Genomic DNA, 55,849 nt, shown 5'->3' on the forward strand with positions numbered 1-55,849 from the left:
CGAGATGAGGTATCCCACCACCTTGAGTGGGTAAGGCCCCCAGCTAGACGACTGGGTTGATAGGCCGGAAATGTAAGCACGGTAACGTGTTGAGTTGACCGGTACTAATAGGCCGAGGGCTTAACCATCTTAAACTTTATGCTTGCGTCCACTGTGTGATTCACAGCAAACGAACAACCACCCCCGATCCTGGGTAACCAGGAAAAGGGTTGCTGGTCTGTTTGTGGTGCTGACAGTTGTTTCGGTGGTCATAGCGGTGGGGAAACGCCCGGTAACATTCCGAACCCGGTAGCTAAGCCCGCCAGCGCCGATGGTACTGCACTCGGGAGGGTGTGGGAGAGTAGGACGCCGCCGGACTCAACGTGACAGAAAAGCCCATCCCGGGTCTCCGGGATGGGCTTTTCTGCGTTCACGCACGCGTTCAGCCGCGTGCCGGCGTGGCCTGGCGGTATTTTGAGCAGGTAGGTGCGACCTGGCTCCGCCTGTTACTACTTCAGGGCTGCCTGGAGCCGGGCTATGTCTGCGGCGTCCTTGGGGCGGCGGGGACGGCCCGGCACCCAGACCGGCATCATCTGCTTGATCTCGATCTGGGCGTGGGGTTCGACGACGGGGCAGCGGATGCCGGCGAGGATGGGGGACGGTCCCGCCAGCATGCCGTGCGGCCACGGGGAACCTGCCCAGGGGCCGCCGGCGACTACCGGGCGGCCGGTGGAGTCGGTGGCCAGCAGGGCGAAACTGTGTTCCACGTCGTCGCGGGACAGGTCCAGTTGCTGGACTCGGGAAGGCGGCTCGGGAGCAAGGGTGTAGCCGTGTTCGATCAGGGCGGTGGCCAGCTGGGGAGCTTCGTCGTGGTATGCGAACCAGTCGATGTCGGTGTGCGGGCGGGTCACCTCGCCGAGGAAGAAGTCCATCGCCCAGCCACCGCGGAGCCACACCCGCACGTTCAACCGCTGTGCGAGGTCCACCACCTCGCCGATCGCGGCCAGCTGGCGGTTATCGAGGTCGATCTCCATGAGTCGTGACGGTACCGGCGGCGGGGGTGTTCGCGAGGTCTGGGCGTACATCTGCGGGGTTTTCTTGACATGAGCGGGCGGGTTCGGCATAGAAGTGGGTACGCAGGCCGATTCCGAGGAGGAACGATGCGGATCAGTGACATACTCCGGGTCAAGGGCGATCAAGTCGTCACGGTGCCTCCGGACACCACAGTGGAGCGTCTTCTGTCCGTTCTCGCGCAGCATCGGATCGGCGCGGTGGTCGTGTCGCGTGACGGTGCGGTGGTGGACGGGATTGTCAGTGAGCGGGACATCGTGCGGGCCCTGGCGTCCCGCGGTTCCGGGGTGCTGACCGAGCAGGTGAGTGCCATCCAGACGACGCAGGTGCGGACGGTCACGCCGGACGCGCGGCTGGAGGACGTCGAGCGGTTGATGACCGAGCGGCGGTTCCGGCATGTTCCGGTGGTCGTCGAGGGCACCCTGCGGGGTGTCGTCAGCATCGGTGACGTGGTCAAGAACCGGATCGACGAGCTGGAGACCGAGCGTAGTGCGCTGGCGGACTACGTCACGGGGGAGCGGAGCTGAGAGCGGGCGGGCCTGGCCGGTGGTCAGGCCCGCCCGGTGACGCCACCGCCCGGCACGCGGGGCGGTGGCGTCGGCTCCGGTCAGTGGGGCAGCGGTGCGGACAGCCGGTCAGTGGTGTGTCAGCGGTGCAGCAGGGTGGACAATCGCCGGCGGCCGCGGGACTTCGCCGCGGCGCGGCGGCGGCTCAGGAACACCGCGGCGACGGCGGCGCCGGCGAGAGCCAGCAGGCCGGTCGTGGCCGACTTGGGATTGCGGCGCACGGTGGCGCCCGCCTTGGACGTCGCGGTGCTGACCGCCTGACGGGCGCGTGACCGGGCTGCCCCGGTCTCGTCGGGTGCGGCACGCAGTTGCTCGGACGCTGTGCCGATCGTGGTCTGGTTCGTGGTCATCGCTCACCTCTCCGGTAATGCGCTGGCTGGGGTTATGTCGTCTATGCCCCTCGTGTACCGGCGACCAACCATGCGATGCGGTTCATTCACGCTCCAGGACCGACGCTAATCGGACAGTGCGCCTGGTGTTGTCCATGAATTGACAGGACGACGGGTCAGCTGCGCGCCTCCACCGACTCCTCCTCCCGGGCGGGCTCGGTGTCGTCCTCGTCTGAGGAGGCCGGCTCCTCGAAGACCGGGTGCGCGGCAGACGGTTCTTCAAGGACTGGTTCTTCAAGGACCGGCTCCTCAAGGACCGGTTCTTCGAAGGCCGGTTCTTCGAACACCGGGTGTTCGGCAGGCGGCTCGTCGAGGACCGGCTGGGTGGCGGCGGGCTCCTCGATCACCGGCTGGATCGCGGTCGGCTCGGTGAGGGCGGCGGAGGCCGAGCTGTAGACCGTCGGTTCGACCGGCGCGCCGTAGATCACCGGCACGACGACGTTCGGCTGCTGCACCTCCGGCTCCTCCACGGGCTCGTCGTCCTCGTCGGCCTCGATGTAGACGTGCGAGGTGATGCCGGGCGGGCGTACATCCTCGGCGTCGGCCTTGAGGCGGTTGTCGGAACGCGCGTACTGCGGGGTGGCGGTGGAGAGCGCGCGGGTACGCGGTGCGAGGCCACCCGCGTACTTCGGGACGTTGAGCAGCACCGCGCTGACGTTGCCGTCGACGACCTCGTCCAGCTCGTCCAGGGCGCGCTGCACCGACTCGCGCGTCGTACGCCGGAAGTCGCCGACCAGCAGCACCTGATCGCTCAGGGTGGCCAGCGCGATGGCGTCCGAAGCGCTGAGAACCGCGGCCGAGTCCAGCACGACGACGTCGCAGTGCTTCTGCACGGCGCGCAGCACCCGGGCCAGCTGCGGGCTCTCCAGCAGGTCGACGTGCTCACCGGTCCGGCGTCCGGCGGGAAGCAGGCGCAGCCGGGGCACCGCGGTGTCCTCCAGCACCTCGGAGACGGTGGCGTCGCCGTCAAGGAGGGTGGTCAGGCCGAACTCGCCGGACACCTGGAAGACGTTGTGCAGCACCGGGCGCCGCAGGTCGGCGTCGACCAGTACGACCGCGCGGCCGGCCTGGGCGAGGGCCACCGCCAGGTTCGCGGCGACCGTGCTCCGGCCCTCCCGGTCGCCCGGGCTGGTCACCAGGATGGTGGTCGAGCTGGTCGGGCGCAGCACCGGCTGGAGGCGGGTCCGCAGGTAGCGGTAGGACTCGGCGGCCGGCGAGTTGGGGTCGCGCAGCACCACCGGCAGCCCGGTGGCGGTCCCGGCCGGCTTACGGGTACGCGGGACGGTGGCGAGCACGGTCGCCCCGGTGAGCGTCTCGAAGTCCTCGCGGCTGCGGATCTTGCCGCGGGTCAGCGATCGGAGCACCGCGGTGCCGGCGCCGAGCAGCAGGCCGGCGATCAGTCCGACGCTGAGGTCCGGCACGAGCGGCCGGCTCTCCGGCTCGGCCGGCAGATCCGCCTGGCTGAGCACGGTCGGGGTGGTCACGGTGCCGGTCTTGCGATAGTCGAGGTACGCCTCGACAAGCGCCCGGGTCCGGACCTGCGCGGTGAACCGGTCGTCGGTCGAGTACACGAACGTCAGCACGTCGGCGCCCGGGGCGATCGCGATCTCGAAACCGTCGAGCAGCACGCTCTCGCTCACGCCGATCCGCTGGGCGGCGGGCTGCACGACGGCGTCGGAGAGGGCGACGGCCCGCTCGGTCTCCACGTCCGGCCGGATCGGGGTGGTGTCCGGGGCGATTCGCGCCTCGACCAGCACCGTGGCCTCGGACCGGTAGTCGGACGGCGCCGCCTGGTTCACCCCGTAGGCGGCGGCGACCGTGGCAGCGGTCACGACGAGCGTCCACGGTCCGTAGCGGCGTAACAATCGCGCGGATCGTCCGTTGATGGTCATACCGGCTGCCTTCCCCGTTTCGTCCGTTCTAGGGGCGAGTGGTGATCTCAAGCCGGTCATTCTCGCATCGGTCGATCACTTCGCGCGTCGATCTTTCCGGCGATATCGGTCCCGTTGGTACGGCTTTCCCGAAGTGCGGACCATCGATATGGCGAAGATCTCAGACCGTCAGGCCTAGGTGCTGCTCCACCCATCGGCGCAGTGCGGCCGCCGGGGCGGCTCCGGACTGCCGGGCGATCACCTGTCCGTCACGGATCAGTAGCAGCGTGGGCACGGCCTGCACCTGGAATCGGCGGGACAGGGCCGGGGCGGTGTCGACGTTCACCTTGACCAGCTTCACCGTGCCGGCCAGGTCGCCGGCGACCCGTTCGAGGGCGGGGCCCACCATCCGGCACGGGCCGCACCACGGGGCCCAGAGGTCGACCAGGACCGGTGTGGATGACTCGTCGGCGATGGTGCCGAACGTCCGGTCGTCGGCGTCGACGATCCAGGGCAGGGCGGCGTGGCAGGCGCCGCAGGACGGGGTGCCGGCGGCCGTCGCGGGGACACGGTTGCGCCGGCCGCAGGCGGGACAGGCGATGATGCGCGGTTCCATGCCCGGTACAACGCCGAGCCGGCGGCACCGGCTTCCCGAAAGCCGGCCGCCGGGCGGGGCGTCAGCGGACCATGGAGAGAGCGCCGCGGCGCGGCGAGCGGGTCCGACGTCCGGCACGGGTACGGCGTACGGCGCGAACGGCGAGAATCGGTAGCACGATGGCGGCGGTGTCGCGCAGGAGCTGGAGTCCGGCGGCGACTGAGCCCGTGCCGGGGTTGGTCACCTCCTGGATCACCAGGCCGGCGACCGCGGTGAGGGCAGCCGCGCCGGCCAGCCGGCCCAGCGAGGCGCGCGGCCGCCGGAACCGGTCGCCGTGACCCAGCCAGTAGCCGGGCAGCCAGCGTTCCAGGAGCACCGCGAACAGGACGGCCGGAGCGACGGCCCAGACGGCGACGGCCAGACACAGCAGGATGCCGGCGCCCTCCAGGGTGGCGGCCACCATGCTCGCGGTGGTCAGAGCGATCACGTCGAACCGGCGCAGGCCGTACCGGGACTGGGCGACCAGCCAGAGGGCGGCTACCGCGATCGGCGGCACGAGCACGGCCGGGCCCAGCGGGCCGGACGCCAGGAAGGCCGCGAGATAGACCGCGGCGAAGGCGGCCGTGCGCGCGGCGTAGCGAGGGTTCATCGGCCTGCCTCAGGGGTCGGGAAGGTAGGCCTCGACGATCGGTCCGCCGCGCTGGGACTTGAGTCTTTGCCCTGAGCCCCGGGTGAGAGAGCGATGCCGCGCCGGGGCAGCCGGCGCGGCATCGGTCAGCGGTGGGTCAGCACTCGGCCTTGCCGAGACGCCAGTAACCCATGAAAGCGACCGCGCGCCGGTCGACGCCGCAGTCGCTCACCAGGTGGCGGCGCAGTGTCTTGATCACTCCGGCCTCGCCGGCCAGCCAGGCGTAGAAGCCGTCGATGCTGGCCGCGGAGGTGTCCGGGACCTCCCAGAGGATCTCCTCGTCGACGTCGACCTCCTCGAGGTCCACCTCGGCCGGGGCGGTGCAGTCACCGAGCAGGCGGGCCGCCGCGGCCTCGACGGCCGGGATCAGGTGGGTGCCGTGCGCCGCCCCGTCGCGGGCCAGCCAGGTCACCCGGAAGCCGGCCGGCGCGACGATGTCCAGAGCGTCGGCGCCCTCCGGCACCTCCAGCACGGCCTCGCCACACGCGTCGGCGGGCAGCCCGGCCAGAATCGAGGCGATCGCCGGCACCGCGGTCTCGTCGCCGCCGAGCAGGATCCGGCGGGTGCCGGCCGGCGGGTGGAAGTCGATACCACCGGCGGTGCCGGTGAAGTCCGCGTTCGGACCCATGATGCAGGCGGTCGAGCCGGGGCGGGCCTCGACGGCCCAGCGCGACGCCGGGCCGTTCACCCCGTGCAGCACCATGTCCACGTCGACCTCGCGCAGGTGCGGGCGGACCGCGCGAGCCGTGTACGTCCGGATCGGGTTGCGCTGCTCGTCGGGCAGGCCGCGCCACCGCGAATACCAGTCCGGGCCGGTCGGCAGGTGGTCGTGACCGGAGCCGGGCAGCGGCGGGATCAACTTGATCCGCTGGTCCCACCCGTTGTCGGCGAAGCGGTCCAGGTCGTCACCGGTGAGGGTGACCCGCACGAAATTCGGGCTGAGCCGGGTCACCCGGGTGACCTGGGCCGGGAAGAACCGGAACGGGGGAGCCTCGGTCGGCACGGCGGTCTGGGTCACGGTCGCCTCCACGAATGTTTAGGTAACCCTAACCTAACAGTCCTTGGTTACCGATGCGCACCTGGACTGCACCGGCCGCCTTTCTCCAGTTCACCGGCCGGTCGCCGATCGGAACCCCCGACCAGGGAGAAGGAGTAGACATGCCGCAGAACCAGCTCGCACCGACCACCATCTCGTTCAGCGACGCCGACTCCGGCGTGCTCGCGTGGCCGGTGGACGACTGGGCTGCCGCGCTGGAGCCGCCCACCGTGCTGGTGGCCGAGGACGACGAGGGCATCCGCGAGCTGCTGGTCTTCAAGCTGAAGATGGCCGGGTACCGGACCCTGGCCACCGGAGACGGCCGGACCGCGAAGGCCCTGGCGATCAACGAGCGGCCGCAGCTGATCGTGCTGGACGTGTCGATGCCCGGGATGGACGGGCTCGGCTTCTGCTACGAGCTGCAGTCCTCACCGCAGACCGCGGACATCCCGGTGATCATCATCAACGGGCGGGGCGAGCCCTCCGACGTGGACCTGGCGCGCATCGTCGGGGCGGAGGACTACCTGGTGAAGCCGTTCACCCCGGCTGAACTGCTGCGCCGCGTCGAGCGCCTGCTCCCGATCGCAGGCTGAGTGGCACCGTTTCCCGGCGGTCGCGCTGGGGCCTCGCCTGTCGCGCGGCTCGCGCCGGGGACAGCGGGGACCGTTCGTAGCGCGTACCCCTAAACGCGAAAGCGCTGGACCACCGAGCGCAACTCTCCTGCGACCTCGGTCAATTCATTGACCGAGGCTTCGGCCTCGCCGAGCGCCGCGGGTGGTGGCGTGCGCGGCGCTCGCTACCGAGTTGATGTTGCCGGCGATGGTCGAGCTGCCGTTCGCCGCCTCGCCGATGCTGCGGCTCATCTCGTTGGTCGTGGCGGTCTGCTCCTCGACGGCCGACGCGATGGTCACCTGATAGTCGTTGATCTCCGAGATGATCCGGGAGATCTCGGCGATCGCGGTCACCGCGCTGGAGGTGTCCGCCTGGATCGCCTCCACCCGGCGGGCGATGTCCTCGTGGCCTTCGCGGTCTCCTGGGCGAGGTCCTTGACCTCGGTCGCGACCACGGCGAACCCCTTGCCCGATTCGCCTGCCCGCGCCGCCTCGATCGTCGCGTTCAGGGCCAGCAGGTTGGTCTGCTCGGCGATCGAGGTGATCACCTTGACCACGTTCCCGATTTCCTCGGAGGAGGTGCCGAGCTTGGCCACCGTGTCGTTGGTGGCCTGAGCGACGCCGACCGCGCCGGAGGCGACCTGGGCGGCGCTGTTGGCGTTCTCCGAGATCTCCCGGATCGACGCGCCCATCTCGTCGCTGCCGGCGGCGGCCGACTGCACGCTGGCCGAGACCTCGTTGGCGGTGCCCGCCACCACGCCGGCCTGTTCGGCGGCCGCCCGGGACTCGGCGTCCAGCCGGATGGTGATCGTGCTCAGCCGCTGGGTCACGTCGCCCGTTCCTCGGCGCCGTGGCTGAGCTGCCGCACGCTGGTGACCAGGCCGTCCCGGGCACGGTTCGTCGCCTCGGCCATCTGGCCGAGCTCGTGGCGGGAGCGGACCTCGGCGGACACCGTGAGGTCGCCGTCGGCGACCGCGCTCAACGCCGTGGAGACCGTGGCGAGCTGCCGTTTGATCAGGCGCATCACGCCGAAACCGATGAACGCGGCGAGGACGAAGCCGATGATCAGCCCGAGCAGGGTGACCAGGCGGGCCTGCTCGTAGGAGTCGTTGCCGTGTACGGCCATGGCGTCCGCGTCGGCCTCCTCGGCTGACTGGAGCTCGTCCATCGCGCCGTTCATCGCGGTCTCGACGCGGTTGAACTCCGGCAGGATCTGATCCGGCGCGGGCATCTCGTAGCCGGCGGCCATCGGCTTGCGGAAGATGATCGTGTCGCGCAGCGCCCGGTAGTTCTGCATCGCGTCGGAGAAGGCGGTGAGCCGCTGCAGCCGATCGGAGGCACCCGAACCGCTCCGGTGCTAGCCCTCCACACGCCCCGCGTGCACGAGCGCGATGCTGCACCGGGCCCGGTGCAGCAGATGCCGGCCGACCGAGGGACGTAGGGCCACCCGCAGCGCCCGGCGGATCCGGGCCCCCGCGACCACCAGTTGCGCGCCGGCGGCCGCCTCGGCCAGAACCTCACCCGGCGGGCCGACCAGGATCTCGGTGCTCACCGGCACCGCCGGGAACCGCCGCCGCCAGCAGCCGACGATCTCATCCAGCCGGCGGCGTTCCGCGGCCACCGCGCTCAGGTTCGCGTCCGACAGCAGGTCCCGGCCGCCGTCCGGCGGCGGCCAGCCGTGCACCGCCCGCAGCGGCACGCCGCGCACCGCCGCCTGCTCGAAGGCGAAACCCAGCACCAGGCCGGCGGCCGGCGAGTCGTCCACGCCGGCGACCACCGGGTCGGTGGCACGTGGCTCACCGCGGACCACCACCACCGGGCAGCGCGCGTGGGCGCTCACCGAGGCGCTCGTCGAGCCGAGGAGGGTACGTACGGCGGAGTGGCGCGGACCGCCCACCACCAGCAGGCCGGCGCCCGCACCCCGCTGGGTCAGCGCCACCGCCGCCGTGCCGTGCTCGACCCGGGCCTGGACCTGTACGCACGGATGCGAGTCACCGGCCGCCGCGATCGCCTTGCCGAGCATGTCCCCGACGGCGTCGTCCGTGTCCGCGTCGGGGTAGACGGCGGCGGCCGGCATCATCGCCGCCGCGGGCACATAGCTGGGCCACTCGTACGCGTAGAGCAGCTCGACCGGCGCATCCGTGCGCTGGGCCTCGTCCAGGGCCCAGCGGGCGGCCTTGCGCGCGTCCGGAGAGCCGTCGTATCCCACGACGATCTTCTGACTGGGCATGGTGAGCCTCCTCACACTCCTACCCAGATCGTTGTTCCTGAACGACCGTCGAGCAAGTACTCACGCGGGGCCGTCTCTGCTGATCGGTCGCGGGCCGGAGACCTCGGCCAGCCAGGGTTCGACCACGTCGCCGAGCAGGGCGGCGAGAGCGGTGGCCGATCCGGGGGAGAGCGGGGCGAACACATGGCGTACCGCGTCGCGGGCCTTCGACGTGGCCTCCCGAGCCATCGTCTCGCCCTGCGGAGTGGGGCACAGCCAGACCCGCCGCCGGTCGTTCTCGTCGCGTTCCCGCTCGATCAGCCCGGCTGCCTCCAGCCGGTCGGCGAGCGGGGTGACCGAGGACTGCTGCACGTACAGCAGCCGGGCCAGCGCGCCGCCGGTCAGACCCTCGTGCTCGCCGAGCACGTAGAGCGCCAGGAGGTCCAGCCCCGGCATCCCGGCCTCGGCCGCGGCGTCTTCCATGGCGTTCTGGATCAGGCGGCCGGCTTGCAGCATCAGGTAGCCGAGCTCCAGCCCTCCCGGCGAGCGGGCGATCGATGCGGCGGTCACGACTGTTTCATCGGCTGAAATTTCCGGTGGCTGAAGCGTCACCAAGTAACCGGGATCACGATTCCGAGGTGCGGGATCGGAAACGTGGATTTTATGTTCGGCGGCTAGCCTCCTCGCGCTCACCCAGTTCGAGGAGAATTCATGGCAATCAAGGCCGAGTACATCTGGATCGACGGCACCCAGCCCACCGCCAAGCTGCGGTCCAAGACGAAGATCCTGGCCGAGGGCGCCGAGCCCCCCATCTGGGGCTTCGACGGCTCCAGCACCAACCAGGCGCCCGGCGACAAGTCCGACTGCGTGCTCAAGCCGGTTTTCACCTGTCCGGACCCGATCCGCGGTGGTGACAACATCATCGTGCTGTGCGAGGTCGAGCTGATCGACGGCACCCTGCACCCGACCAACACCCGTGCCACCCTCCGCGAGGTCGCCACGAAGTACGCCGACCAGGAGGCGATCTTCGGTATCGAGCAGGAGTACACCTTCTTCAAGGACGGCCGCCCGCTCGGCTTCCCGGTCGGCGGCGGCTACCCCGCCCCGCAGGGTGGCTACTACTGCGGCGTCGGCGCGGACGAGGTCTTCGGCCGGGAGATCGTCGAGGAGCACATGGACGCCTGCCTCGCGGCCGGCCTGCACCTCTCCGGCATCAACGCCGAGGTCATGCCGGGTCAGTGGGAGTTCCAGATCGGCCCGGTCGCCGCACCGCAGGTCGCCGACGAGCTCTGGGTCGCCCGCTGGCTGCTCTACCGCATCGCCGAGGACCACGGCGTCTCGGCCACCCTCGACCCGAAGCCGGTCAAGGGCGACTGGAACGGCGCCGGCGCGCACACCAACTTCTCCACCAAGGCGATGCGCGAGAACTACGACGCGATCATCGCGGCGGCCGAGGCGCTGGGCAAGAAGCGCCAGGAGCACGTCGACGGCTACGGTGCCGGCATCGACCAGCGCCTCACCGGCCTGCACGAGACCGCCCCGTGGACCGAGTACAGCTACGGCGTCTCGGACCGCGGCGCGTCGGTGCGTATCCCGTGGCAGGTGGAGAAGGACGGCAAGGGCTACATCGAGGACCGCCGGCCGAACGCCAACGTCGACCCGTACGTGGTCACCCGCCTGCTGATCGACACGATCTGCTCGGCGCTCGCCTGATCCCTTCGGAGGCTGCGCGCGGCGATTGTGTCGTACCCCGCGCGTAGCCTCCGGGCGTGGCTTTCGCGATTGTCCCCGGCGACCCCGGGTCGCCGGTCGTCCTGCACGTCCCGCACGCCTCCCGGACGATCGTCGAGTCCGGGTTGCTGCTCGGCGAGGCGGCGCTCACCGAGGAGCTCGACCACCTCACCGACGCGTGGACCGACGTCATCGCCGACCTCGCCGCGGCCGGCGCCGCGCGGCGACCATGGATCTTCGTGAATCGGCTGTCCCGGCTCGTCGTCGATCCGGAGCGGCTGCCGGATGGCTCCGAGGAGATGCTCGCGGCGGGCATGGGGCCGGTCTACACGAGGGGCTACGCCGGGCGGCGGTTGCGCGCCGATGATCCGTCGCGCGATGCGGTGCTGCTGAAAGAGCACTTCTTTCCGTACGCGGAAGCGATGACCACCCTCGTCGAGGAGCGTCTGGCCGGCACCGGGCGGGCCGTGATCCTCGACGTCCACTCCTATCCCGCGGACCCGCTGCCGTATGAGTTGCACGCCGACGGGCCCCGTCCCGCCGTCTGCCTCGGCACCCACCCGCTGCACACCCCGGACTGGCTGACCGATGCCGCCCGTGCCGCCTTCGCACCGGCCGGCGACATCGGCTTGGACAGCCCGTTCGCCGGCTGCTACGTGCCGCTGAAGCTCTTCGGGACGACCGCGGCCGTCTCCGCGCTGATGATCGAGATCCGCCGCGACCGGTACATGCGGGAGCCGGGCGGCGCGCCCACCAGCGGCCTCGACACACTCGCCGGCGGGCTCGCCCGCCTGATCGACACGGTGCCCTGACGTCCGTCCCGTCACCCCGGCCCACCAGCCGAGGCCGGACTGAACGCCCACCGGATGGGGTAGAAGCGTTCTGGTGTGCCGGATGTCATGATGGGCCCGGCAGGCTGTCACCCGCGGCGAAAGGTACGGCAGTCGATGGCGACATTCGAGGCGCGAACGTCCGCCGAGCCCGGCCGGATCATCGTGACCCTCGCCGGCGAGTGCGATCTGTCCGCCCGGGAACATCTCACCGCTGTGCTGCTCGACGCCCTCACCCGGGCCAACGCCGTCTTCGTCGACGCCGCGGCGCTCACCTTTCTCGACTCGAGTGGCGTACACAGCCTGATCACCGCACACCACGCCGCCAAGAACCAGGGCGCCCGGGTCTACGTGGTGAACGCGACCGGCCCGGTCGCCGCCGTCCTGGAACTCACCGGTCTCGACACCCTCCTGCGCGCTCCCACCGAAGAGCGCCGTCATGCCTGAGGCCACCGACGGGATGTCGTATTCCGAGCCCGGAGATCTCCGGGCCGTCCGGGCCTTCGTCACCGAACGGGCGCTCGCCCTCGGCATGCCGGCCGGGCGGGTCCCGGTGCTCGCCCTCGCGGTCAGCGAACTCACCACCAACACGCTCCAGCACACCACCGGCGGCGGGCACATCCGGGTCTGGGCCGAAGGCGACCGCCTCGTCTGCGACGTCGTCGACGGCGGCGCGGACCGCCCTTTCGGCCGCGCCATGCCGGCGGCCGAAGCGATCCGCGGCCGCGGCCTCGCCATCGTGGAACGCATCTGCGACGCGGTCTACACCCGCGCGGTCCCCGGCGGCACGCTGGTCCGCATCTGCCTGAACTTCTGATCGGTACGCGTGGCCGGCCGTCCCCGCCGAATTCTGGCCGTACCAAGGCGACCGCTAAGCCGTCACCCGGACCGTCAGCGTGCAGGTGTCGTCGTCGGGGCTGGGGGCGTAGAGCAGGCGATGGATCCGCGGCAGCGGATCCGAGCCGGGCGCGGCTGAGACCGCCGAGAGATGGCGGCGGACCTCGGCGGTGCGGGCCGGCATGTCGCCCGCGCGGCGCTCGACCAGGCCGTCGGTGTAGAACAGCACCAGGTCGCCCGGTTCGAGCCGGGCGTCGGCGACCGGGAATTCCACCTCGGGCTCGGCGCCGAGCAGCAGGCCCGCGGGACGGTCCAGTTCGGTGCTCTCGCCGAGCCGGCCCAGCAGCGGTGCCATGTGGCCGGCGCGCGCCCACGGCAGCCGGCGGGTCCGGGGGTCGTAGACGGCCACCAGCGCGGTGCCGGTGATGCCGAGCTGGGAGCAGAGCCGGTTCATGTGCCGGAGCAGTTCGCCGGGCTCGCGGATGCCGATCGACAGCCAGGCGACCAGGGCGAAACGGAGGTGTGCCATGCCGCTGGCGGCCTCCAGGCCGTGGCCGGCGACGTCACCGATCGCCAGGATGACGCGGCCGTCGGGGAGCGTCTGCGCGTGGTACCAGTCGCCGCCGACCTGCACGGCGCTCTCCGCGGGCAGGTAGCTGACCATGGCCTCCAGGCCGTCCAGTGTGAACGGCTCGGCCGGCACCGGCTGGATCAGGTTCTGCAGCTGGCCGGCCAGGCGGTGCTCGGCCAGCGCGGTCATCTCGCGGGTGCGCAGCTTGTCGCTGAGCGTCTCGATCTCGGTACGCGAGTCCACCCGGGCGGTCACGTCCTGCACCACGGCGTAGACCTTCACCGGCTGACCGGACGCGTCCCGGGCCACGTCGGAGAGGATCCGCAGGTGCTTGACCACCTCCCCGATCCGGAACCGGACGGTCACGTCGGAGGTGGCGCCGCTGTCCAGCGTCTGCCAGGCCGTCTCGGCGATGCCATGGTCCTCGGGCAGCATCGCCCGGCCCTGCTCGAACCGGGACAACGGGCCGTCGCCCGGGTCCCGGGCGAAGATCCGGTACATCCCGGGTGACCAGTCGCTGCGGCCGCTGACCAGGTCGTACTCGGCCCAGCCGAGGCTGCCGAGCAGCTCGGTGTGTTCCAGGCGGCGCTGGTGCTCGTCCATCCGCTGCCACCAGACCAGCAGGCCGCCGAGCACCCGGTGCACGCTGATCTCGAAGCGGGACTCGGCGACGACACCGGACTGCTTCTCCTCGTACCGGAACTGGTCCATCCGGCCGGGCACACCGGTGTGCAGCACCTCGGCGTAGAGGTTCCAGAGCGGGCCGTCCACCATGGACGGGTAGAGCTCGCGGAGCCGGCCGTCGACCCGCTGCGTGCCGCGCCCGTAGATGTCGCGGATCTGATCACTGGTCGCGGCGATCCGGAAATCCACCACCTCGCCGGCCGGTCCGTGCACCGGGAGCAGCCAGGTGCAACCCGCCGGGATCGCGGCGAGCAACTCCCGAACCGCGGCCTCATCCGCCATCCCCGAAGCCTATCGGGCTGAAGGGAGACGCGGAGCGCACCGACACGTCGGTGTACGCGGTCACGCGTACGTCAGTGCCGCACCGATCCGGCGCAGGAAGGCGGCGTTCCCCGGCGTCGTGCGCAGCTGCTTCAGCAGCTGTTCCATGCCCTCGCGCCGGTCCTGGCCGGTGAGCGCGCGCCGCACCTGCCCGGCGAGCGCCAGTTCGGCCGGCGGCAGGAGCAGCTCGTCGTGCCGGGTGCCGGTGCTCGTCACGTCGATCGCCGGGAAGATCCGCGCTTCGGCGAGCGAGCGGTCCAGCTTCAGCTCGGCGTTGCCGGTGCTCTTGAACTCCTCGAAGATCAGCGTGTCCATCGCCGAACCGTTCTCCACCAGGGCGGTCGCGATGATGGTGACCGATCCGCCGCCTTCCAGCGCGCGGGCCGCGCCGAGCAGGCGCTTCGGCGGGTAGAGCGCGGTCGAGTCGAGGCCGCCGGACAGGGTGCGGCCACGCCCCGGCGCGGCCAGGTTGTAGGCCCGCCCGAGCCGGGTGAGCGAGTCGAGCAGCAGGACCACGTCGGTGCCCTGCTCGGCGAGGCGTTTGGCCCGTTCCACGGCGAGTTCGGCGACCGCGATGTGGTCCTGCGGCGGGCGGTCGAAGGTGGCCGCGACCACCTCGCCGCTGACCGTGCGGCGCATGTCGGTGACCTCCTCCGGGCGTTCGTCGACGAGAACGGTCATCAGGTGGCACTCGGGATGGTTGGCGGTGATCGCACCGGCGATCTGCTGGAGCACGGTGGTCTTGCCGGCCTTCGGCGGTGCGACGATCAGCGCCCGCTGGCCCTTGCCGATCGGCATCACCAGGTCGATGACGCGGGTGGTGAGCAGCCCCGGTTCGGTCTCCAGGCGCAGCCGGTCGTGCGGGTGCAGCGAGGTGAGCCGGTAGAAGTCCGGGCGCGGGGCGGGCGGGTCGATCTGGAGGCGGGCCGGCCGGGTGCCGGAGATCTCGGCGATCCCGGTGACCCGGTCGCCGCGGCGCAGGCCGAGGCGGCGGACCTCGCTCAGGGCGACCGGGATGTCGGCCCGGCCGGGGAGGTAGCCGTCGGCGCGCAGCCAGGCGCGGTCGTCGACGACGTCGAGCAGGGCGTCGACGGCGAGATGTTCGGTGGGCGGGTTGCGTTTCTTCTGGGTACGGGTGACGACATCGGTCACGGGGTTCTCCTCGAGAGGGGGCGGCGCGATGAGCCGGCCCGGCGTACGGATGGCCGTCAGCGCTGCTCACGGTCGTGGAGACAGCGCTGGGAACCATCCGGGCCTGTGGGGTGCGCGAAACGGGCGCGAAACAGGAAAGCCGGCGAGCGGCTCGGGAAAGGTGGACCACCGGGTGGCGATGAGAACGCCGGCATCCGGGATCCGATTGCGCCAACCGTAGCACCGGTTGGCCGTACCGGGCCATCCCGGGTGATGATGACACCCTGAGCTGGACTGCGGAGGAGACGGGCATGCCACTGTTGCGCCGGGTGATCGGGGCGGTTCTTCGGCGGGTGCGCCAGCACCAGGGCCGCACCCTGCGGGATGTCGCCGAGTCGGCCGGGGTGTCGCTGCCGTACCTCTCCGAAGTGGAGCGCGGCACCAAGGAGGCCTCGTCGGAGGTGCTCGCGGCGATCTGCCGGGCGCTCGGGCTGCCGCTGCCGGAGCTGCTCGACGAGGTCCGCCGGGAGCTGCTGCGGGGAACGCCGGCGCCCCGGGCCGGTCTTGCCGCCCCGATGCAGCGGGTCACCCTGCGGTGTGCCACGCAGCGCGGCGTCGACGGCGGGTCCGGAGCCGGGCCGGTGGTGCGGTGCGCGGCCGGCGGGCGCCCGCGGTCGATGGGCCGCCTACGGCTGAGCTGCCGCCCCGGCCTGCTCGTCCGGGCCTGAGCCGGTCAGGCGACCACGAGCACCGGCGTGCCGGGGTCGATCTCCTTCAGCAGGGTGCGCTGCGCGGCCGCCGGCATCCGGACGCAGCCGTTGGAGACGCTGCGGCCGAAGGCGCTGCTGCTCGACCAGGCGTGGATGCCGGTGTGCGCGCCCCGCAGGCTCGCGGCGAGCTGCTCCTTGTTCTCCGGCACCGAGCCGAGCACCAGGGCGTCCAGCCCGGCGTAGACCGTGCCCTGCGTGTTGGTGCGGCCCATGACGAAGGTGCGGCCGGGCGGGGTCGGCGTCTGGTCGCTGCCGACGGCGACCTTCCACGACTGCTGCTCCTCGCCCTCCCGGGTCCAGGTCAGCCGGTGGTCGCTGAGGTCGACGAGCAGGTGGTCGCGCAGCGGCTCCGGGCGCCAGCCGTCGGTGGGCACCCAGCCGATCCGCTGGTTCGCCGACGGCGCCAGCACCGCGGCCCAACCCGCCTCCCGGGCCACGATCGGCGCCACCACGGGCAGCCCGCTGATCCGCGGGGGCAGGAAGGCGCGCGGTTTGCCGCCGGGCGCGTCGTACAGGGCGATCCGCTCGGTGGGGCGGAGCGCCTCGGTCGGTGCGGTGGCCGATGCCGCGCCGGGGTCGGCGGGGAGCCCGCGCGGACCCTTCGCGTAGGTGATCACCGGCAGGTCGGCGGGTGGCGCGACGGCCGGGAGTGGTGCGGCGGTGCTCGCCGCGGGCGCCGCGGACGCCGGTGGGACCGGCTCGGGCGCGGCGGCCCGCTCCGGCTCGCTGCCGCGAGCCAGGGCGACGGCCGCGCCGAGGGCCAGGACCAGGCCGATCGCTGCCAGGATCAGCAGGTAGGCCCGGGTCCGGGAGCGCGGTTGTACGGGGTACGAGTCGCTCGGCACCCGACCAGGGTAGCGGGTGCCCGACCGTACGATATGAGGATTATTCGGTAATATCGCGGTATACCAGGTCAAGCGGTGCCCGCGCACCTGAGCCCGGCAGCGTGACCGTCACCACGAGCCCACCGCCGTCGCGCGGGCTGGCGTGCACCGAGCCGCCGTGGGCGCGGGCCACCGAGCGCACGATCGACAGGCCAAGCCCGGAACCCTTCGCCGAGGTGACCCGGTCGCCGGTCAACCGCCGGAACGGCTCGAAGAGCGCGGGTAGCTCGTACGCCGGAACAGCCGGACCGGAATTGCTCACGGTGACCGACGGGCCCGGCCCGGTCTCCACCCGGACCCAGCCGCCCGGCCCGCTGTTGTGCCGCACCCCGTTCTCCACCAGGTTGCGCACCAGGTGTTCGAGCAGCAGCGCGTCGCCGGCGGCCGGGGCCGGCCCGGCGAGCACGGTGAGCTTGACGCCGGCGGTCTCGGCCTCGGCGGCCGTCTGCTCGGCGACGTGGGTGACCACGTCGGCCAGGTCCAGCGGCGAGCGTTCGCCGAGTTCCTGGTCGGAGCGGGCCAGCAGCAGGAGGCCGTCGATCAGCTTCTCGTGCCGGGTGTTGATCCGCAGCAGGTCCTCGCCGAGGCGTACCACGTCGGCCGACGCGGCCCGGCGGTGCATGGCCAGCTCGACCAGGGCCCGGTTGAGAGTGAGCGGGGTGCGCAGCTCGTGCGACGCGTTGGCGACGAAGCGCCGCTGGCCGTCGAAGGCGTGCGCGAGCCGCTCCACCATCTGGTCGAACGTGTCGGCCAGTTCCTTCACCTCGTCGTCCGGCCCGTGCAGCTCGATGCGCTGGTGCAGGCCGCGTTCCGAGGCGGGGGCGGCGGCGATGCGGCGGGCGGTCGCGGTGACCCGGTGCAGCGGCGCCAGCATCCGCCCGGCCACCACCCAGCCGGACAGGAACGCCGCCGCGCCGACCAGCACCAGCGCCACCGACCCCTGGACGAGCAGCGTGCTGGTGGCGGTCGCGAGCAGCGCCTCCCGCTGCACCTCCAGCCACTGGGTGGCGGCGTCGCCGGTGAGCACGGTGTCGCCGTTGACGATCACCTGTTTGAGGTTCCGTCCGCCGCCGGCCGGCGGGAACGGTCCGAGCGGGAACTCCCTGCGGAACAGCAGCAGTGTGACGGCGAGCAGCACGAATCCGGCGACCAGGAAGATGCTGCCGTAGACCAGGGTCAGGCGCAGGCGCAGTGTCGGCCTCATGAGATCCGGTACCCGACGCCGGGCAGGGTCTCGATCACCTGCGGGTCGCCGAGCTTGCGGCGCAGCTTGAGGATGGTGAGCCGGACCGCGCCGGTGAACGGGTCGACGTGCTCGTCCCATGCCTTCTCCAGGAGCTGCTCGGCGGAGACCACGGTCCCGCCGGCCCGGAGCAATTCGGCGAGTACGGCGAACTCCTTCTTGGAGAGCGAGACGTACCGGCCGTCGCGGGTGACCTCGCGCCGCGCCGGGTCCAGGGTGATCCCGGCCTGGCGCAGCACGGGCGGGGTGCCGGGACGCGTGCGCCGGCCCAGCGCGAGCACCCGGGCGGAGAGTTCGGCCAGTGCGAACGGCTTGGTCAGGTAGTCGTCGGCACCGAGCGAGAGCCCGGCGACCCGGTCGCCGAGCTCGGCCGCCGCGGTCAGCATCAGCACCCGCGCCTCGGCGCCGGTGGAGATCATCTGGCGGCAGACCTCGTCACCGTGCACCCGGGGCAGATCCCGGTCGAGGATCACCACGTCGTAGTCGTTGACCGCGATCCGCTCCAGCGCCGCGGCCCCGTCATCCGCGACGTCCACCGCGTGAGTCTCCTCGCGCAGCCACTCGGCGATCGTGTCCGCGAGCATCCGCTCGTCCTCCACCACCAGGATCCGCATTCCGCCCATGCTGCCAGCGCCGCCGTTTCCACGGTGTTTGCGAATCGGCAAACGCCGCGGAAACGGCCGTCCGCGTTGGATCGGCCCCACGTTCGAAAGGGGAGACCATGCGACGAATGATCATGCTGGCCGGGATCCTGCTGGTGCTGTCCGGCTGCGGCGGCGGTGCCGAACCGGCGGCGGCACCGAGCGTGGCGGCGAGCCAGGACCCGCACACCCGGAACCTCAAGTTCGCCGAGTGCCTGCGCGAGCAGGGCCTCGATGTGCCCGACCCGGAACCGGGCAAGGGCATGACGATGAAGTTCGGCCCCGGCTCCGACCAGCAGAAGGTGCAGCAGGCCATGGAGGCCTGCCGCGAGTGGGCACCGACCGGGATGACCGGCGGCGGCGCTCCGGACCCGAAGCGCGACGAGCAGATGCGGGCGTACTCGCAGTGCATGCGGGACAACGGCGTCGCGTCGTTCCCGGACCCGGAGGGCGGCATGGTGCGGCTGGACCCGAGTTCCGGCGAGGACCCGGACTTCGAGGCCGCGCAGGAGAAGTGCGCCGCGCTGATGCAGGGGCCGCAGTGAGCCGGGCTGTCAAGATCGTCGCCGGGGCGGTCGCGGTCGCCTCGGCGGGCGTGGCCGCCGCGCTGGTCGCGCAGCCCGGCGCGGGCAGCGAGCAGGAGACCGGCGCCGAGCTGCCGCCGGCCACCGCGGAGATCACCAAGGGCACGTTGCGCGAGTCGGTGGAGGCCGACGGCGAGCTGGGGTACGGGGCGACGCGCACCGCCTCGGCCCGCAGGCAGGGCATCGTCACCTGGCTGCCGGAGAGCGGCGCGACCGTGAGCCGTGGCAAGCCGCTCTACCGCATCGACGACGACCCGGCCGTGCTGCTCTACGGGACGACCCCGGCCTACCGGGCGATGCGTTCCGGTGACGAGGGCCGGGACGTCGCCCAGCTGGAGAAGAACCTGAAGGCGCTCGGCTACGACGGTTTCGACGTGGACGACGAGTACACCGCCTCGACCGCCGACGCCGTCGAGGAGTGGCAGGACGACAACGGGCTGCCCGAGACCGGCGTCGTCGGGCTCGGCCAGGTCGTCTTCGCGTCGGGCCCGGTCCGGGTCGACTCGCTGACCGCCGAGGAGGACGCGGCGGTCCGGGCCGGACAGTCCCTGCTCACCTGGACCGGCACGTCGAAGGTGGTCACGGTACGTCTGGACGTCTCCGACGCCGCGGTGGCGAAGACCGGGGCGGCGGTCTCGGTGACCCTCCCGGACGGCAAGCGTGTCCAGGGCAAGGTCACCGAGGTGGCGACCGTGATCGTGCCGGGATCCGGGCAGGACACCGAGCCGACCACCGAGATCGAGGCGCAGGTGGCGATCACTACCGGCTTCGGATCGGCGGCCGTGGACGTGGTCTTCACAGCCGCCGAGCGCAGGGGCGTGCTCACCGTGCCGGTGGCCGCGCTGGTCGCCGCGGCGGACGGCGGGTTCGCGGTGGAGGTGGTCGAGGGCGACGCCACCCGGCACGTGCCGGTCCGGACCGGCCTCTTCGCCGGCGGCCGGGTCGAGATCACCGGGGACGGCCTGACCGAGGGCATGACCGTGGGGATGCCGAAGTGATCGAGCTGACCGAGGTGAGCAAGACGTACCCGGGCGGGGTGACCGCGCTGGACCGGGTGACCACCCGGGTGGAGCGCGGCGAGCTGGTCGCGATCGTCGGCCCGTCCGGCTCCGGCAAGTCCACGATGCTGCACATCCTCGGCACCCTGGACCGGCCGAGCTCGGGCACGGTACGCCTGGACGGTCACGACGTGGCCGGCCTGAACGACCGGAGACTGTCCGCCCTGCGCGCCACCCGGATCGGCTTCGTGTTTCAGCAGTTCCACCTGGCGGCCGGCACCAGCGCGCTGGACAACGTCGCGGACGGCCTGCTCTACCTGGGTGTCCGCCGCGCCGAGCGGCGACGCCGGGCGGCCGAGGCCCTGGACCGGGTGGGACTGGGCCACCGGCTGCGGCACGCACCGCACGAGCTCTCCGGCGGCGAGCGACAGCGGGTGGCGATCGCCCGGGCGGTCGCCGGGAAGCCGCCGCTGCTGCTCGCCGACGAGCCCACCGGCGCGCTCGACTCGCGCTCCGGCGACGGGGTGATGGAGCTGCTCTTCGAACTGCACGCGGGCGGGACCACGGTCATCGTGATCACCCACGACCGCGAGATCGCGGCGAGCCTGCCCCGGCAGGTCCGGATGCGGGACGGGCGGATCCTATGAGCCGGCTCTCCTTCCCGGACGTGGTACGCGTCGGCGGGGTCGGCCTGCGTACCCGGCCGATGCGGGCGTTCCTGTCGGCGCTCGGCATCGCCATCGGCATCGCGGCGATGGTGGCGGTCGTCGGCATCTCCTCGTCGTCCGGCGCCGAACTGGACCGCACCCTGTCGGCGCTCGGCACCAACCTGCTGACCGTCGGCCCCGGCCACACGCTGCTCGGTGCGGAGGCCGAACTGCCCCTGGAGGCCGAGTCGATGATCGAGCGGGTGGACGGGGTGGAGGAGGTCACCGCGATCGGCCGGGTCGACGACGCGAAGGTCTACCGCTCCGAGCACATCCCGGAGGCGCGGACCGGCGGCCTGGTCGCGTACGCGGCCCGGAACGGCCTGCTCGCCACGGTCGGCGCCAGCCTGCGCAGCGGGGTCTGGCTGAACCCAGCCACCGAGAGGTTCCCGGCGGTGGTGCTGGGCGCCGCCACCGCCGAGCGGCTCGGCATCGGCGCCGCCGGTCCGGACACCCAGGTCGTCGTCGGCGGGGTGCGGTTCACCGTGGTCGGCATCCTGGAGCCGGTGCCGCTCGCCGGCGAACTGGACAGCGCCGCACTGGTCGGGTGGCCGGCGGCGGCCCGCTGGCTGGACTTCGACGAGCACGCCACCACGGTCTACACCCGGTCGGTGGAGAGCCGCCTGGAGGCCGTACGCGGGCTGCTCGCCGCGACCGCCAACCCGGAGGCGCCGAACGAGGTGGACGTCTCCCGGCCGTCCGACGCGCTCGCCGCGAAGCAGGCCACCAGCCAGGCGTTCGCCGGGCTGCTGCTCGGCGTCGGCGCGGTGGCGCTGCTGGTCGGCGGCGTCGGGGTGGCCAACACGATGGTGATCTCGGTGCTCGAGCGGCGGCCGGAGATCGGCCTGCGGCGGGCGCTGGGCGCCACCCGGGGACAGATCCGTACCCAGTTCCTCGCCGAGTCGCTGCTGCTCTCGGCGCTGGGCGGGGCCGGGGGAGTGCTGCTGGGGTCGGCGGTGACGGTGGGCTACGCCGCGTACGAGCATTGGCCCTGGGTGATCCCGGCCTGGGCCCTCGCCGGCGGGCTGACGGCGACCCTCGCGATCGGGGGGATCGCCGGGCTCTACCCGGCGGTCCGCGCGGCCCGGCTCTCACCCACCGAGGCGCTGCAGACGCCCTGACTCCGGCGGGTGGATCGGTGCGCGGGCATTTGCCCGCGCACCGTACAGCGAATCGCCGCATTGCCGTTATCTGCGGGTATAGATGAACGTTGCTCCTTTTCGGGGATAATGGACTTCCTGTCCTGCTTTTCGCGGCGGTGACGCCATGACTGATCGCAAACCCGTGGTACGCCAGCGTCAGCTCGAGCCGACGCTCTGCCACCTTCTCCGCGCCATGACCGTCTCGCACGCCCGGGTACGCCGCCTCGCCGCCTTGCGCATGGCCATCTCCGCCACCCTGGCCACGATCGGGCTGGCCACCGTGTTCGCCGGTTCGCTGAACTCCACGATGTTCGTCAAGTCGCTGAGCATCGGGGTCACCGTCGGCGGCGCGCTCTGGGCGCTGACCTACTCGATGGGCCTGGCCTCCTGGGCGGATCGCGAGCTGCGCCGGGCCGCGCTGCTCCAGGAGGCCTTCGAGACGCGCTTCTTCGGCCTGCGCTGGAACAGCGTGCTGGCCGCCGACGAGGTGCCGGCCGAGGACGTACGCCAGCTCAGCAGCCGGTTCCACGGTGACGAACAGGCCCTCGGCGCCTACTACGACATGCCCAACCTGCCGCGCCCGTTCGACGTGCTGGCCCGGCAGCAGCAGAACCTCGCGTGGGGCGGCCGGGTCCGCCGCCGGTACGCCCTCGCGGTGCTCTTCGGCATGATCGTCTGGGCGGTCGTCGGCCTGCTCTCCGCCATGGTCCGCGGCTCGACGATCACCGACTTCGTGGTGCAGTGGTGCGTGCCCTCACTCGGCATGTTCCTGCTGGGCTGGGACACCTTCCGCGACCAGCGCAGCGTCTCCGCCGAACGGCAGCGGGTCGCCCGGCACTCCCGCGCCCGGTGCCTGCAACTGGCCGCACGCGGCCACGAGCCGGAGACCATGCGGGATCTGTGCCTGATGGGGCGGCAGGTGCAGGACCAGCTCTACCTCACCCGGAAGCGGGCGCCGCGGGTGCCGTCCTGGTTCTTCCGCCGGTACCACGAGCAGGACAGCAGCGACTTCACCGCGGGACTCGAGGAGATGCGCCGGTCGCTGGTACGGGCGGGGCTGAACGTGCGCCCGCCTCGGCCGAAGGGCTGATCCGGGTCAATCGCGCGGCCAGGCCGTCGACGAACATGCTCAGCGCGAACTCGAAGCTGTCCCGGTCCACCGCGTCGGCGTGCTCGCGCAGCCGGTGCGCGTCGCCGAGTGCCGGGTACCGATCCAGGTAGACCTGCACGTCGTCGACGAAGCCGCGGGAGAACGAGCCCATCGCGGCGCCCACGACCAGGTACTTCGTCGAGGCACCGATCATCGTGGCCTCGCGGGCCGGCCAGCCCGCCGCCACCAGGCCGCCGTGGATGGCGTCCGCCCGGCGCAGCGAGGCGTCGCGCTGGCCGGGGCCGCGAGCCAGGAACGGGACGATGTTCGGATGCTCGGCGAGCGCCGCCCGGTAGGAGCGGGCCCAGCCCAGCAGCCCCTCCCGCCAGCCCAGGGCGAAGGCGCCGGTGTCCACCTTCTCCATGATCTCGCTGGCCACGTCGTCGAGCAGCTGTTCCTTGGTCGGGTAGTGAAAGTACAGCGCGGGGGCGCTCACGGTCAGCGCCGCGGCGAGCTTGCGCATGCTCAGCCCGTCCAGCCCGTCCTGGTCGATGATCTCCAGCGCGGCAGCCCGGATGCCCGGCTTGCTGAGCAGCGGCGTCGTGGGCCGGGGCATGTGCGGACCTCCGGGGCGTTGAACTGACTAACGCTGTTAAGTTAACATGCCCGCAGAAACCTGACAGCGTTTAGTTAACGAACGGGAGTCGCCGTGGATCTCGGCCTGACGCAGGAGCAGGAGCAGTTCCGGGCGCTCGCCCGCGAGTGGGTCGACCGCGAGGTCGTGCCGCACGCCACCGAGTGGGACCGCGCCGAGCAGGTCGACCCGAAGATCGTCGGGAAGATGGCCGAGCTCGGCTTTCTCGGCCTGGGGATCGCCGAGGAGCTGGGCGGCTCGGGCGGTGACTTCCTGACCTACACGCTGATGATGGAGGAGCTCGGGCGCGGCGACACGTCGGTGCGCGGCATCGTCTCGGTGACGCTCGGGCTGGTCGCCAAGAGCATCCAGGCCTGGGGTTCGCCCGCTCAGCAGCAGCGGTGGCTCCCGGGCATGTGCGCCGGCGAGATCCTCGGCTGTTTCGCGCTCACCGAGCCGGGCACCGGCTCGGACGCCGCCAACCTGACCACCAGGGCGGTGCGCGACGGCGACGACTGGGTGCTCACCGGCGAGAAGATCTTCATCACCAACGGCACCTGGGCAGGCGTTTCGCTGGTCTTCGCGCGTACCGGGCAGCCCGGGCCGAAGGGCATCACCGCCTTCCTGGTCCCCACCGACGCGGCCGGCTTCGGCCGGCGCGAGATCAAGGGCAAGCTGGGCCTGCGCGGGCAGGCCACCGCCGAGATCGTGCTCGACGGGGTACGGGTCAGCGACGCGCACCGCCTCGGCCCCGAGGGTTCCGGCTTCAAGATCGCGATGTCCGCTCTGGACAAGGGCCGGATCGCGGTCGCCTCCGGCTCGGTCGGGCTGGCCCGCGGCTGCCTGGAGGCCGCGCTGGCCTACGCGAAGGAGCGCACCCAGTTCGGCAAGCCCATCGCCGGCTACCAGCTCGTCCAGGAGATGCTCGCCGACATGGCGGTGGAGACCGACGCGGCCCGCCTCCTCGTCTGGCGCGCCGCCGACCTGGTCGACCGGGGCCGTCCCTTCGGCACCGAGGCCTCGATGGCCAAGCTGTTCGCCACCGAGTCCGCGGTCAAGGCCGCCAACCAGGCCATCCAGGTCTTCGGGGGATACGGCTACGTCGACGAGTTCCCGGTCGGCAAGGCCATGCGCGACGCCCGCGTCACCACCCTCTACGAGGGCACCAGCCAGATCCAGAAACTGCTCATCGGCCGTGCGCTGACCGGGATCAGCGCGTTCTGAGAGGGTAATGCTTTGAGTCGGGTAGCCATCGTCACCGGCGCCGCACGGGGTATCGGCGCCGCCACCGCGTTCCAGTTCGCCTCCGAGGGTGCGGCCGTCGCCGTGCTCGACCTCGACGAGTCGGCGTGCGCCTCGGTCGTCGAGCGGATTCGCTCGTCCGGCGGCACGGCCGTGGCACACGGCTGCGACGTGGCCGACGAGGCGCAGGTGGACGCCGCGATCGACAAGGTCGCGGCCGAGCTGGGCAGCGTCGACGTGCTGGTCAACAACGCCGGCGTGCTTCGTGACAACCTGCTGCACAAGATGTCGGTGTCGGACTGGGACATCGTGATGAACGTGCACCTGCGTGGCGCGTTCCTGTGCAGCAAGGCGGCGCAGCGGCACATGGTGCGCATGCGCTCCGGCAAGATCGTCAACACCTCCAGCGTGTCCGCGCTCGGCAACTGGGGGCAGGCCAACTACGCCGCCGCGAAGGCCGGGATCCAGGGCTTCACGCGTACGCTCGCGATGGAGCTGGGTCCGTTCGGCATCAACGTGAACGCCGTGGCGCCCGGCTTCATCGTCACCGAGATGACCGACGCGACCGCGGCCCGGGTCGGGCTCTCGTCCGAAGAGATGCAGGCCAGGGCCGCCGAGATCACCCCGCTGCGGCGGGTCGGGCAGCCGTCCGACATCGCCCAGGTGGTCGCGTTCCTGGCCAGCGATGCCGCGTCGTTCATCACCGGCCAGACCATCTACGTCGACGGCGGACGCCGTCTCTAGGTAAGGATCGTTTCTATGCGTCGCACTGTCTTCAACGAGGATCACGAAGCCTTCCGGCAGACCCTGCGGGCGTTCATCGAGGCCGAGGTGGTTCCCCGCTACGACCAGTGGTTCGTCGAGGGCCAGGTGCCCCGGGACTTCTACAAGCAGCTCGCCGAGCTGGGCCTGTTCGGCATCGAGGTGCCGGAGGAGTACGGCGGCGCCGGCATCGACTCGTTCAAGTTCGCCGCGATCCAGACCGAGGAGACCACCCGGGCCGGTGTCTCGTTCGGCGCGTCCGGTGCGCACGTGGCGCTCTGCCTGCCGTACCTCATGCAGCTCGGCACCGAGGAGCAGAAGCGGCGCTGGCTGCCCGAGTTCGTCTCCGGCGACACCATGTACGCGATCGCCATGACCGAGCCGGGCACCGGCAGCGACCTGGCCGGCATGAGCACCACGGCTCACCTCAGCGAGGACGGCACGCACTACGTCCTCAACGGTGCCAAGACGTTCATCACCGGTGGCGTCCTCGCGGACCGGGTGATCGTCTGTGCGCGTACCTCACCGCCCAAGCAGGACGACCGCCGCTACGGCATCTCCCTGCTGGTCGTCGACACCAAGTCGCCCGGCTACTCGGTCGGCCGCAAGCTGGACAAGCTCGGCCTGCGCACGTCGGACACCGCCGAGCTGGCCTTCGTCGACGTCAAGGTGCCGGTGGAGAACCTGCTCGGCGAGGAGAACAAGGGCTTCTCGTACCTCGGCCACAACCTGCCGAAGGAACGGCTCAGCATCGCCTACGGCGCCTACGCCCAGGCGGCGGCCGCGGTCCGGTTCGCCAAGCAGTACGTCCAGGAGCGCAAGGTGTTCGGCCAGTCCGTCGCCTCGTTCCAGAACACCAAGTTCGAGCTGGCCGCCTGCCAGGCCGAGGTGGACGCCGCGCAGGCCGTCGCCGACCGCGCCCTCGAGGCGCTCGACCTGGGCGAGCTGACCGCGGCCGAGGCCGCCTCGGCGAAGCTGTTCTGCACCGAGGTCGCGCACCGGGTGATCGACCGCTGCCTGCAGCTGCACGGCGGTTACGGGTTCATCAACGAGTACCCGATCGCCCGCCTCTACGCGGACAACCGGGTCAACCGCATCTACGGCGGGACCAGCGAGGTGATGAAGATGATCATTGCCAAGGACATGGGGCTTTGACGGTACGGGTGTGACCGTCCCCGACGGCCACACCTCCCCGCCGCACCGCGCGACCGCCGCCCCGCTCGCGGCCGTAGCGCGACCGCCGGGCTGAGGCCCGGCGCCGGCGATCGCGGCGCACGCCTGTTTCACACGCTCCGGGAGGGGGCGGACGCGGTGAACCAGGTGCGCGCCGGGGCCCGCTCGCCCGGCTCACCGTGGCGGGCGGACCAGAGCGCCGGGTGGCGGGTCACTAGGCCTAGGCTTCCCGGCATGGCGCTCCTTCACAAGGCTACGATCACGCCCACCAAGCTCGAGCTGCTCGCCGGCTGGCTGCCCACCCGGTCCTGGTACGACGGCCCGGCCCAGCCGGAGCTGACCCGCCTCGCGGCCGCCCGGTTCGACGACCCGGACGGCGAGGTCGGCGTCGAGATCCTGCTGATCCGGGCCGGGGACGGCCCCACCTGGCAGGTGCCGCTCACCTACCGCGGTGCCCCGCTGGCCGGCGCCGAGCAGCACCTGGTCGGCACCTTCGAGCACTCGGTCCTCGGCAAGCGCTGGGTGTACGACGCCACCGGCGACCCGGTCTACGTCGCCGAGCTGACCCGGGTGATCCGGGAGGGCGGTCACGAGGCGCCCGAAGAGGTGGAGTCCGGCGGTGAGCGGGTGTCCCGCGAACCGGATCTCAAGTTGAGTGGCAGCGGCGCCGAGGCACCCCCGGCCGGGGAGATCACCGGGCACCGGGACGGCGACCCGGCGGTGGTCGTCGCCGGTGACGTCGAGCTGGTCGTCAACCGGGTGCCGCTGGTGGCCGTGGACCCGGCGGACGCGGGTGTGCTGACCGGCTGCTGGCCCGGCCAGGAGACCCCGGTCGCCCTCGCCCACCTGCGGGTCCGTTAGTCCTCGCCGGGCACGACCAGGCCCTGCTCGTACGCGTACACCACCGCCTGCACCCGATCACGCAGGTCGAGTTTGGTGAGCACCCGGCTGACGTGCGTCTTCACGGTCGCGTCGGACAGGTGCAGCCGCTCGGCCAGCTCCGCGTTGCTCAGCCCCCGCGCGACCAGGCGCAGCACCTCCAGCTCGCGTTCGGTGAGCCGGCCGGTGGCGCGCGCCGCGGCGGCGGTGGGCGGCGGCACCCGCAGGTAGCGGGTGATCAGGCGGCGGGTCACCGCCGGGGCGAGCAAGGCCTCCCCGGCGGCCACCGTGCGGACCGCCTCGGCGAGCTGGCCGGGCGGGGCGTCCTTGAGCAGGAATCCGGCCGCTCCGGCGCGCAGGGCGTCGTAGACGTACTCGTCCAGGTCGAACGTGGTCAGCACCAGCACGTGCGGTGCGTTCGCCTGCCGGGAGATCCGGCGGGTGGCCTCGATGCCGTCCATCTTCGGCATCCGGATGTCCATCATCACCACGTCGGGGGCGAGGTCGGCGGTGGCGCGGACGGCTTCGGCGCCGTCGGCGGCCTCACCGACGATGGTGATGTCCGGCTGGGCGCCGAGCATCCCGGCCAGGCCGGAGCGGATCAGGGCGTGGTCGTCGGCGACCAGGACGCGGATCACGCCGGGTCCCGGGGGAGACGGGCGGCGACGGTGAAGCCGCCGGGGCCGGGTTCGGCGGTGACGGTTCCGCCGTACAGCCGGGCCCGCTCGCGCATGCCGATCAGGCCGCGGCCCGGGTTCCCCGGGGCCGCCGGTGCACCACCGGTGTTGCGTACGTTGATGTCGATCTCCCGTTCCCGATAGCCGATCCGGACCTCGGTCGCCGCGCCGGCCGCGTGCCGCCGCACGTTGGTCAGTGCCTCCTGGACGATCCGGAAGCCGGCCAGGTCGATGCCGGCCGGCACGTTGCCGCGGTCGCCGTCGACGGTCAGGTCGACCGGCAGCCCGGCGGCGCGGGCCTCGTCGACCAGATCGCCGACGCGTTCCAGGGTGGGCTGCGGAACCAGCTCAGCCGGCCTGTCGTCGTCGCGCAGCACGTCCAGGACGTGCCGCATCTCGGTCAGCGCCTCCCGTGCGGTGGACCGGGCCGCGGCGATGTGCCGGCGGGCGCTCTCCGGGTCCAGCGCGATGAGCTCCTCGGCCGCACCGGCCTGCACCGCCACGATGGACAGCGAGTGGGCCACCACGTCGTGCAGTTCCCGGGCGATGCGCTCGCGCTCGGCCGTCACGGCCGTCGAGGCGGCCTCGCGCGCCGCGTAGGCCTGCCGGGCGGCCAGGGCGGCGGCCTCGCGCGCCGCGTCGGCCTTCGACGACGCCGCGTCCGCCTGCGCCACCCGCACCCGGATCAGATAGCCCGCCAGCCACGCCCCGGTCACGAAGAACCCGAGGATGAGGACCTGGCCGACGTCCGGTGAGTTCGAGTAGTAGCCCAGCGGGAAGAGCGAGAGCATCGTCGCGACCGTGACCACGCCGCCGAGTACGGCCAGACCGGTCCGGCGCCCGTGCAGCGCCACCGAGAAGGTCGCCACCAGCAGGCTGGGGAACGGGAACGTGGTGTTCTCCGGCCCGGTGATCGTGAACACCCGCATCATCAGCAGCGCGATGATCACGGCCAGCACCGCGATCGGCGCCCGGCGGCGCAGGACCAACGGCAGCGTCACCCCGGCCGCGAAGGCCAGGCGCTGCCAGAGGGTGCCGGGCCCGGCGACCACGACGGCTTCGATCGCCGCCCAGCCGAGGAGCAGGGCGGTGAGCGCGACGTCCGCCCGGGGCGGCCTGCGCGGTACCCGGGAGAGGGTGGTCAGGGCATCCACGGCGAGGACCCTAACCATCCGCGCGGCGCGCGGGCGTCATCCTCCGGGCTCATGAAGATCATCATTCGGAGGTACGTGATCACGACGGCGGACCGACGATCAGGGCGGGGGCCGGCTCCTAGATTTCTCGGCATGACGATCACTACCTCGGAAAACACCACCGCCACCAACGCTTCCGTCCGGCCCGTAGTGGGCTGGGCGGCCGCCGCCGGAGCGATAGCCTCCACGATCGCCGGCGCCATCCAGGCAGTCCGCTCCGACGACGGCAACCCGCTCGTCGGCACCTCCGAGCACGTGCTGCTGGCCATGGTCGCCGCCGCCCTGGTGCTCTGGATCCCCGGTTACCTGGCGCTCGGCAAACTGGCCGGGACACGCACCGGCCGCATCGGAGCCTGGCTGGCCGTCGCCGGCTCGGCCCTGCTCGCCCTGGGCATGACCAGCACGAACCTGCACGACCAGGACTACTCGTGGTTCCCGGTCGTGGCGGCGCCGGCGAACCTGTTCTGGCTGGTCGGCTCGATCCTGCTGGCGGTGGCCACCTGGCGTACCCGTACCCTGCCGCGCCCGCTCGCGGCCGCACTGGTGCTGGTCTGGCTCACCTCGATCATCCTGTCCCAGGCCGGTGGCAACCTGATCGCCGGCGTGATCTGGGGCTTCGTCGCCTGGTTCCTGCTGGCCGTCACCCGGCGCTGAGGGCTTCGCCGGCCTTGCGGGCGGCGATCAGGACCGGGTCCCACACCGGGGCGTACGGCGGCGCGTAACCCAGGTCGAGCGCGGTCATCTCGGTGACCGTCATCCGGTTCCACAGGGCGACCGCGAACGCGTCGATCCGCTTGGCCGCCTCGGTCCGGCCGACGATCTGCGCGCCGAGCAGCAGGCCGGTGTCCCGCTCGGCGATCAGTTTGATGGTCATCGGCACCGCGCCGGGGAAGTAGCCGGCCCGGTTCGTCGACTCCACGGTCGCGGTGACGAACCGGTAACCGGCCGCCGAGGCCTCGCGGGAGGTCAGGCCGGTACGGGCCACCTCGAGGTCGCAGATCTTGGTGATGCCGGTGCCGATCACGCCGGGGAAGGTGGCGTACCCGCCGCCGATGTTGATCCCGGCGACCCGGCCCTGCTTGTTGGCGTGGGTGCCGAGCGGGATGTGCACCCGCCGGCCGGTGACCAGGTGCAGCACCTCGGTGCAGTCACCGGCCGCCCAGACGCCGCCGTCGCCGACCCGCTGGCGCAGGTCGGGGACGAGGCCGCCGGAACTGCCCAGCGGCAGACCGGCGGCCTCGGCGAGCTCGGTGTTCGGGCGTACGCCCAAACCCAGGACCACGATGTCGGCCGGCAGCGTCCCGGCGTCGGTGACCACCGCACTGACCCGGTCCTCCCGGGTCTCCAGGCCCTGCACCGTCACCCCGGTACGCAGGTCGATGCCGAGCTTGCGGACCGCCTCGGCGACCAGTGCGCCCATGTCCGGATCCACCGTGGACATCGGCTGGTCGGCCTTCTCCACGCAGGTGACCCGCAGCCCGCGCCGGATCAACGCCTCGGCCATCTCGACGCCGATGTAGCCGGCGCCGATCACCACGGCGGTCTCCGGTTTCGGCGTGCTGTCGAGCCAGGCGTCGACGGCCGCCCCGTCGCCGAGGGTCTGCACGCCGAAGACGCCACCGGCCGGGGTCTGCGCCCAGACCGGGCGGACCGGGGTGGCGCCGGCCGCGTAGACCAGCTCGTCGAAGCCCTCGCGCAGCACCCGCCCGCCGGCCAGGTCGCGGACCGTGACGGTACGCGAGTCCAGGTCGATGCCGGTGACCTCGTGCCCGGTGCGCACCTCGATGCCGGCTTCCCGGAACGCCGCCGGGTCCCGGGCGATCAGCCCGTCCGGGCCCTCGACCAGGCCGCCGATCCAGTACGGGATGCCGCAGGCCGAGTACGACGTGAAGTCGCCCCGCTCGAAAGCGAGGATCTCCAGGTCCTCCCGGCCGCGGCGCTTGCGGGCCTGCGAGGCCGCGGACATGCCCGCCGCGTCGCCGCCGATGACGATCAGTCGCACGGGGTCCATTCTGCACCGAAGTCACCAGCGAATTTCCGCAAAGCCGCCGCGAGTTGTTGCCCGCCGCATCAGCCGGGATCTATGGTGACCCCACCGCACCTCTTTCTCGAACCATTCCGCTCGATCGTCCGTCGAAGCGCTTCGACGGTTTATCCGAAAACGGTGTCTGTGCTGGTCAGGACGCTCCGACCGGCCATTTCGCCGTGCCTATTTCTCAGGAGAGCGCCATGCGTAAACGCGGTTTGGCCGTCCTCGCCGCCGCCCTGCTGGTCGTGCCGCTGTCCCCAGGGGCCGCGCAGGCCGATCCCGCCTATCCGTTCCGCGATCCGAGCCTGCCCCTGGAGGCCCGGGTCGACGACCTCGTCGGGCGGCTCACCCTCGACGAGAAGATCTCCCTGCTGCACCAGTACCAGCCGGCCATCCCACGCCTCGGCATCGAGGTGTTCAAGACCGGCACCGAGGCGCTGCACGGCGTCGCCTGGTCCAACGACTACCGCAACAACGCCGCCAAGATCGACGCGACGGCGACCGTCTTCCCGCAGGCCGTCGGCCTGGCCAGCACCTGGGACCCGGAGCTGATCGAGCGGGTCGGCGCGGCGGTCGGCGACGAGCTGCGCGGCTTCCACGCGCAGGACCCGGGGGTCTGGGGGCTGAACGCCTGGGCGCCGGTGGTGAACCTGCTGCGCGACCCGCGCTGGGGCCGCAACGAGGAGGGCTACTCGGAGGATCCGCTGCTGTCCGGCGCGATCGCCACCGCCTACGGGCACGGTCTGCAGGGCGACGACCCGGACCACCTGAAGGTCGCGCCCACCCTGAAGCACTACGCCGCCTACAACAACGAGACCAAGCGGGACGTCACCTCGTCGAACGTGCCGCAGCGGGTGCTCAACGAGTACGAGCGCAAGCCGTTCGAGATCGCCCTGGAGAACGACGCCGCGACCGGCGTGATGGCCTCCTACAACCTGATCAACGGCCGGCCCGCCACCGTCGACCCGGACCTCGCCGGCATCGTCCGGGACTGGAGCGACCGGCGGCTCTTCAACGTCAGTGACGCCTGGGCGCCGACCAACCTGACCGGCTCCCAGAAGTACTTCGCCACCCAGGCCGAGGCGAACGCCGCGATCCTCAAGGCCGGTCTGGACAGCTTCACGGTCAACGACACCAACGCCGAACCCACCACGACCGCGATCAAACAGGCCCTCACCCAGGGCCTGATCACCGAGGCGGACGTGGACGAGTCGGTCGGCAACGCGCTGAGCATCCGGTTCCGGCTCGGCGAGTTCGATCCGGACGGTGGCCCCTACGCGGACATCACCCCCGCGGTGATCGACAGCCCGCAGCACCGGGCGCTGGCCCGGGAGACCGCCGCCGAGGCGGCGGTGCTGCTCAAGAACAACAGGGCCGCGCTGCCGCTCAAGGCCGCCGGTTCGGTCGCGGTGGTCGGTCCGCTCGCCGACAAGCTCTACACCGATTGGTACGGCGGACAGCTCCCGTACGAGGTCACGGTGCTCGACGGCATCAAGGAGCGGGCGTCCTCGGTGACCAGCTCGTTCGGTGCCGACCGGATCGCCCTGAAGGACGTGTCGACCGGCCGCTATGTGACCGGCGGTTCCGGCCCGGTCGGAGTCGTCGAGACCACTCCCACGCCGGCCGCCCAGTTCGACAGCGTGGACTGGGGCGACGGAGTCTCCACCCTGCGCAACGTCGGCAACCAGAAGATGCTCGGCTACGGCTGGGGACCGTTCGTCACCGTGGAGAACAACCCGACCGGCTGGTTCGTGCAGCAGCAGTTCAAGCTCGAGGAGCAGTCCGACGGCACGTACGTGCTGCACTACGTCGGCTACGAGACCCAAGAGCCGTGGTTCGGCGCCAACCAGTACGTGACGATCGGCGCCGACGGCAATCTGGCCCTCGGCTCGCCGGACGCGGCCGGCGCCGCCCGCTTCACCAAGGAGGTCCTGGTCGACGGCGTGGCCGAGGCGGCCGCCACCGCGAAGGCGGCGGGCACCGCGGTCGTCGTGGTCGGCACCGACCCGTTCGTCGCCGGCCGTGAGGTCCACGACCGCACCTCGACGGACCTCGGCGCGCGTCAGGAGGCGCTGATCAAGGCGGTCCGGCAGGCGAACCCGAACACCGTCGTGGTGGTGCAGAGCAGTTACCCGCAGACGCTCACCTGGGCGCAGCAGAACGTGCCGGCCATCCTGTGGACCACGCACGCCGGCGCCGAGACCGGGCACGCGGTGGCCGACGTGCTCTACGGCGACGTGAACCCGTCCGGCCGGGTCACCCAGACCTGGTACCGCTCGACCGCCGATCTGCCGGCCGACCTGTTGCAGTACGACATCATCAGCACCGAGCAGACCTACCTCTACAGCGACGCCAAGCCGTTGTACGCGTTCGGGCACGGACTCTCCTACACGAACTTCCGCTACGGGACCCCGAGGGTCAGCGACGGCAAGGTCAGCCTGACCGTCACCAACACCGGCAAGCGGGCCGGCGACGAGGTCGTCCAGCTCTACACCCACCAGCGCACCTCCCGGGACGCCACCGCGAACAAGCAACTGCGCGGCTTCCAGAAGGTGCACCTGGCGGCCGGGCAGAGCAAGACCGTCACGTTCGCGCTGAAACCGGCCGACCTGGCCCGCTGGGATCAGACCCGGCAGCGCTGGGTGGTCGAGACCTCGGTCTACGACGTGCTGCTCGGCTCCTCGTCGGACGACATCCGGCAGCGGGCGGCGCTTCCGGTGCGCGGGGAGACCATCCCGGCGCGCGATCTGTCCAAGGAGACGAGGGCGGAGACCTTTGACGCGTACGCCGGAGTGAAGTTGCTCGATGAGAGCAAGGAGCGCGGCACCGTGGCCGGGGCGACGCAAGCCGGCGACTGGATCGCCTTCAAGGATGCCGCCCTGCGGGGCGGGACCACCTTCACGGCTCGCGCTTCCGGCGCCGGCACCGTGCAGGTCCGGCTCGGCTCGCCGACCGGCCGCCTGCTCGGCACCGCCACGCTCGCCGACACCGGCGGGATCTACCAGTACGCGACGGTGACCGCCCCGCTCGCCCGGGCCACCGGCCGCCAGGACGTCTACCTGGTGCCGAGCCCCGGCCTGCGGCTCGCCACCTTCAGCATCCGGTAACGGGGGCACCGTGGGTGTGCCCGGCCAGCGCCGGGCGCACCCACGGTGATCAGTGAACCCTTTTCGACGTGGCCAGGGCGGCACCACCCGGCGCCGGCCGAGCGGCCCAGAGATCTAGGGCCCGACGCCAGGTTGAAAAGGGTTCATTAGGATCGACGAAAGGAGAGCTGTGGCGACATGGGGAGGCGCAGTGCCGACGATCAACGACGTCGCCAGGGCGGCCGGGGTGTCGCCCAGCACGGTGTCGTACGTGCTGAGCGGCCGCCGCCCGATCTCGGCCGAGACCCGCGCCCGGGTCCAGGCCGCCATCGCCGAGCTCGGGTTCCACCCGCACGCCGGCGCCCGCGCCCTGGCCAGCAGCAAGACCAACGTGCTCGCGCTCGTCGCGCCGCTGCGTGTGGACGTCAACGTGCCGGTCATCATGCAGTTCGCCACCGCGGTGGTCACCGCGGCCCGGTCCTACAACCACGACGTGCTGCTGCTGACCAAGGACGAGGGGACCGCCGGGCTGGAGCGGGTGGCGCACAGCACCATGGTCGACGCGTTGATACTGATGGACCTCGAGCGCGACGACCTGCGGATCCCGGCCCTGCGCCGGCTGAAGCAGCCGTCGGTGCTGATCGGTCTGCCCGCCGACCACACCGGCATCGCCTGCGTCGACCTGGACTTCGGTGCGGCGGCCAAGGCGGCGCTGACCCACCTCGCCGGGCACGGCCACCAGCGGATCGGCCTGGTCGGCCCGTCGCCGGCGGTCTACCGGCGGCAGACGACGTACGCGGACCGGTTCCTCACCGGTTTCCTGGAGACCTCGGCCGAGCTGGGCCTGCGGACCGTGACGCACCCGTGCGAGCCGGGCGGCGAGGGGGTCCGGGCCTGCCTCGCCGAGATCGACGCCGAGTTGCCCGCCCTCACCGCCCTGGTCGTGCACAACGAGGAGGCGCTGCGGCCGCTGCTGGACCTGTTGCAGGCCACCGGCCGGCGGGTTCCGGAGGACATCTCGATCGTGGCGATCTGCCCGCGGGACGTGGCCGTCTCGATGCCGGTCAACCTCACCTCGATCGACATCCCGGCGCACGAAGTCGGCACGCTCGCCGTGGAGACCGCGATGCGGCTGCTCGACGGCCGCCGCGTGGAGTACACCCGACTGCTAGAGCCGAGCCTCGTCGAGCGCGACAGCTGCCGGGAAATCTCCACGTCACACCGTTGACACGAATGGCGCTCGTTCCATAGCGTCTCGGCAAGGCACATCGTCGAAGCGCTTCGACATAACGTTTCGATTCGTCGAAGCGCTTCGACGATGCGGCCGCTGGCTTTGACCAATTCCAGTCCCCCTGGGAGGACGGCATGTTCCGATCCCGAACCGGCCTCGCGGCCGGTGCGCTGCTGCTCGCGGCATCCCTCGGTCTGACCGCCTGCGGCGGCGACGACGGTGGCGCCGAGGAGGGCGCCGACGCGAAGGCCCTGACGCTCTGGCACTACGAGGGCCCGACCAGTGCCATGGGCATCGCCTGGAACAAGGCGATCGAGATCTTCAAGGAGAAGCACCCCGGCGTCGAGGTGAAGTTCGAGGAGAAGGGCTTCGAGCAGATCCAGCAGAACGCCCAGATGATCCTCAACTCCGACAGCGCGCCGGACATCATGGAGTACAACAAGGGCAACGCGACCGCCGGCCTGCTCTCCAAGCAGGGCCTGCTCACCGACCTCAGCGAGCAGGCCACCCAGCGCGGCTGGGACTCCAAGCTGAGCTCGAGCCTGCAGACCACCGCCAAGTACGACGAAGACGGCATCATGGGCGCAGGCAAGTTCTTCGGCGTGCCCAACTACGGCGAGTACGTGATGGTCTACTACAACAAGGACCTGTTCACGAAGCACAAGGTCGAGGTGCCGACCACCCTCGACGAGTTCACCGCGGCGATGGACACCTTCGTCAAGGCCGGCGTGACCCCGCTGTCGGTCGGTGGCGCCGAGTACCCGGCTCAGCAGATCTTCTACGAGCTGGCGCTCTCCAAGGGCGACCGGGCCTTCGTCGACGACTACCAGCTCTACAAGAACAAGGTCGACTTCAAGGGGCCGCAGCTCAGCTACGGCGCGCAGACCTTCGCCGACTGGGTGAAGGCCGGCTATATCTCGAAGGACTCGGCCGGCATCAAGGCCGAGGACATGGGCGTCGCCTTCACCCAGGGCAAGTTCCCGATCCTGATCTCCGGCAGCTGGTGGTACGGCCGGTTCGCCACCGACATCAAGAACTTCGAGTGGGGCACGTTCCTCTTCCCCGGCAACAACCTGCACCCGGGCTCCAGCGGCAACCTCTGGGTGGTGCCGGAGAAGAGCAAGGCCAAGGCGCTGGCGTACGACTTCATCGACATCACCATGTCGCCGGAGATCCAGGCGCTGCTCGGCAACAGCGGTGGTGTCCCGGTCGCGGCCGACGTCGCGCAGATCACCGACCCGAAGAACAAGGAACTGATCGAGAACTTCAACAAGATCTCGACCAATGACGGCCTCGCCTTCTACCCGGACTGGCCGGCTCCCGGCTACTACGACGTGCTCGTCGCCGGTGTCCAGGGCCTGATCAACGGCTCGAAGACCCCGGACGCGTTCCTCGACGAGATCGCCGGGCCGTACAACGAGAACCTCGCGGATCTCGGCAAGTAAAGCGCAGCGCGCGGGCGGTGGTCCGCCACCGCCCGCGCCGCGAAAGGGAGCCGGTATGGCTAAAAACAAGGGTTACGCGGTCTATCTGATCCCCGGCGTGCTCGCCTCGCTGCTGGTGATCATCGTGCCGCTGATCATGACGGTGTACGTCAGCTTCACCAAGTGGACCGGCGTCGGCAGCCCGCGCTGGGTCGGCCTCGACAACTACACCCGTCTCTTCGGCGACACCCTGTTCTGGCAGTCGTTCAGCAACATCATCCTGCTGATCATCGCGATGGCGGTGATACCCACGCTGCTCGGCCTGGTGCTGGCGGCGGTGCTGTTCGACTACGTGGCCAAGCACTTCAGCGACCGCTGGGCCGGCTTCTTCCGCTCCGGCTACTACCTGCCGCAGGTGATCCCGGTGGCGGTGACCGGCATCGTCTGGGCCTGGATCCTGCATCCCAGCTACGGCGCGCTGAACCGGATCCTCGAAGCGGTCGGGCTCGGCGGGCTGGCCAAGAACTGGCTCGGCGACCCGGACTACGCGCTGTACAGCGTGATGGCCGTGATGATCTGGTTCCAGCTGGGCTATCCGATCGTCATGTTCATGTCCGGGCTGCAGCGCATCGACCCGTCGATCTACGAGGCCGCGGACCTGGACGGCGCGAGCTGGTGGCAGCGCTTCCGGAAGATCACGGTGCACATGATCCGGCCCGAGTTCTACGTCGTGCTGATCACCACCACGATCGCCGCGCTGAAGATCTTCGGGCAGGTCTTCGTGCTGACCCGGGGCGGGCCGAGCAACTCGACGCTGGTGCCGTCGTACTTCGCGTACAAGAACTTCTTCGAGAAAGCCCAGGTCGGGTACGGCTCGGCGATCTCCACCGTGCTCACCGTGCTGATCATCGTGCTGGCGTTCGTCTTCCTGCGCCTGCAACACCGGGCTGAGGAGCTGTCATGACCGTCACGGCTACGAAAGCTCCCGCGCGTACCCCGGAGGGTGAGGCGCCGAAGGCGCTGAGGCATCGCAACCCGGTCCGGTTCTTCGTGCTCGCCGGCCTGCTGGTGCTGCTGCTCCTGCTGGTCGGCCCGCTGCTGGTCGTCGCGGTCAACGCGGTGAAGAGCCCGGCCCAGTACGCCGGAAGCGGCCCGCTCTCCCTCCCGACCAGCCTCTACTGGGACGGCATCGTCGACTTCTGGAACCGGGTCAACTTCGGCCAGAAGCTCTGGAACAGCTTCATCACCAGCCTGGTCGTCGCGGTCCTCGGCGTCGTGCTGAGCATCCTGAACGCGTACGCGCTGGGCATCGGCCGGGTGAAGGGCCGCATCTGGTTCCTGGTGTTCTTCCTGGTCGCGAACCTGCTGCCGCAGGAGGTGCTGGTCTACCCGCTGTACTACATCTCCAAGGAGGCGGGCCTCTACGACAACCTCATCGCGATCGTCATCATCTTCACGGTCACCCAGAGCGCGTTCGGCACCTACCTGCTGACCTCGGTCTACAGCGAGTTTCCCCGGGAGCTGCTGGACGCCGCCTCGGTGGACGGCGCCGGGAAGTGGCTCACCCTGTGGCGGGTCGTGGTCCCGGTCAGCATGCCGACGCTCGGCGTCCTCTTCACGTTCTTCTTCATCTGGACGTGGAACGAGTTCTTCCTGCCACTGATCTTCCTGATCTCCAACGACAACCAGACCGTCCCGGTGGCCCTCGGCGTCCTCCAGGGCGACCGGATGATGGACGCCACCACCACCAGCGCTTCCGCGCTGATCGGCATCCTCCCCGCGATGCTCTTCTTCCTGATCTTCCAGCGGACCCTCACGCGCGGCATCGCCGCCGGCGCCATCAAGTAAAGGATCTTCATGAAGTTCACCGACGGCTATTGGCGCAAGCGTGACGGTCTCACTGTGCTTCACCCCGCGCACTTTCAGGACAGCGTCCCGGCGCCGGACTCGCTGACCGTCTACGCCGCCACCCGGCCGGTCCGCCATCGCGGTGACACGCTGAACGCCCCGCTCATGACGATCACCTGCTCGGCCCCGGCGCCGGACGTCATCCGGGTCACCATCGAGCACTTCCAGGGCCTGGAGCCGCGCCTGCCCGTCTTCGCCATCGCGGAGTCCCCGGCCGACGTCGTCGTGGACGACACGTCGATCACCTCCGGTGCGCTGACCGCGCGGTTCAACCCGGGGGAGAACTGGGCGCTGGACTTCCTCGCCGAGGGCCGCCGGATCACCGGCAGCGGGTGGAAGGGCATGGGCATCGTCGACACCGACGACGGCGAGTCCTACGTGCACGAGCAGCTCGACCTCGGTGTCGGCGAGACGGTCTACGGGCTCGGCGAGCGGTTCGGGCCGTTCGTCAAGAACGGCCAGAGCATCGACATCTGGAACGAGGACGGCGGCACCAGCAGCGAGCAGGCGTACAAGAACGTCCCGTTCTACTTCACCAACGCCGGGTACGGCGTACTCGTCGACCACCCCGGCAAGGTGTCCTTCGAGGTCGCCTCGGAGATGGTGTCGCGTACCCAGTTCAGCGTCGCCGGCCAGTCACTGTCCTACCTGGTCGTCTACGGCCCCACCCCGGCCGACGTGATCCGTAAGTACACCGCGCTGACCGGTCGCCCCGCGCTGCCGCCGGCCTGGTCGTTCGGACTCTGGCTGACCACCTCGTTCACCACCTCCTACGACGAGGAGACGGTGAACAAGTTCGTCGGCGGGTTCGCCGACCGGGACCTGCCGCTCAGCGTCTTCCACTTCGACACGTTCTGGATGCGCGAGTTCTCCTGGTGCGACTTCGAGTGGGACTCGCGGGTCTTCCCGGACCCGCCGGGCATGCTCAAGCGCCTCGCCGACCGGGGACTGCGGACCTGCCTGTGGATCAACCCGTACATCGCGCAGCGCTCCGCGCTGTTCGCCGAGGGCAAGGCCAAGGGCTACCTGGTGCGCCGGCCCAACGGCGACGTCTTCCAGTGGGACCTCTGGCAGGCCGGGATGGGCCTGGTCGACTTCACCAACCCGGACGCCCGCGAGTGGTACGCCGCCAAGCTGCGCGGCCTGGTCGAGATGGGTGTCGACGCGTTCAAGTCGGACTTCGGCGAGCGGGTACCGACCGACGTGGTGTGGCACGACGGGTCCGACCCGGAGCGGATGCACAACTACTACACGCAGATCTACAACCAGGTCGTCTTCGACGTGCTGCGGGAGTCCAAGGGCGAGGGGGAGGCCGTACTGTTCGCCCGCTCGGCCACGGTCGGCGGGCAGCAGTTCCCGGTGCACTGGGGCGGCGACAACTCCAGCAACTTCGAGTCGATGGCGGAGAGTCTGCGCGGCGGGCTGTCGCTGATGTCGTCCGGCTTCGGTTTCTGGAGTCACGACATCGGCGGCTTCGAAGGTCTGCCGGACCCGGCCGTGTTCAAGCGGTGGGTGGCGTTCGGGCTGCTCAGCTCGCACAGCCGGCTGCACGGCAGCACCTCCTACCGGGTGCCGTGGGACTTCGACGAGGAGGCGGTGGACGTACTGCGCGCCTTCACCCACCTCAAGTACCGGCTGATGCCGTACCTGTTCGGCGTCGCCCGGGAGGCGCACCTGGAAGGCCTGCCGGTGATGCGCCCGATGGCGTTCGCCTTCCCGGACGACCCGGCGGTGACCCACCTGGACCGGCAGTACCTGCTCGGCGGCGACCTGCTGGTCGCCCCGGTGTTCAGCGCCGGCGGCGACGTCTCCTACTACGTGCCGGCCGGCCGGTGGACCCACTACCTGACCGGGAGCGTCGTGGAGGGCCCGGGCTGGGTCCGTGAGACGCACAGCTTCGACAGCGTGCCGCTGCTGGTCCGGCCGGGTGCGGTCGTCCCGGTCGGTGCCCGCCAGGACCGGCCGGACTACGACTACCGCAACGGCGTCACGCTGCGGCTGTTCGAGCCGGCCGAGGGGCGTACCGCGGTGGTCGTGCCGGGACCGGCGGGCGCGGACAGCGTCTTCACCGTGGTCCGGGAGGGTTCCGAGATCCGCATCGGCCGCGCCGGGGACGCGCTGCCGTGGCGGGTCCAGTTCGGCGACGACGTCACCGACATGGCCGCTGACCAGGACAGCTGCACCCTGACGCTCCGGTAACAACGGCGGGTCACCCGACGGAAGGGTCTTTCCGCGGCGTTGCCCGTCACCCGTTCTGCCCGGGCGCATAGTGAGCGTCCGGGCAGAACGGGGGAGTGAGCAGCGGATGCGGTGTGGCAACAGGGGCGTAGGGCTACGCCTGATCGGGGCGGGCCTGGTCGCGGCCCTCGGCTTGAGTGGATGCAGCGGTTCCGACGGGCTGGAGCCGGCGGATGAGCTGACGGCTTCCTGTCCGGCCCGGCATCCGCTGGCCGCACCGCCGTCGGTGCCACCGACCCCGTGTCCCTCGGCGTCAGTGGAACCGGACGCTTCGCTGGCGGCCGGCCGGCCGGCACTGGACCACGCTGTCGCGCTCGTTGATGCCGGCTGGACGGCTGCGGCCGCTGGTCAGTCACCTGTCACCGCTCGCGCCGCGGCGGCCGTGGCCGTGCCGAAGCCGGCGAGCACGCGTTCGCGACGCCCGCCGCCGGGCTGGATCTGGTGGCTCCTCGACAATTTCCCGAGCGACGATTGCACGTCGGTCCCGGCGGGTGCCACCGGCCTGCTGATCGAGGCGGAACGGCTCGAAACCCTGCGTTTGTGCGTCAAGGGCTACGCCGCGAGCAAGGCTCCTCATCTCCTGATCAGCGCGCCGGACGGCGATCGCATCGAGCCCGCTGCCGTCGCCGACGGGGCCGTGTGGAGCTGGGAGGTCCAGCCGGGGGCCGAAGGCGACGAGTTGACCGAGGTCGGCACCTACCGGTTCACCATCACGGGGAAGCCGCGGAAGCGCGGCGCGCGGACCCTGATGACATCCGGCCGCATCGTGGTGACGCGCAGCACCGCACCACGTGCGGCCCTCGCCGACGACGGCGGCGCGGGGGAGCGTGCGCTGCGGCCCGGCCAGAGCGTGCGTGTCCGCCTGGCCGGCTACCGCCCCGGCCAGGCGGTGCGTGCCGCCGTATACCGGGAGCCGCCCCACAGCAGCCGGTATCGCTTCCTGGCGGAACTGCCGGACACCGTGGTGGACAGCTCCGGAGAGGGGATGCTTCGGTGGGTGGTGCCGGCGAACGCCGTGTCCGGGCGCCACGCGATCTGGATCGCGTCGGGGCCGGAGTCGTGGGACGGCTGCGACTGGGCGCAGTGCGAGAGTTTCCGGGTCGGCGGCTGAGGCCGGACCGGCGGCCGGTGCGGACCCCGGCCGGCGGCGGCACCGCGCTTCTGGACTGGACGGTGCGCTACGCGGTGCCCCTGCTCAGCGCCGTCGGACTGGCGCTCTACGGGGTGCTGCGGCTGGCGTACGTCCTGTTCTATTCGCAGCTGCGGGCCACCCCGCAGGAGATCGGCTACGGCTACGCCGAGATCCTCTCCAGCCAGCTGGTCGGGACGATCGAGCTGGTGCTGGTGGTGACGCTCGTCTTCCTGGTGGTCGGTCTCGCCGGGCGCGGGCTGCGCCGGCTCGGCGCGTCAGTGACCGGCCGGCGGGCGCGCCGGACGCCGGTGCGGCGACTTGTGCTGCGCTGCGCGCTGGCCGGGCTCGCCGCTGTGCTGGTCCTGCTGCCGATCATGGCCTGGCTGGCCGGCACCGAGGCGCGCAACGGTCGCACGATCCGCAATCTGCATCTCGCGCGTACCGTGCGTATCCCGGTGCTGGCGGTGCAGGCGGTGCCGGCGGCCCTGGCATGGAGCGTGATGACCCCGCAAGGGCTGCAGAACCTGATGGACCGCAGGTGCCTGCTCTATCTCGGGCAGGCCGCCGGCACGACGGTCTTCTACGACGTGCAGAGCCGGGAGAGCCTGCGCGTGCCGTCCGCGCAGGTCATCGTCTCGTTGCTGAACACCGACGGCGTGCCGCACGGCTGCTGAGCCCCTGTTCCGGCGCTCAGTTCGCCGGCCGCTGATAGACGTCGGGGATGCCGTCGGCGTCGCTGTCGGCCTCCTCCGCCTCGCAGATCAGCCGGTAGTGCCGGTTGCGGATGCGCAGCAGCACCGTGGCCAGCATCGCCGCGATCAGGGAGCCGGCCAGCACGCCGATTTTCGTCTGATTGTCGAGCTCGCTGCCGGAGCCGAAGGCCAGCTCGCTGATCAGCAGTGACACGGTGAATCCGATGCCGCCGAGCAGGCCCAGACCGAACACGTCCCACCAGCTCAGGCCCTCGGCGAGCCGGGCCCGGGTGAAGCGCTGCACCAGCCAGGCCGAGACGGTGATGCCGATCGGCTTGCCCAGCACCAGGCCCACCACCGCGGCCAGGGTGGCGGTGGCGCCCAGCCCGCCGCTGCCGCTGATCGTGACGCCGGCCGCGAAGAACGCGAAGATCGGCACCGCGAAGCCGGCCGAGATCGGCCGCCACCGGTGCTCCAGGCGCCCGGCCAGGTCGACGCGACCGCGTACCGGGACGGTGAAGGCGAGCAGCACGCCGGCCACGGTGGCGTGCACCCCGGACGCGTGCACCAGCGCCCAGGCCACGGCGGCCAGCGGCAGCAGCAGCCACCAGCGGCTGATCCCGCGCTGCACGAGCGCGCCGAAGACCGCGATCACCAGCAGGGCGCCCAGCAGCGGCAGCGGGTGCAGCCCGGAGGTGTAGAAGATCGCGATGATCATGATGGCGAGGAGATCGTCGACCACCGCGAGGGTCAGCAGGAAGATCCGAAGCGCGCCCGGCAGATGGGTGCTGATCACACCGAGGACGGCCAGCGCGAACGCGATGTCGGTGGCGGTCGGCACCGCCCAGCCGCGCAGCCCGCCGCCGTCCCCGGTCGCGGTGACCGCAACGTAGAACAATGCGGGGAAGATCATGCCGCCCATCGCGGCGGTCACCGGCAGCGCCGCCCGCCGCAGGTCGCGCAGGTCACCGGCGACGAACTCGCGTTTCAGCTCCAGGCCGGCGACGAAGAAGAAGATCGCCAGCAGCCCATCGGCGGCCCACGCGGCCAGGGACAGGTCGAGGTGCAATCCGGCGGGGCCGGCCCGGACGGCCGACAGATCCTGGTAGGCGTCTTTCCAGGGGGAGTTCGCCCAGGTCAGGGCCAACACCGTGGCGCCGAGCAGGAGCAGGCCACCAACCGTCTCCGCGCGCAGGATCTCACCGATGCGGCGCGCCTCGGGCCAGCTGCCGAGCCCCAGCAGACGGAATGTGCCGTTCGGTGGCTGGGTCACGATGGTCCTCCCGGTGGGCATACCTGTCGTAGCGCCGACCAGGCTTCCCGGCACACCGTCGCCCACCTTACGTGACCTTCATTTTCCGGTCGACGTATGTGGTGACCCGGCGGGGGTAACGTCCCACGGGGAAGGGCCGAAAGACCCGTGCTCCTGATGACCGCCGCCGATACGTTCAACCTCGACTAACTCCGGCGAGAGGAACTGATCGTGACCGCCGTTTCGGACAATCGCCCCCAGCTCGACCACGAAGAACTCGTCCGGAAGCTATCGGCTCCGGACGATGCCGAGGTCGCCGGCCTGGACGCGTGGTGGCGGGCGAACAACTACCTGACCGTCGGCCAGATCTACCTGCAGGGCAACCCGCTGCTGCGCGAGCCGCTCACCCCGGAGCACATCAAGCCGCGCCTGCTGGGGCACTGGGGCACCAGCCCCGGCCTCTCCTTCGTCTACGCCCACGTCTCCCGTCTGATCAGGACGACCGGGCAGCAGGCCATCTACCTGGCCGGACCCGGGCACGGCGGCCCGGCGCTGGTGGCCGCCGGCTACCTGGAGGGCACCTACTCCGAGGTCTACCCGGAGGTGAGCCGCGACGAGGGCGGCATGCTCCGCCTGTTCCGCCAGTTCTCCAGCCCGGGCGGCATCCCCAGCCACGTCTCGGTGACTACGCCCGGTTCCATCCACGAGGGCGGCGAACTCGGCTACGTGCTGGTGCACGCCTTCGGCGCGGTGATGGACAACCCGGACCTGCTCGCCATCGCGGTGGTCGGTGACGGCGAGGCCGAGACCGGGCCCCTCGAGGGCTCCTGGAAGGGCGTCTCGTTCATCAACCCCGAGCACGACGGCGCGGTCCTGCCGATCCTGCACCTCAACGGTGCGAAGATCGCCGGGCCGACCGTGCTGGCCCGCAAGGACCCGGCCGAGGTGCGCAAGCTGCTCGAGGGCCACGGCTACGACGTCATCGAGGTCGAGGGCGACGACCTGCCCGGCATGCACCACCGCTTCGCGGCGGTGCTGGCCGAGGCGTGGGGCAAGATCCGGGCGATCCAGAACGCCGCGCGCGGCGGCGACTGGGACGGCACGCGCCCGCACTGGCCGCTGATCGTCATGCGTACGCCCAAGGGCTGGACCGGTCCCGACAAGATCGACGGCATCACCGTGACCGGCACCTGGCGGTCACACCAGGTGCCCCTCTCCGGGGTCCGCGACAACGAGGACCACCTGCGTGAGCTGGAGAAGTGGCTGCGCTCGTACCGGCCGGACGAGCTCTTCGACGCCACCGGCGCCCCGATCGAGCAGATCCGCGCCGAGGCGCCCGCCGGCGACCTGCGGATGAGTGCCTCCCCGCACGCCAACGGCGGCCTGCTCACCCGCGATCTCGACATGCCCGACTTCCGGGACTACGCCGTCGAGGTGAAGCGGCCCGCGGAGGGCCGCGCGGAGTCGACCCGCAAACTCGGTGAGCTGATGCGCGACATCTACACCCGTAACCCGGAGCGGTTCCGGCTGTTCTGCCCGGACGAGACCAACAGCAACCGGCTCGGTGCGGTTTTCGAGGTCTCCGACCGCGGCTTCATGGAGCGGACCACCGGCGACGACGTGAAGATCAGCCGGGACGGCCGGGTCATGGAGGTGCTCTCCGAGCACAACTGCCACGGCTGGCTGGAGGGCTACAACCTGACCGGCCGGCACGGCATGTTCGCCACGTACGAGGCGTTCGCCATGGTCAGCGCCTCGCAGACGGTCCAGCACGGCAAGTGGCTGCAGGAGGCGAAGGACCTGCCCTGGCGTGCCAAGGTGCCGAGCCTGAACGTCCTGCTCACCTCGACCGCGTGGCGCAACGACCACAACGGCTTCTCGCACCAGGGGCCCGGCCTGATCCAGGTGGTGCTCACCCAGCGCGGCGACGTGGCCCGGGTCTACCTGCCGCCGGACGCGAACACCCTGCTCTCGGTGGCGGACCACTGCTTCCGGTCGAGGTCGTACATCAACCTGATCGTCATCGACAAGCAGCCGCAGTTGCAGTGGCTCGACATGGACCAGGCGATCGAGCACACCGCGAACGGCGCCGGCATCTGGGAGTGGGCCGGCACCGACGACGGCGGCTCGGACCCGGACATCGTCCTGGCCTGCGCCGGTGACGTGGTGACCATGGAGACCGTCGCGGCCGCGCAGATCCTGATGCGCAAGCTGCCGAAGATGAAGGTCCGCGTGGTCAACGTGGTCAACCTGATGACCCTGCCCCGGCCGAAGGACCACCCGCACGGCATGAGCGAGACCAGGTTCCGCGAGCTGTTCACCGACAACGTGGACGTGGTGTTCGCCTTCCACGGCTACCCGGGCGCCATCCACCAGCTGGTGCACGGCCGGCCGGACGCCGACCGGTTCCGGGTGCGCGGTTTCATCGAGCAGGGCACCACCACCACGCCGTTCGACATGACGGTGCGCAACCGGGCGTCGCGCTACCACCTGGTGATGGACGCGATCAACAACGCCAAGCGGCTGCCCAGCGGCGCGAGCGAGCTGAAGGCCTGGTGCCAGGCGAAGCTGGAGAAGCACGAGCGGTACGTCGTCGAGCACCTCGAGGACATGCCGGAGGTGCGGGACTGGTCGCTCGGCGACTGGGCGGAGAACTGACCGGAAGCGAGAGTGGCCGTGCGATATCCCACTGCCCGGTGCGCGCCGATGCGCGTTTTCCCGCAGGACCTCTCAGGTTCACGCGCGAATCCGCAGTTCGACAGGCACGAATCGGTCAGCGGGACGAAATCATTTCTGACGAATCGCTGGCGATGACTTACTTCACCCTTTTAATCATCGGCGCGGGGGACGAAAGTGAGGGAAGTACACACCCGTCGCTCGACGATGAGGAAGGGGAACCCCCATATGGCTGCCACGCTCAACCCTTGGCCGACGATCCGGCAGGGAGCGAAGAACGACACGGTGACCACGCTGCAGTACCTGCTGCTGGCCCACGGTCACACGGTCACCGTGGACGGAATCTTCGGTGCCCAGACCGGTGCCGCGGTACGCGCCTATCAGCTGACCAAGAACCTCGTCGAGGACGGTGTCGTCGGCCCGGAGACGTGGCGTGCGCTCATCGTGGAGGTCCGGCCGGGGGCGCGGGGCAACGCCGTGCGGGGTGTGCAACGCGAGTTCCAGCTGCGTGGCGACGTCGCCCCGCAGTCTGACGGTGTGTACGGGCCGGCCACCGAGGAGGCGGTCCGCGCCTTCCAGGCCGCGCTGCGCGCCGGTGGGGCCGAGCTGGACGCGGACGGCGTGGTCGGGCCGCGCACCTGGCAGGCGCTCGTCGGCGGGGTCCGCGCTCCGGTCAGCCAGGCCGCCTGACGTAGCGGGCGCTCCCGTCCAGCGGGAGCGCCCGATCGCTCAGTGCCGGTGCGGCACGGACGCCGGGTCGAAGCCGAAGGGCAGCTCCAGCCGGTGTCCGGCCATCAGCTCGCGGTCGGTGAGCAGGGTGGCGGTGGGGCCGTCGGCGACGATCCGGCCGGCGTCCAGGATCACCGAGCGGGGGCAGAGCTCCAGGGCGTACGGCAGGTCGTGGGTCACCATCAGGACGGTGACCGGCAACGACTCGATGATCTCCGCCAGTTCGCGCCGGCTGGCCGGGTCCAGGTTGGACGAGGGCTCGTCGAGGACCAGGATCTCCGGGCGCATGGCCAGCACCGTGGCGACCGCGACCCGGCGCCGCTGGCCGAACGACAGGTGATGCGGCACGTGATCGCGGTGCTCCGACATGCCGACGGCGGCCAGGGCCTCGTCGACGCGGGCGGCGAGCTCGTCTCCGCGTACCCCCAGGTTTGCCGGGCCGAAAGCGACGTCCTCCGCGACCGTCGGCATGAAGAGCTGGTCGTCGGGATCCTGGAAGACGACGCCGACCCGGCGGCGGATCTCGGTGATCGCCTTGCGATCGCCGGGCGTGACCGGCATGCCGGAGATCTCCACCTGCCCGGCCCCGCCGTGCAGGATGCCGTTGAGATGCAGCACCAGGGTGGTCTTGCCGGCGCCGTTCGGCCCGAGCAGCGCGACCCGCTCGCCGGGCGCGAGAGTCAGATCCACGCCGCGCAGCGCCTCGCGGCCGTCCGGGTAGGCGAAGTGCAGCCCGGTGATCCTCAAGGCCGGCGTCATGACCGACCGCACCGAGCGGCACGCGGCCCGCGAGGTCGCGGGCGAGGGCCGGGAGGGCGTGACGAAGCGGGCACCATCATGCCGGTCATGCTAGGACGACCGCCGCGAGTGCGATGCCGGCGGTGGCGAGCGGCAGCATCGCCGACACCACCCACTCGCGGGCCGGCGCCGGACCGCCGGTGGTCTGCGGCAGCCGGCCGGTGTAGCCGCGCGACAGCATGGCCAGGTAGACCCGCTCGCCGCGCTCGTAGGAGCGCAGGAAGAGCGCGCCGACGCCGACCGCGAACGCCTTCACCTGCCAGAGGAACCGCGGGTCGTAGCCGCGGGCGAGCCGCGCGATCCGCATCCGGCGCGCGTCGTCGGCGAGCACGTCGATGTAGCGCAGCATGAAGGTCATGATCTGGGTGAGGACCTCGGGGCAGCGCAGCCGGTCCAGGCCGAGGATCAGGTCACGCATGGTGGTGGTCGCCGCGAGCAGGAGCGACGCGAGTACGCCGAGCGTGCCCTTCGCGAAGATGTTCCACGCCCCGTAAAGGCCGTCGACGGAGAGCGACAGACCTAGCCAGTCCACCCGTTCGCCCTGCCCGGCCAGCGGCAGGGCGATCGCCAGCAGCACGAACGGCAACTCGATGGTGGCCCGCTTGGCCAGCCAGCCGGGCGGCACCCGGGCGATCGCCGCGACCCCGGCCAGCAGCAGCGCGTAACCGCCGAACGCGGCGAACTCGGTGCGCGGCGTCACCACCACGAGCACCGTGAAGAGCAGCATGGAGACGATCTTCACCTCGGGGGAGAGGCGGTGGATCGGGCTCTCCCGGTCGAGGTGAAGCGGGTGAGCGTGTCCCGCGGCCATCCGGCCAGCATATCCAGATGATCTTGCAAGCTACGAATCGGTCAGGACATCGGTGACGTCACGGCGCGGGATAGGGGTGCCCGGCCGGCCGTAGCCGACCCGGAAGGCGATCTGCGGGAACCCGGTCCGCCCGAGCGAGCGCCGCAGCTGGTCCCGTGCGGCCGGCACCTCGATCGGCTGGGAGATCATCGAGCTGGCCAGGCCCGCGTCGGTCGCCGTGAGCAGCACGCGCTGCAGCGCCTGACCGGCCATCACCTGGTCCAGCCCGCGGTCCCCGGCCGTGCCCAGGATGCCGACCAGCGGCTCCGGCTCGTAGTCCCGGCCCGGAGCCCGGCGCCGGCTCCCGAACCGGTGCGGGAGCAGATCCTGCGGTTCGCCGACCGGGGCGCCGGACATCGCCGGGATGCCGTCCGCCGCCGCCTCGGTCTCCGTCCAGGTGATCAGCTCGGCCTGGTAGCGGGAGTCCCGGCGCAGCACCCGGTCGGCGCTGTGCGCGATCTCCGAGAAGCCGCTCAGCGCGGTCATCCCGACCAGCAGGTCGAGCCAGGCGTTCTCGGCCCGGGCGGCCTCGATGAGGCGGACCCGTACGCCGGCCGGCACCGGATCCGGCCAGAACGGCTCCCGGTTGCTGTGCCGGCGCTCGATCGCGGCGTGCAGGTCGCGCTCGGCGTACGTCGGTGGCCGCCGCCGGCCCGGCGTGAGGCGGGCGATCACCTCCGGGGTGTCGCTGTCCGGCAGCAGGCGTACCTCGGCCGGAGTGCCCGCCCAGGCCAGAGCGAGCCGGGCGTTGAACGTCGCCGCGCCGCAGCCGAGCCGCATCGCCCATCCGCCGCCGTCGGCGACGGTGAGCCGCCGATCCGCGTCCGCGAGCACCTCGATCGCTCCGTCCCGCAGGCGGAACCGCCACGGCTGACTGTTGTACATGGACGGAGCGTGGATGCCGGCCGCGGCGGCGCGCCGCAGGTCGGACTCGTCGTAGCGGATCACGGCGGTTCTCCTTCCCGGTGGTCTGCCTCCACGGTGCCCCCGGCGGACAGCCGCCGTGCAGGGCCGAAGGTCCCTCAGGTCAGCTACCGAGGGGGACCCGCCAGGTGACAAGCGTGCCGGTGCCGTCCGGCCGGCGGACCGCCTCGAAGGCGCCGCCCAGGTCGGTCGCCCGCTCACCCATGTTCACCACGCCGCCGCGGGCCAGGGCCGGGTCGATGCCGATCCCGTCGTCCTCGACCTGGAGGATCACGTCGTCGCCGGTTACCCGTACCGAGACCCGCACGCTGCGGGCCCGGGCGTGCCGGGCGACGTTCGACAGCGCCTCGCGCAGCACCGCGATCAGCTCCGGCACGATGTCGTCCGGCACCGCGCTCTCCACCGGGCCCGAGGTTTCCAGCGTCGGCCGGAAGCCGAGCGTGTCCAGGGCGGCGTCGCAGGTGTCGCGCAGCTCGGTACGCAGCGTCGCGCCCACCGGGGCGCGCAACTCGAAGATCGAGCGGCGGATGTCGCGGATCGTGGCGTCCAGGTCGTCGACGGCCGCGTTGATCCGCTTGACCACCTCCGGCCGCGCCCCGGCCGAGGTGACCGCACCCTGCAACTGCATGCCGGTGGCGAACAGCCGCTGGATCACCACGTCGTGCAGGTCACGGGCGATCCGTTCGCGGTCCTCCAGAACGGCGAGCAGCTCCCGCTCCTCCTGGGCGCGGGCCCGCTCCAGGGCCAGGGCGGCCTGCCCGGCGAAGGAGGCCAGCAGCGCCGCGTCGTCGGTGCTGGCCGGCCCGCTGACGATCAGCACACCCTGCGGCAGGTCGGTGCCGGCCAGCGGGGCGACCAGAGCCGGGCCGGCCGGCACCTCGCCCGGCCACTCGGCGGCCGCCCGCAGGTCCCCGACCAGCCGGTACGACTCCTGGCCGAAGGTGCGGGTGTCGGCGGGCAGCACCCGCCCGGCGAGGTCGGCGCCCTCGGCCACCTCGATCCGGTACCGGGCGTTCTCCTCCTCGTGCAGCAGCACCAGCACCATCTCGGCGCCGGCCACCTCCCGGGCCCGGCGGGCGATCAGCCGCAGTGCCTCGGTCCGGCGTACCGTCCCGAGCAGCACCCCGGTGATCTCGGCGGCGGCGGCCAGCCATTGTTGCCGGCGTTGAGCCAGGTCGTAGAGGCGGGCGTTGTCGATGGCGACACCGGCCGCGGCGGCCAGGGCCACCACGATCTCCTCGTCGTCGTCGCTGAACTGGTCGGTGCCCTGTTTCTCGGCGAGGTAGAGGTTGCCGAAGATCTGGTCGCGGGTGCGCACCGGTACGCCGAGGAAGCTGTGCATCGGCGGGTGGTGCGGCGGGAAGCCGTACGAGTTGGGGTGCCGGGTGATGTCCGGCAGGCGTACCGGCCGGGGATCGGTGATCAGCAGGCCGAGCACGCCGCGCCCGTGCGGCAGGTCGCCGATCCGGGCGTGCGCCGCCGGATCGATGCCGTGGGTGATGAAGTCGGAGAGGCTGTCGTGGCCGGGGGCCAGCACGCCGAGCGCGCCGTACCGGGCGCCGGCCAGCGCGCACGCGGCCTCCACGATGCGCTGCAACGTGCTGCGCAGGTCCAGGTCGGTGCCGATGCCGACGACCGCGTCGAGCAGCGCGCGCAGCCGCTCCCGGCTGGTCACGATGTCACCAACCCGGTTCTGCATCTCCTGGAGCAGCTCGTCGAGGCGGACCCGGGAGAGGGGACTCAGGCCCAGCGAGGGCGTCGTCGGCTCGGCCACGGTCTCGAGGCTATCCGGTGGGCCCGGGACTTTCGGCCCTTGGTGGCCGCGGCGCCCGCGGGTAGGAAGTACCTATGATCCGTGTCTTTCTCCTCGACGACCACGAGGTCGTCCGCCGCGGCCTGATCGACCTGCTCCAGGCCGGTGGCGACATCGAGGTGGTCGGCGAGTCCGGCTCCGCCCAGGAGGCGGCCCGGCGCATCCCGGCCCTGCGTCCCGACGTCGCGGTGCTGGACGCCCGGCTGCCGGACGGTAACGGCATCGACGTCTGCCGGGACGTACGGGCGATCGACTCGACGATCAAAGGGCTGATCCTCACCTCCTACGAGGACGACGAGGCGCTGTTCGCCGCGATCATGGCCGGTGCCTCCGGTTACGTGCTGAAGCAGATCCGCGGCACCGACCTGGTCGACGCGGTACGCCGGGTGGCGGCCGGGCAGTCGCTGCTCGACCCGGCGGTCACCCAGCGGGTCCTCGAACGCATCCGCAACGGCGTGGAGCAGCCGCGCGAGCTGGCGTCGCTCACCGACCAGGAACGCCGCATCCTGGAGTTCGTGGCCGAGGGCCTGACCAACCGGGAGATCGCCGGCCGGATGTTCCTGGCCGAGAAGACGGTGAAGAACTACGTCTCCAGCCTCCTGGCCAAGCTGGGCCTGGAACGCCGTACGCAGGCCGCGGTGCTGGCCACCAAACTCCTCGGCGAGCACCGCTGAGGTGGCGGTCAGAGGGGTAGGCGTACGGTCGCGACCGTGCCGCCCCGCTCACCCTCGCGCAGGCTGATCGTGCCGCCGTGCAGGCCGACGATGAGGCGGGTCAGCGACAGGCCGAGGCCGGTGCCGGGGATGCCGCTGTGCCGGGCGTTGCTGGCCCGGTAGAGGCGGGCGAAGAGCCGGTCGCGTTCGCCGGCGGGGATCCCCATGCCGGCGTCGGTCACGGTGAGCACCGCGGTGTCCTCGGCGGTGGTCAGGCTGACCTCGACGGTCGAGTCGGCGGGGCTGTACTTGACCGCGTTGCTGATCAGGTTCTCGGCGACCTGGCGCAGCCGGACCGGATCGCCGGGGACGATCAGCTGGCCCGGCAGTTCGGTGTGGATGGCCGGGCCCGGCTCCCCGGCTCCGGCTTCGGCGACGGTGGCCGCGACCACCGCGACCAGGTCCACGGCGGCGACGGTGAGCTGGGCGTGACCGGACTCCAGGGCGGCGAGGTCGAGCAGCCGTTCCACCAGGGTGCGTAGCCGGGCGTTGTTGCGTTCGATCACGGCGAGCAGGTCGCGTACCTCGCCGATGGTGGTGTCGTCGCCGGACTCGGCGATCAGGTCGGTGTAGGTGCCGATCGAGGTCAGTGGTGTGCGCAGCTCGTGTCCGACCAGGGCGACGTACTCGCCGATGCTGGCGGCCAGCTGGTTGGCCAGTTCCTCGGCGCGGCGGCGTTCCAGGTACGCCCCGATGTGCCCGGAGATGCCGGTGAGCAGCGTCGCCAGGGCGGGTTCCGGCTCCTGATGCTCGTGGGTGAAGAAGGTGAGGACGCCGACGACCTTGTCCGCGCTGCGTACCGGCACCGCGCCCGCCGCCCGGTAGGCGCTGGAGGCGGCCACCGCGGGCAGCACCGGTGAGTCCGCGGCGTGGATGTCCGGCACCCAGACGATCTCGTTGCGTGCCCAGCAGACGCCGGCCAGCCCGGCGCCGCGCTCGAACGAGGACGGCAGCACCATCGGGGCGACGCCCGGCTCGGTGTGGGTGCCGGCCGGCCGGAGCCGGTCGGTGACCTCGTCGACCAGCCACATCCGCAGGTACGGCCAGCCCAGCTCGCCGCCGATCGCGCCGAGCACCGCCTCGGCGGCGCGTGTCGTGTCCGGGGCGTGCACCAGGGCCCTGAGCACCTTGCTCTTGCAGCGCTGGTACTGATGCTGGTGGTGGTCGACGGTGACGTCGTGTACCGCGGCGACCGCGCCGAGCACGACTCCGGCGGCGTCCCGCATGGGCCGCGCGTTCACCGCGAACCAGTGCGGCCGGTGATGCCGGTCGTACGCGCGCATGTCGGCGTGGCGTACCTCCTCGCCGCGCAGCGCACGGCGCAACGGCAGCTCGTCGAGTTGGAGCGGGCTGCCGTCGGAGCGGCTCAGCCCGAAATGGGAGATCCAGTTGTGCACCGGGATGTGCCGGGCGTCCTCGCCGAAGAAGTCCCGGACCGCCTGGTTGACCACCAGCGGCCGGCCGTCGAGGTCGCAGGCCACCACGCCGGTGTCCAGGCTGTGCAGCATCGCCTCGACGAAGGCGGTGTGGTGCGTGGCAGGCTCCGACGCCGGCGGTGTCAGGGTTTCCAGGCAGGCGCGCAGGGTCTCGGTGAGCTCCCGGACCCGGAACGGCTTCGGTACGATCGCGGCCGGCTCGGCGCCGGTGAGCAGGGCGTCGCCGGGCAGCAGGTACGCGGTGACCAGCACCACCGGTACCCCGGCCGTTCCCGGGTCGTCGCGCAGGGCCCGGCACATCCGGATGCCGTCCAGGTGTGGCATGTCGACGTCGGCGACCACCAGGTCCGGGCGGTGGGCCAGGGCGGCGGCCAGCCCGGCCAGCCCGTCACTGGCGACGGTGACATCGTGGCCCAGCCGGCGGACCACCTCGGCGATGACCGCCTGGTGTTCCGGGTTGTCCTCGACGACGAGCACCGCTGCCATAGGTAAATCCTACGAAAGCAGACATTCCGGCCGGTGGCGTTTCCCCGTTGCCGGGGTCGGGGTATTGTCCGGCCGCCACATCGGCGACTCTTGGGGTTTCTACATGAGCGCTCTGACCGCCCAACTGGACGTCCCGCTCTCGCGGGAGGCACCCGCCGCGGCCCGCCACGCCGTCACGGCGGTGCTCGCGGGCTGGGGTTTCCGGGACACGGACTGGCTCGACGCCGCTGCCGTGGTGGTCAGCGAGCTGGTCACGAACGCGGTCCGGCACGGCGGAGGATGTCTCGCCCTGCGCCTGGAGGCGCACGACGAGCGGGTGGTGGTCTCGGTCGCCGACGGCTCGTCGGTGGTGCCGCGCCGGCGTGACCCGGACGGCGTGGGCGGGCGGGGTATCGCCCTGATCGAGGCGCTGTCGGCGGGGTGGACGGTGCAGAACCACCAGGGTGGCAAGCGGGTCCTGGTCGAACTGGTCCCGTGCCCCGGCGTTCGTACCGGTGAGTCGGTAAGCGCGCGGGGGATGCTCAGACCGTGAAGCGTTGTGCCGCGGCCCGCAGCCGGTCGGCCAGCTCCTGCACGTCCTGCGCGGTCCGGGCGGCCTGACCGACGGCCTCGCGGCTGGCGGCGGTGCTGTGCGCGACGCTGGCGATGTTGTTCGCGATGTCAGTGACGCCGTTCGCGGCCTCGGTCACCCCG

General features: G+C 71.3%; 55 protein-coding genes, 2 rRNA genes and 1 pseudogene (1 of these 58 cut by a window edge). 31 read left to right on the forward strand and 27 right to left on the reverse strand.

Annotation, left to right across the window (positions count from 1 at the left end):
• Positions 1–128: ribosomal RNA gene (locus I4J89_RS05905) — 23S ribosomal RNA — on the forward strand; the annotation flags it as partial.
• A 112-nt stretch (positions 129–240) separates the two neighbouring features.
• Positions 241–357, forward strand: a 5S ribosomal RNA gene (gene rrf / locus I4J89_RS05910).
• Between the two features lie 131 nt (positions 358–488).
• Here rrf and I4J89_RS05915 read toward each other — a convergent pair.
• A complete protein-coding gene (locus I4J89_RS05915; protein WP_196412819.1) occupies positions 489–1,013 on the reverse strand; it encodes a nucleotidyltransferase domain-containing protein in 525 nt (174 codons plus the stop codon).
• A 126-nt stretch (positions 1,014–1,139) separates the two neighbouring features.
• On the opposite strand from I4J89_RS05915, the gene I4J89_RS05920 reads away from it, so the two are divergent.
• Positions 1,140–1,577: a CBS domain-containing protein gene (locus I4J89_RS05920; RefSeq protein WP_196412820.1), complete on the forward strand. Its 438-nt coding sequence runs from the start codon at positions 1,140–1,142 to the stop codon at positions 1,575–1,577.
• Between the two features lie 119 nt (positions 1,578–1,696).
• Here I4J89_RS05920 and I4J89_RS05925 read toward each other — a convergent pair whose 3' ends face one another.
• The 5 genes from I4J89_RS05925 to I4J89_RS05945 all read right to left on the reverse strand — a co-directional run bounded on the left by I4J89_RS05925 (position 1,697) and on the right by I4J89_RS05945 (position 6,177).
• Complete coding sequence (locus I4J89_RS05925) at positions 1,697–1,966, reverse strand: hypothetical protein (RefSeq protein ID WP_196412821.1); 270 nt, start codon at positions 1,964–1,966, stop codon at positions 1,697–1,699.
• Positions 1,967–2,121: 155 nt separating this feature from the next.
• A complete protein-coding gene (locus I4J89_RS05930; protein WP_196412822.1) occupies positions 2,122–3,897 on the reverse strand; it encodes a tyrosine-protein kinase domain-containing protein in 1,776 nt (591 codons plus the stop codon).
• 160 nt (positions 3,898–4,057) lie between these two features.
• Complete coding sequence (gene trxA, locus I4J89_RS05935) at positions 4,058–4,492, reverse strand: thioredoxin (protein ID WP_196412823.1); 435 nt, start codon at positions 4,490–4,492, stop codon at positions 4,058–4,060.
• Positions 4,493–4,553: 61 nt separating this feature from the next.
• Positions 4,554–5,120, reverse strand: coding sequence for a hypothetical protein (locus tag I4J89_RS05940; RefSeq protein ID WP_196412824.1), 567 nt, complete (start codon positions 5,118–5,120; stop codon positions 4,554–4,556).
• A gap of 136 nt (positions 5,121–5,256) precedes the next feature.
• The gene (locus I4J89_RS05945) at positions 5,257–6,177 is read right to left on the reverse strand and encodes a siderophore-interacting protein (RefSeq protein WP_196412825.1); all 921 of its coding nucleotides are present in this window, start codon (positions 6,175–6,177) and stop codon (positions 5,257–5,259) included.
• Positions 6,178–6,317: 140 nt separating this feature from the next.
• Between I4J89_RS05945 and I4J89_RS05950 the strand changes: the two genes are divergently transcribed.
• The gene (locus I4J89_RS05950; RefSeq protein WP_196412826.1) at positions 6,318–6,788 is read left to right on the forward strand and encodes a response regulator transcription factor; all 471 of its coding nucleotides are present in this window, start codon (positions 6,318–6,320) and stop codon (positions 6,786–6,788) included.
• A 144-nt stretch (positions 6,789–6,932) separates the two neighbouring features.
• Here I4J89_RS05950 and I4J89_RS05955 read toward each other — a convergent pair whose 3' ends face one another.
• The 5 genes from I4J89_RS05955 to I4J89_RS05975 are packed head-to-tail and all read right to left on the reverse strand — an operon-like array spanning position 6,933 to position 9,585.
• Positions 6,933–7,193, reverse strand: coding sequence for a hypothetical protein (locus tag I4J89_RS05955; RefSeq protein ID WP_196412827.1), 261 nt, complete (start codon positions 7,191–7,193; stop codon positions 6,933–6,935).
• A complete protein-coding gene (locus I4J89_RS05960; RefSeq protein ID WP_309238205.1) occupies positions 7,157–7,636 on the reverse strand; it encodes a methyl-accepting chemotaxis protein in 480 nt (159 codons plus the stop codon). The genes I4J89_RS05955 and I4J89_RS05960 overlap by 37 nt, the downstream gene beginning before the upstream one ends.
• Positions 7,633–8,103, reverse strand: coding sequence for a HAMP domain-containing protein (locus I4J89_RS05965; RefSeq protein WP_196412828.1), 471 nt, complete (start codon positions 8,101–8,103; stop codon positions 7,633–7,635). The genes I4J89_RS05960 and I4J89_RS05965 overlap by 4 nt, the downstream gene beginning before the upstream one ends.
• Before the next feature lie 60 nt (positions 8,104–8,163).
• Entirely contained in the window at positions 8,164–9,036 is an 873-nt protein-coding gene (locus I4J89_RS05970) for a universal stress protein (protein ID WP_196412829.1), read from the reverse strand.
• A gap of 60 nt (positions 9,037–9,096) precedes the next feature.
• Positions 9,097–9,585, reverse strand: a complete 489-nt coding sequence (locus tag I4J89_RS05975) for a MarR family winged helix-turn-helix transcriptional regulator (RefSeq protein WP_196412830.1) — start codon at positions 9,583–9,585, stop codon at positions 9,097–9,099.
• Positions 9,586–9,726: 141 nt separating this feature from the next.
• On the opposite strand from I4J89_RS05975, the gene glnII reads away from it, so the two are divergent.
• The 4 genes from glnII (at position 9,727) to I4J89_RS05995 (ending at position 12,393) form a co-directional block, all read left to right on the forward strand.
• Positions 9,727–10,728 (forward strand): glutamine synthetase, encoded by a 1,002-nt coding sequence (gene glnII, locus I4J89_RS05980; protein WP_196412831.1) that lies wholly within the window; start codon positions 9,727–9,729, stop codon positions 10,726–10,728.
• 56 nt (positions 10,729–10,784) lie between these two features.
• Positions 10,785–11,558: an N-formylglutamate amidohydrolase gene (locus tag I4J89_RS05985; RefSeq protein WP_196412832.1), complete on the forward strand. Its 774-nt coding sequence runs from the start codon at positions 10,785–10,787 to the stop codon at positions 11,556–11,558.
• Positions 11,559–11,693: 135 nt separating this feature from the next.
• Positions 11,694–12,023, forward strand: coding sequence for an STAS domain-containing protein (locus I4J89_RS05990; protein WP_196412833.1), 330 nt, complete (start codon positions 11,694–11,696; stop codon positions 12,021–12,023).
• The gene (locus tag I4J89_RS05995) at positions 12,016–12,393 is read left to right on the forward strand and encodes an ATP-binding protein (protein ID WP_196412834.1); all 378 of its coding nucleotides are present in this window, start codon (positions 12,016–12,018) and stop codon (positions 12,391–12,393) included. The genes I4J89_RS05990 and I4J89_RS05995 overlap by 8 nt, the downstream gene beginning before the upstream one ends.
• 54 nt (positions 12,394–12,447) lie before the next feature.
• Here I4J89_RS05995 and I4J89_RS06000 read toward each other — a convergent pair whose 3' ends face one another.
• The gene (locus I4J89_RS06000) at positions 12,448–13,950 is read right to left on the reverse strand and encodes a PP2C family protein-serine/threonine phosphatase (protein WP_196412835.1); all 1,503 of its coding nucleotides are present in this window, start codon (positions 13,948–13,950) and stop codon (positions 12,448–12,450) included.
• Between the two features lie 60 nt (positions 13,951–14,010).
• A pseudogene (gene rho, locus I4J89_RS06005) lies at positions 14,011–15,081 on the reverse strand (transcription termination factor Rho); the annotation flags it as partial.
• 350 nt (positions 15,082–15,431) lie between these two features.
• On the opposite strand from rho, the gene I4J89_RS51915 reads away from it, so the two are divergent.
• Complete coding sequence (locus I4J89_RS51915) at positions 15,432–15,848, forward strand: helix-turn-helix domain-containing protein (protein ID WP_196412837.1); 417 nt, start codon at positions 15,432–15,434, stop codon at positions 15,846–15,848.
• Between the two features lie 5 nt (positions 15,849–15,853).
• Here the strand turns inward: I4J89_RS51915 and I4J89_RS06015 are convergent, their stop codons facing one another.
• The 3 genes from I4J89_RS06015 to I4J89_RS06025 are packed head-to-tail and all read right to left on the reverse strand — an operon-like array spanning position 15,854 to position 18,631.
• Positions 15,854–16,735, reverse strand: a complete 882-nt coding sequence (locus I4J89_RS06015; protein ID WP_309238206.1) for a L,D-transpeptidase — start codon at positions 16,733–16,735, stop codon at positions 15,854–15,856.
• Between the two features lie 40 nt (positions 16,736–16,775).
• Positions 16,776–17,978, reverse strand: coding sequence for a sensor histidine kinase (locus I4J89_RS06020; RefSeq protein WP_196412838.1), 1,203 nt, complete (start codon positions 17,976–17,978; stop codon positions 16,776–16,778).
• Positions 17,975–18,631 carry a response regulator transcription factor gene (locus tag I4J89_RS06025; RefSeq protein ID WP_196412839.1) on the reverse strand — a complete coding sequence of 219 codons (657 nt, stop codon included), beginning with the start codon at positions 18,629–18,631 and terminating at the stop codon, positions 17,975–17,977. Before I4J89_RS06025 ends, I4J89_RS06020 begins: the two co-directional genes overlap by 4 nt.
• 107 nt (positions 18,632–18,738) lie before the next feature.
• Here I4J89_RS06025 and I4J89_RS06030 point away from each other — a divergent pair, with 107 nt between their 5' ends.
• The 5 genes from I4J89_RS06030 (at position 18,739) to I4J89_RS06050 (ending at position 23,179) form a co-directional block, all read left to right on the forward strand.
• Entirely contained in the window at positions 18,739–19,203 is a 465-nt protein-coding gene (locus I4J89_RS06030; protein WP_196412840.1) for a membrane lipoprotein lipid attachment site-containing protein, read from the forward strand.
• The gene (locus I4J89_RS06035; RefSeq protein ID WP_309238207.1) at positions 19,200–20,240 is read left to right on the forward strand and encodes a peptidoglycan-binding protein; all 1,041 of its coding nucleotides are present in this window, start codon (positions 19,200–19,202) and stop codon (positions 20,238–20,240) included. Before I4J89_RS06030 ends, I4J89_RS06035 begins: the two co-directional genes overlap by 4 nt.
• Positions 20,237–20,887, forward strand: a complete 651-nt coding sequence (locus I4J89_RS06040; RefSeq protein WP_196412842.1) for an ABC transporter ATP-binding protein — start codon at positions 20,237–20,239, stop codon at positions 20,885–20,887. The genes I4J89_RS06035 and I4J89_RS06040 overlap by 4 nt, the downstream gene beginning before the upstream one ends.
• Positions 20,884–22,068 (forward strand): ABC transporter permease, encoded by a 1,185-nt coding sequence (locus I4J89_RS06045; protein ID WP_196412843.1) that lies wholly within the window; start codon positions 20,884–20,886, stop codon positions 22,066–22,068. The genes I4J89_RS06040 and I4J89_RS06045 overlap by 4 nt, the downstream gene beginning before the upstream one ends.
• Before the next feature lie 145 nt (positions 22,069–22,213).
• Positions 22,214–23,179, forward strand: a complete 966-nt coding sequence (locus I4J89_RS06050; RefSeq protein ID WP_196412844.1) for an S-4TM family putative pore-forming effector — start codon at positions 22,214–22,216, stop codon at positions 23,177–23,179.
• On the opposite strand, the gene I4J89_RS06055 is transcribed toward I4J89_RS06050, so the two are convergent.
• Complete coding sequence (locus tag I4J89_RS06055; RefSeq protein ID WP_230858470.1) at positions 23,100–23,795, reverse strand: TetR/AcrR family transcriptional regulator; 696 nt, start codon at positions 23,793–23,795, stop codon at positions 23,100–23,102. The genes I4J89_RS06050 and I4J89_RS06055 overlap by 80 nt on opposite strands.
• Positions 23,796–23,888: 93 nt before the next feature.
• Here I4J89_RS06055 and I4J89_RS06060 point away from each other — a divergent pair, with 93 nt between their 5' ends.
• The 4 genes from I4J89_RS06060 (at position 23,889) to I4J89_RS06075 (ending at position 27,851) form a co-directional block, all read left to right on the forward strand.
• Positions 23,889–25,037: an acyl-CoA dehydrogenase family protein gene (locus tag I4J89_RS06060; protein WP_196412845.1), complete on the forward strand. Its 1,149-nt coding sequence runs from the start codon at positions 23,889–23,891 to the stop codon at positions 25,035–25,037.
• Positions 25,038–25,049: 12 nt separating this feature from the next.
• Positions 25,050–25,799 carry a 3-oxoacyl-ACP reductase FabG gene (gene fabG, locus I4J89_RS06065; RefSeq protein ID WP_196412846.1) on the forward strand — a complete coding sequence of 250 codons (750 nt, stop codon included), beginning with the start codon at positions 25,050–25,052 and terminating at the stop codon, positions 25,797–25,799.
• 15 nt (positions 25,800–25,814) lie between these two features.
• Entirely contained in the window at positions 25,815–26,972 is a 1,158-nt protein-coding gene (locus I4J89_RS06070) for an acyl-CoA dehydrogenase family protein (RefSeq protein ID WP_196412847.1), read from the forward strand.
• Positions 26,973–27,224: 252 nt separating this feature from the next.
• Positions 27,225–27,851: a CG0192-related protein gene (locus tag I4J89_RS06075; protein ID WP_196412848.1), complete on the forward strand. Its 627-nt coding sequence runs from the start codon at positions 27,225–27,227 to the stop codon at positions 27,849–27,851.
• On the opposite strand, the gene I4J89_RS06080 is transcribed toward I4J89_RS06075, so the two are convergent.
• The gene (locus I4J89_RS06080) at positions 27,848–28,507 is read right to left on the reverse strand and encodes a response regulator (RefSeq protein ID WP_196412849.1); all 660 of its coding nucleotides are present in this window, start codon (positions 28,505–28,507) and stop codon (positions 27,848–27,850) included. The genes I4J89_RS06075 and I4J89_RS06080 overlap by 4 nt on opposite strands.
• Positions 28,504–29,700: a sensor histidine kinase gene (locus I4J89_RS06085; protein WP_196412850.1), complete on the reverse strand. Its 1,197-nt coding sequence runs from the start codon at positions 29,698–29,700 to the stop codon at positions 28,504–28,506. The genes I4J89_RS06080 and I4J89_RS06085 overlap by 4 nt, the downstream gene beginning before the upstream one ends.
• Before the next feature lie 132 nt (positions 29,701–29,832).
• Here I4J89_RS06085 and I4J89_RS06090 point away from each other — a divergent pair, with 132 nt between their 5' ends.
• Positions 29,833–30,393 (forward strand): hypothetical protein, encoded by a 561-nt coding sequence (locus I4J89_RS06090; RefSeq protein WP_196412851.1) that lies wholly within the window; start codon positions 29,833–29,835, stop codon positions 30,391–30,393.
• On the opposite strand, the gene I4J89_RS06095 is transcribed toward I4J89_RS06090, so the two are convergent.
• Positions 30,380–31,741, reverse strand: a complete 1,362-nt coding sequence (locus I4J89_RS06095) for an FAD-dependent oxidoreductase (protein WP_507236524.1) — start codon at positions 31,739–31,741, stop codon at positions 30,380–30,382. The genes I4J89_RS06090 and I4J89_RS06095 overlap by 14 nt on opposite strands.
• A 227-nt stretch (positions 31,742–31,968) precedes the next feature.
• On the opposite strand from I4J89_RS06095, the gene I4J89_RS06100 reads away from it, so the two are divergent.
• From I4J89_RS06100 to I4J89_RS06135, 8 genes are all read left to right on the forward strand, one after another.
• The gene (locus I4J89_RS06100; RefSeq protein ID WP_196412853.1) at positions 31,969–34,875 is read left to right on the forward strand and encodes a glycoside hydrolase family 3 protein; all 2,907 of its coding nucleotides are present in this window, start codon (positions 31,969–31,971) and stop codon (positions 34,873–34,875) included.
• A gap of 190 nt (positions 34,876–35,065) precedes the next feature.
• Entirely contained in the window at positions 35,066–36,082 is a 1,017-nt protein-coding gene (locus tag I4J89_RS51410; protein ID WP_196412854.1) for a LacI family DNA-binding transcriptional regulator, read from the forward strand.
• Positions 36,083–36,219: 137 nt separating this feature from the next.
• The gene (locus I4J89_RS06110; RefSeq protein WP_196412855.1) at positions 36,220–37,530 is read left to right on the forward strand and encodes an extracellular solute-binding protein; all 1,311 of its coding nucleotides are present in this window, start codon (positions 36,220–36,222) and stop codon (positions 37,528–37,530) included.
• A 55-nt stretch (positions 37,531–37,585) separates the two neighbouring features.
• A complete protein-coding gene (locus I4J89_RS06115) occupies positions 37,586–38,473 on the forward strand; it encodes a carbohydrate ABC transporter permease (protein WP_196412856.1) in 888 nt (295 codons plus the stop codon).
• A complete protein-coding gene (locus I4J89_RS06120) occupies positions 38,470–39,357 on the forward strand; it encodes a carbohydrate ABC transporter permease (RefSeq protein ID WP_196412857.1) in 888 nt (295 codons plus the stop codon). The genes I4J89_RS06115 and I4J89_RS06120 overlap by 4 nt, the downstream gene beginning before the upstream one ends.
• A gap of 9 nt (positions 39,358–39,366) precedes the next feature.
• A complete protein-coding gene (gene yicI / locus I4J89_RS06125; RefSeq protein WP_196412858.1) occupies positions 39,367–41,616 on the forward strand; it encodes an alpha-xylosidase in 2,250 nt (749 codons plus the stop codon).
• 295 nt (positions 41,617–41,911) lie between these two features.
• Complete coding sequence (locus I4J89_RS06130; RefSeq protein WP_196412859.1) at positions 41,912–42,766, forward strand: hypothetical protein; 855 nt, start codon at positions 41,912–41,914, stop codon at positions 42,764–42,766.
• Positions 42,767–42,783: 17 nt separating this feature from the next.
• Entirely contained in the window at positions 42,784–43,461 is a 678-nt protein-coding gene (locus I4J89_RS06135; RefSeq protein ID WP_196412860.1) for a hypothetical protein, read from the forward strand.
• A gap of 16 nt (positions 43,462–43,477) precedes the next feature.
• Here I4J89_RS06135 and nhaA read toward each other — a convergent pair whose 3' ends face one another.
• A complete protein-coding gene (gene nhaA, locus I4J89_RS06140; protein ID WP_196413338.1) occupies positions 43,478–44,773 on the reverse strand; it encodes a Na+/H+ antiporter NhaA in 1,296 nt (431 codons plus the stop codon).
• Between the two features lie 183 nt (positions 44,774–44,956).
• Between nhaA and I4J89_RS06145 the strand changes: the two genes are divergently transcribed.
• Both I4J89_RS06145 and I4J89_RS06150 read left to right on the forward strand, forming a co-directional pair.
• The gene (locus I4J89_RS06145; protein WP_196413339.1) at positions 44,957–47,389 is read left to right on the forward strand and encodes a phosphoketolase family protein; all 2,433 of its coding nucleotides are present in this window, start codon (positions 44,957–44,959) and stop codon (positions 47,387–47,389) included.
• Positions 47,390–47,692: 303 nt separating this feature from the next.
• Positions 47,693–48,097 (forward strand): peptidoglycan-binding domain-containing protein, encoded by a 405-nt coding sequence (locus I4J89_RS06150; protein ID WP_309238208.1) that lies wholly within the window; start codon positions 47,693–47,695, stop codon positions 48,095–48,097.
• Positions 48,098–48,136: 39 nt separating this feature from the next.
• Here I4J89_RS06150 and I4J89_RS06155 read toward each other — a convergent pair whose 3' ends face one another.
• The 4 genes from I4J89_RS06155 to I4J89_RS06170 form a co-directional block, all read right to left on the reverse strand.
• Complete coding sequence (locus I4J89_RS06155; RefSeq protein ID WP_196412862.1) at positions 48,137–48,895, reverse strand: energy-coupling factor ABC transporter ATP-binding protein; 759 nt, start codon at positions 48,893–48,895, stop codon at positions 48,137–48,139.
• A gap of 85 nt (positions 48,896–48,980) precedes the next feature.
• Positions 48,981–49,745, reverse strand: a complete 765-nt coding sequence (cbiQ, locus tag I4J89_RS06160; protein WP_196412863.1) for a cobalt ECF transporter T component CbiQ — start codon at positions 49,743–49,745, stop codon at positions 48,981–48,983.
• Positions 49,746–49,775: 30 nt separating this feature from the next.
• Positions 49,776–50,732: an Acg family FMN-binding oxidoreductase gene (locus tag I4J89_RS06165; RefSeq protein WP_196412864.1), complete on the reverse strand. Its 957-nt coding sequence runs from the start codon at positions 50,730–50,732 to the stop codon at positions 49,776–49,778.
• Between the two features lie 79 nt (positions 50,733–50,811).
• Complete coding sequence (locus tag I4J89_RS06170) at positions 50,812–52,407, reverse strand: GAF domain-containing sensor histidine kinase (protein WP_196413340.1); 1,596 nt, start codon at positions 52,405–52,407, stop codon at positions 50,812–50,814.
• A 149-nt stretch (positions 52,408–52,556) separates the two neighbouring features.
• On the opposite strand from I4J89_RS06170, the gene I4J89_RS06175 reads away from it, so the two are divergent.
• Positions 52,557–53,195, forward strand: coding sequence for a response regulator (locus tag I4J89_RS06175; protein WP_196412865.1), 639 nt, complete (start codon positions 52,557–52,559; stop codon positions 53,193–53,195).
• An 8-nt stretch (positions 53,196–53,203) separates the two neighbouring features.
• Here the strand turns inward: I4J89_RS06175 and I4J89_RS06180 are convergent, their stop codons facing one another.
• Complete coding sequence (locus I4J89_RS06180; RefSeq protein ID WP_196412866.1) at positions 53,204–55,156, reverse strand: ATP-binding protein; 1,953 nt, start codon at positions 55,154–55,156, stop codon at positions 53,204–53,206.
• Positions 55,157–55,259: 103 nt separating this feature from the next.
• Between I4J89_RS06180 and I4J89_RS06185 the strand changes: the two genes are divergently transcribed.
• Positions 55,260–55,688: an ATP-binding protein gene (locus I4J89_RS06185; RefSeq protein ID WP_196412867.1), complete on the forward strand. Its 429-nt coding sequence runs from the start codon at positions 55,260–55,262 to the stop codon at positions 55,686–55,688.
• Here the strand turns inward: I4J89_RS06185 and I4J89_RS06190 are convergent.
• On the reverse strand, positions 55,678–55,849 hold the end of the coding sequence (locus I4J89_RS06190; protein WP_196412868.1) for a methyl-accepting chemotaxis protein. 1,433 nt of this gene lie beyond the right edge of the window; only the last 172 of its 1,605 coding nucleotides appear in the window; the start codon falls outside the window, past its right edge — the gene reads right to left on this strand; it ends in the stop codon at positions 55,678–55,680. The genes I4J89_RS06185 and I4J89_RS06190 overlap by 11 nt on opposite strands.

It is taken from the genome of Actinoplanes aureus, assembly GCF_015704865.1.
Classification (GTDB): Bacteria; Actinomycetota; Actinomycetes; order Mycobacteriales; family Micromonosporaceae; genus Actinoplanes; species Actinoplanes aureus.

What these genes read in the sequence shown, in the direction of transcription:
- I4J89_RS06120 (WP_196412857.1), top strand. Translation starts at nt 38,470, where the DNA reads ATGACCGTCACGGCTACGAAAGCTCCCGCGCGTACCCCGGAGGGTGAG.
- I4J89_RS05995 (WP_196412834.1), top strand. Translation starts at nt 12,016, where the DNA reads ATGCCTGAGGCCACCGACGGGATGTCGTATTCCGAGCCCGGAGATCTC.
- I4J89_RS06090 (WP_196412851.1), top strand. Translation starts at nt 29,833, where the DNA reads ATGACGATCACTACCTCGGAAAACACCACCGCCACCAACGCTTCCGTC.
- trxA (WP_196412823.1), bottom strand. Translation starts at nt 4,492, where the DNA reads ATGGAACCGCGCATCATCGCCTGTCCCGCCTGCGGCCGGCGCAACCGT.
- I4J89_RS05970 (WP_196412829.1), bottom strand. Translation starts at nt 9,036, where the DNA reads ATGCCCAGTCAGAAGATCGTCGTGGGATACGACGGCTCTCCGGACGCG.
- cbiQ (WP_196412863.1), bottom strand. Translation starts at nt 49,745, where the DNA reads ATGGCCGCGGGACACGCTCACCCGCTTCACCTCGACCGGGAGAGCCCG.
- I4J89_RS51915 (WP_196412837.1), top strand. Translation starts at nt 15,432, where the DNA reads ATGCCACTGTTGCGCCGGGTGATCGGGGCGGTTCTTCGGCGGGTGCGC.
- I4J89_RS05965 (WP_196412828.1), bottom strand. Translation starts at nt 8,103, where the DNA reads ATGCAGAACTACCGGGCGCTGCGCGACACGATCATCTTCCGCAAGCCG.
- glnII (WP_196412831.1), top strand. Translation starts at nt 9,727, where the DNA reads ATGGCAATCAAGGCCGAGTACATCTGGATCGACGGCACCCAGCCCACC.
- I4J89_RS05990 (WP_196412833.1), top strand. Translation starts at nt 11,694, where the DNA reads ATGGCGACATTCGAGGCGCGAACGTCCGCCGAGCCCGGCCGGATCATC.
- I4J89_RS06030 (WP_196412840.1), top strand. Translation starts at nt 18,739, where the DNA reads ATGCGACGAATGATCATGCTGGCCGGGATCCTGCTGGTGCTGTCCGGC.
- I4J89_RS06185 (WP_196412867.1), top strand. Translation starts at nt 55,260, where the DNA reads ATGAGCGCTCTGACCGCCCAACTGGACGTCCCGCTCTCGCGGGAGGCA.
- yicI (WP_196412858.1), top strand. Translation starts at nt 39,367, where the DNA reads ATGAAGTTCACCGACGGCTATTGGCGCAAGCGTGACGGTCTCACTGTG.
- I4J89_RS06100 (WP_196412853.1), top strand. Translation starts at nt 31,969, where the DNA reads ATGCGTAAACGCGGTTTGGCCGTCCTCGCCGCCGCCCTGCTGGTCGTG.
- I4J89_RS06025 (WP_196412839.1), bottom strand. Translation starts at nt 18,631, where the DNA reads ATGCGGATCCTGGTGGTGGAGGACGAGCGGATGCTCGCGGACACGATC.
- I4J89_RS06050 (WP_196412844.1), top strand. Translation starts at nt 22,214, where the DNA reads ATGACTGATCGCAAACCCGTGGTACGCCAGCGTCAGCTCGAGCCGACG.
- I4J89_RS06110 (WP_196412855.1), top strand. Translation starts at nt 36,220, where the DNA reads ATGTTCCGATCCCGAACCGGCCTCGCGGCCGGTGCGCTGCTGCTCGCG.
- I4J89_RS05925 (WP_196412821.1), bottom strand. Translation starts at nt 1,966, where the DNA reads ATGACCACGAACCAGACCACGATCGGCACAGCGTCCGAGCAACTGCGT.
- I4J89_RS06075 (WP_196412848.1), top strand. Translation starts at nt 27,225, where the DNA reads ATGGCGCTCCTTCACAAGGCTACGATCACGCCCACCAAGCTCGAGCTG.
- I4J89_RS06000 (WP_196412835.1), bottom strand. Translation starts at nt 13,950, where the DNA reads ATGGCGGATGAGGCCGCGGTTCGGGAGTTGCTCGCCGCGATCCCGGCG.
- I4J89_RS06180 (WP_196412866.1), bottom strand. Translation starts at nt 55,156, where the DNA reads ATGGCAGCGGTGCTCGTCGTCGAGGACAACCCGGAACACCAGGCGGTC.
- I4J89_RS05915 (WP_196412819.1), bottom strand. Translation starts at nt 1,013, where the DNA reads ATGGAGATCGACCTCGATAACCGCCAGCTGGCCGCGATCGGCGAGGTG.
- I4J89_RS06175 (WP_196412865.1), top strand. Translation starts at nt 52,557, where the DNA reads ATGATCCGTGTCTTTCTCCTCGACGACCACGAGGTCGTCCGCCGCGGC.
- I4J89_RS06020 (WP_196412838.1), bottom strand. Translation starts at nt 17,978, where the DNA reads ATGAGGCCGACACTGCGCCTGCGCCTGACCCTGGTCTACGGCAGCATC.
- I4J89_RS06170 (WP_196413340.1), bottom strand. Translation starts at nt 52,407, where the DNA reads ATGCAGAACCGGGTTGGTGACATCGTGACCAGCCGGGAGCGGCTGCGC.
- I4J89_RS06055 (WP_230858470.1), bottom strand. Translation starts at nt 23,795, where the DNA reads ATGCCCCGGCCCACGACGCCGCTGCTCAGCAAGCCGGGCATCCGGGCT.
- I4J89_RS05920 (WP_196412820.1), top strand. Translation starts at nt 1,140, where the DNA reads ATGCGGATCAGTGACATACTCCGGGTCAAGGGCGATCAAGTCGTCACG.
- I4J89_RS06070 (WP_196412847.1), top strand. Translation starts at nt 25,815, where the DNA reads ATGCGTCGCACTGTCTTCAACGAGGATCACGAAGCCTTCCGGCAGACC.
- I4J89_RS05950 (WP_196412826.1), top strand. Translation starts at nt 6,318, where the DNA reads ATGCCGCAGAACCAGCTCGCACCGACCACCATCTCGTTCAGCGACGCC.
- I4J89_RS06155 (WP_196412862.1), bottom strand. Translation starts at nt 48,895, where the DNA reads ATGACGCCGGCCTTGAGGATCACCGGGCTGCACTTCGCCTACCCGGAC.
- I4J89_RS06045 (WP_196412843.1), top strand. Translation starts at nt 20,884, where the DNA reads ATGAGCCGGCTCTCCTTCCCGGACGTGGTACGCGTCGGCGGGGTCGGC.
- I4J89_RS05930 (WP_196412822.1), bottom strand. Translation starts at nt 3,897, where the DNA reads ATGACCATCAACGGACGATCCGCGCGATTGTTACGCCGCTACGGACCG.
- I4J89_RS05940 (WP_196412824.1), bottom strand. Translation starts at nt 5,120, where the DNA reads ATGAACCCTCGCTACGCCGCGCGCACGGCCGCCTTCGCCGCGGTCTAT.
- nhaA (WP_196413338.1), bottom strand. Translation starts at nt 44,773, where the DNA reads ATGCCCACCGGGAGGACCATCGTGACCCAGCCACCGAACGGCACATTC.
- I4J89_RS06115 (WP_196412856.1), top strand. Translation starts at nt 37,586, where the DNA reads ATGGCTAAAAACAAGGGTTACGCGGTCTATCTGATCCCCGGCGTGCTC.